At 40.2% G+C, this 57017-nt stretch carries 65 protein-coding genes, 2 tRNA genes, 1 other RNA gene and 1 other annotated feature (1 of these 69 running past the window's edge); of the genes, 47 read left to right on the top strand and 21 right to left on the bottom strand.

From position 1 onward, the window contains the following. The 3 genes from spoIIIJ to rpmH form a co-directional block, all read right to left on the bottom strand. Positions 1–178: the 5' end (the start) of a YidC family membrane integrase SpoIIIJ gene (gene spoIIIJ / locus LF822_RS08255; protein ID WP_253923562.1), read on the bottom strand. It extends 584 nt beyond the left edge of the window; 178 of the gene's 762 nt are visible here — the first part of the coding sequence; the start codon lies at positions 176–178; the stop codon falls past the left edge of the window. Between the two features lie 78 nt (positions 179–256). Next, positions 257–610, bottom strand: coding sequence for a ribonuclease P protein component (gene rnpA, locus LF822_RS08250; RefSeq protein ID WP_253923561.1), 354 nt, complete (start codon positions 608–610; stop codon positions 257–259). A gap of 86 nt (positions 611–696) precedes the next feature. Next, positions 697–831, bottom strand: coding sequence for a 50S ribosomal protein L34 (gene rpmH / locus LF822_RS08245; RefSeq protein ID WP_188376886.1), 135 nt, complete (start codon positions 829–831; stop codon positions 697–699). 933 nt (positions 832–1764) lie between these two features. On the opposite strand from rpmH, the gene dnaA reads away from it, so the two are divergent. The 8 genes from dnaA (at position 1765) to LF822_RS08205 (ending at position 11988) form a co-directional block, all read left to right on the top strand. Beyond that, positions 1765–3120 carry a chromosomal replication initiator protein DnaA gene (gene dnaA / locus LF822_RS08240; protein WP_253923560.1) on the top strand — a complete coding sequence of 452 codons (1356 nt, stop codon included), beginning with the start codon at positions 1765–1767 and terminating at the stop codon, positions 3118–3120. Positions 3121–3287: 167 nt separating this feature from the next. Further along, complete coding sequence (gene dnaN, locus LF822_RS08235; RefSeq protein WP_253923559.1) at positions 3288–4430, top strand: DNA polymerase III subunit beta; 1143 nt, start codon at positions 3288–3290, stop codon at positions 4428–4430. A 170-nt stretch (positions 4431–4600) separates the two neighbouring features. After that, entirely contained in the window at positions 4601–4822 is a 222-nt protein-coding gene (gene yaaA / locus LF822_RS08230; RefSeq protein ID WP_253923558.1) for a S4 domain-containing protein YaaA, read from the top strand. 16 nt (positions 4823–4838) lie between these two features. After that, positions 4839–5957, top strand: a complete 1119-nt coding sequence (recF, locus tag LF822_RS08225; protein WP_253923557.1) for a DNA replication/repair protein RecF — start codon at positions 4839–4841, stop codon at positions 5955–5957. A gap of 9 nt (positions 5958–5966) precedes the next feature. Continuing rightward, positions 5967–6251 (top strand): extracellular matrix regulator RemB, encoded by a 285-nt coding sequence (remB, locus tag LF822_RS08220; protein WP_253923556.1) that lies wholly within the window; start codon positions 5967–5969, stop codon positions 6249–6251. A 35-nt stretch (positions 6252–6286) separates the two neighbouring features. Continuing rightward, positions 6287–8212 (top strand): DNA topoisomerase (ATP-hydrolyzing) subunit B, encoded by a 1926-nt coding sequence (gyrB, locus tag LF822_RS08215; protein WP_253923555.1) that lies wholly within the window; start codon positions 6287–6289, stop codon positions 8210–8212. 60 nt (positions 8213–8272) lie between these two features. After that, positions 8273–10816, top strand: coding sequence for a DNA gyrase subunit A (gene gyrA / locus LF822_RS08210; RefSeq protein ID WP_253923554.1), 2544 nt, complete (start codon positions 8273–8275; stop codon positions 10814–10816). A 71-nt stretch (positions 10817–10887) separates the two neighbouring features. Further along, on the top strand, positions 10888–11988 hold the full coding sequence (locus LF822_RS08205; RefSeq protein ID WP_256521778.1) for an HD-GYP domain-containing protein: 1101 nt from the start codon (positions 10888–10890) through the stop codon (positions 11986–11988). 210 nt (positions 11989–12198) lie between these two features. Here the strand turns inward: LF822_RS08205 and LF822_RS08200 are convergent, their stop codons facing one another. Further along, positions 12199–12402 carry a hypothetical protein gene (locus LF822_RS08200; protein ID WP_253924274.1) on the bottom strand — a complete coding sequence of 68 codons (204 nt, stop codon included), beginning with the start codon at positions 12400–12402 and terminating at the stop codon, positions 12199–12201. 265 nt (positions 12403–12667) lie between these two features. Beyond that, positions 12668–13378: a YaaC family protein gene (locus tag LF822_RS08195; RefSeq protein WP_253923552.1), complete on the bottom strand. Its 711-nt coding sequence runs from the start codon at positions 13376–13378 to the stop codon at positions 12668–12670. 158 nt (positions 13379–13536) lie between these two features. Here LF822_RS08195 and guaB point away from each other — a divergent pair, with 158 nt between their 5' ends. The 6 genes from guaB to LF822_RS08165 all read left to right on the top strand — a co-directional run bounded on the left by guaB (position 13537) and on the right by LF822_RS08165 (position 20025). After that, the gene (gene guaB / locus LF822_RS08190) at positions 13537–15006 is read left to right on the top strand and encodes an IMP dehydrogenase (RefSeq protein ID WP_253923551.1); all 1470 of its coding nucleotides are present in this window, start codon (positions 13537–13539) and stop codon (positions 15004–15006) included. A 111-nt stretch (positions 15007–15117) separates the two neighbouring features. Beyond that, a complete protein-coding gene (locus LF822_RS08185) occupies positions 15118–16455 on the top strand; it encodes a serine hydrolase (RefSeq protein ID WP_371925858.1) in 1338 nt (445 codons plus the stop codon). Positions 16456–16575: 120 nt separating this feature from the next. Continuing rightward, positions 16576–17460, top strand: coding sequence for a pyridoxal 5'-phosphate synthase lyase subunit PdxS (gene pdxS / locus LF822_RS08180; RefSeq protein WP_253923550.1), 885 nt, complete (start codon positions 16576–16578; stop codon positions 17458–17460). 97 nt (positions 17461–17557) lie between these two features. After that, entirely contained in the window at positions 17558–18148 is a 591-nt protein-coding gene (pdxT, locus tag LF822_RS08175) for a pyridoxal 5'-phosphate synthase glutaminase subunit PdxT (protein WP_253923549.1), read from the top strand. A gap of 41 nt (positions 18149–18189) precedes the next feature. Next, positions 18190–18415: a binding site (T-box leader), on the top strand. 51 nt (positions 18416–18466) lie between these two features. Further along, entirely contained in the window at positions 18467–19741 is a 1275-nt protein-coding gene (gene serS, locus LF822_RS08170; RefSeq protein ID WP_253923548.1) for a serine--tRNA ligase, read from the top strand. A gap of 191 nt (positions 19742–19932) precedes the next feature. After that, positions 19933–20025, top strand: a tRNA-Ser gene (locus tag LF822_RS08165). 523 nt (positions 20026–20548) lie between these two features. On the opposite strand, the gene LF822_RS08160 is transcribed toward LF822_RS08165, so the two are convergent. After that, positions 20549–21232, bottom strand: a complete 684-nt coding sequence (locus LF822_RS08160; RefSeq protein ID WP_253923547.1) for a deoxynucleoside kinase — start codon at positions 21230–21232, stop codon at positions 20549–20551. Further along, the gene (locus LF822_RS08155; RefSeq protein ID WP_253923546.1) at positions 21229–21870 is read right to left on the bottom strand and encodes a deoxynucleoside kinase; all 642 of its coding nucleotides are present in this window, start codon (positions 21868–21870) and stop codon (positions 21229–21231) included. Before LF822_RS08155 ends, LF822_RS08160 begins: the two co-directional genes overlap by 4 nt. A 161-nt stretch (positions 21871–22031) precedes the next feature. Between LF822_RS08155 and LF822_RS08150 the strand changes: the two genes are divergently transcribed. The 6 genes from LF822_RS08150 (at position 22032) to LF822_RS08125 (ending at position 27131) form a co-directional block, all read left to right on the top strand. Then, positions 22032–22104 (top strand) — tRNA-Arg (locus tag LF822_RS08150). Between the two features lie 144 nt (positions 22105–22248). Beyond that, complete coding sequence (locus LF822_RS08145; RefSeq protein WP_253923545.1) at positions 22249–23271, top strand: tyrosine-type recombinase/integrase; 1023 nt, start codon at positions 22249–22251, stop codon at positions 23269–23271. 686 nt (positions 23272–23957) lie between these two features. Further along, on the top strand, positions 23958–25751 hold the full coding sequence (locus tag LF822_RS08140) for a hypothetical protein (RefSeq protein WP_253923544.1): 1794 nt from the start codon (positions 23958–23960) through the stop codon (positions 25749–25751). Positions 25752–25795: 44 nt separating this feature from the next. Continuing rightward, complete coding sequence (locus tag LF822_RS08135) at positions 25796–26419, top strand: hypothetical protein (RefSeq protein WP_253923543.1); 624 nt, start codon at positions 25796–25798, stop codon at positions 26417–26419. Positions 26420–26593: 174 nt separating this feature from the next. Beyond that, entirely contained in the window at positions 26594–26839 is a 246-nt protein-coding gene (locus LF822_RS08130; protein WP_253923542.1) for a helix-turn-helix domain-containing protein, read from the top strand. A 10-nt stretch (positions 26840–26849) separates the two neighbouring features. Next, positions 26850–27131, top strand: a complete 282-nt coding sequence (locus LF822_RS08125) for a hypothetical protein (RefSeq protein ID WP_253923541.1) — start codon at positions 26850–26852, stop codon at positions 27129–27131. A 293-nt stretch (positions 27132–27424) separates the two neighbouring features. Here LF822_RS08125 and LF822_RS08120 read toward each other — a convergent pair whose 3' ends face one another. Further along, positions 27425–27979, bottom strand: a complete 555-nt coding sequence (locus tag LF822_RS08120; RefSeq protein WP_253923540.1) for a tyrosine-type recombinase/integrase — start codon at positions 27977–27979, stop codon at positions 27425–27427. Between the two features lie 863 nt (positions 27980–28842). On the opposite strand from LF822_RS08120, the gene LF822_RS08115 reads away from it, so the two are divergent. The 10 genes from LF822_RS08115 (at position 28843) to LF822_RS08070 (ending at position 34264) form a co-directional block, all read left to right on the top strand. Next, positions 28843–29244, top strand: coding sequence for a helix-turn-helix domain-containing protein (locus LF822_RS08115; RefSeq protein WP_253923539.1), 402 nt, complete (start codon positions 28843–28845; stop codon positions 29242–29244). Positions 29245–29536: 292 nt separating this feature from the next. Beyond that, entirely contained in the window at positions 29537–29935 is a 399-nt protein-coding gene (locus LF822_RS08110) for a hypothetical protein (RefSeq protein WP_253923538.1), read from the top strand. Between the two features lie 486 nt (positions 29936–30421). Further along, complete coding sequence (locus LF822_RS08105) at positions 30422–30712, top strand: helix-turn-helix domain-containing protein (RefSeq protein ID WP_253923537.1); 291 nt, start codon at positions 30422–30424, stop codon at positions 30710–30712. After that, on the top strand, positions 30687–31199 hold the full coding sequence (locus LF822_RS08100) for a phBC6A51 family helix-turn-helix protein (protein ID WP_253923536.1): 513 nt from the start codon (positions 30687–30689) through the stop codon (positions 31197–31199). The genes LF822_RS08105 and LF822_RS08100 overlap by 26 nt, the downstream gene beginning before the upstream one ends. Positions 31200–31233: 34 nt before the next feature. Further along, complete coding sequence (locus LF822_RS08095; RefSeq protein WP_253923535.1) at positions 31234–31677, top strand: hypothetical protein; 444 nt, start codon at positions 31234–31236, stop codon at positions 31675–31677. Next, positions 31658–32302 carry a hypothetical protein gene (locus LF822_RS08090; RefSeq protein ID WP_253923534.1) on the top strand — a complete coding sequence of 215 codons (645 nt, stop codon included), beginning with the start codon at positions 31658–31660 and terminating at the stop codon, positions 32300–32302. The genes LF822_RS08095 and LF822_RS08090 overlap by 20 nt, the downstream gene beginning before the upstream one ends. 235 nt (positions 32303–32537) lie before the next feature. Beyond that, on the top strand, positions 32538–33110 hold the full coding sequence (locus LF822_RS08085) for a hypothetical protein (RefSeq protein WP_253923533.1): 573 nt from the start codon (positions 32538–32540) through the stop codon (positions 33108–33110). A gap of 1 nt (position 33111) precedes the next feature. Further along, entirely contained in the window at positions 33112–33264 is a 153-nt protein-coding gene (locus LF822_RS08080; protein WP_253923532.1) for a hypothetical protein, read from the top strand. Then, a complete protein-coding gene (locus LF822_RS08075; RefSeq protein ID WP_253923531.1) occupies positions 33264–33695 on the top strand; it encodes a hypothetical protein in 432 nt (143 codons plus the stop codon). The genes LF822_RS08080 and LF822_RS08075 overlap by 1 nt, the downstream gene beginning before the upstream one ends. A 356-nt stretch (positions 33696–34051) precedes the next feature. Then, positions 34052–34264 carry a hypothetical protein gene (locus LF822_RS08070; protein ID WP_253923530.1) on the top strand — a complete coding sequence of 71 codons (213 nt, stop codon included), beginning with the start codon at positions 34052–34054 and terminating at the stop codon, positions 34262–34264. A 64-nt stretch (positions 34265–34328) separates the two neighbouring features. Here the strand turns inward: LF822_RS08070 and LF822_RS08065 are convergent, their stop codons facing one another. The 4 genes from LF822_RS08065 to LF822_RS08050 form a co-directional block, all read right to left on the bottom strand. Next, positions 34329–35546, bottom strand: coding sequence for a hypothetical protein (locus LF822_RS08065; protein ID WP_253923529.1), 1218 nt, complete (start codon positions 35544–35546; stop codon positions 34329–34331). 13 nt (positions 35547–35559) lie between these two features. Beyond that, the gene (locus LF822_RS08060; RefSeq protein ID WP_253923528.1) at positions 35560–36024 is read right to left on the bottom strand and encodes a hypothetical protein; all 465 of its coding nucleotides are present in this window, start codon (positions 36022–36024) and stop codon (positions 35560–35562) included. 385 nt (positions 36025–36409) lie between these two features. Then, positions 36410–36697, bottom strand: a complete 288-nt coding sequence (locus tag LF822_RS08055; RefSeq protein ID WP_253923527.1) for a potassium channel family protein — start codon at positions 36695–36697, stop codon at positions 36410–36412. Positions 36698–36713: 16 nt separating this feature from the next. After that, positions 36714–37142, bottom strand: coding sequence for an ion transporter (locus tag LF822_RS08050; protein WP_253923526.1), 429 nt, complete (start codon positions 37140–37142; stop codon positions 36714–36716). A 187-nt stretch (positions 37143–37329) separates the two neighbouring features. On the opposite strand from LF822_RS08050, the gene LF822_RS08045 reads away from it, so the two are divergent. After that, positions 37330–37629, top strand: coding sequence for a holin (locus LF822_RS08045; protein WP_371925857.1), 300 nt, complete (start codon positions 37330–37332; stop codon positions 37627–37629). 58 nt (positions 37630–37687) lie between these two features. On the opposite strand, the gene LF822_RS08040 is transcribed toward LF822_RS08045, so the two are convergent. Beyond that, positions 37688–38050, bottom strand: coding sequence for a helix-turn-helix domain-containing protein (locus LF822_RS08040; protein WP_253923525.1), 363 nt, complete (start codon positions 38048–38050; stop codon positions 37688–37690). A 155-nt stretch (positions 38051–38205) separates the two neighbouring features. Here LF822_RS08040 and LF822_RS08035 point away from each other — a divergent pair, with 155 nt between their 5' ends. Beyond that, a complete protein-coding gene (locus tag LF822_RS08035) occupies positions 38206–39036 on the top strand; it encodes an N-acetylmuramoyl-L-alanine amidase family protein (protein WP_253923524.1) in 831 nt (276 codons plus the stop codon). Positions 39037–39072: 36 nt separating this feature from the next. On the opposite strand, the gene LF822_RS08030 is transcribed toward LF822_RS08035, so the two are convergent. From LF822_RS08030 to modA, 5 genes are all read right to left on the bottom strand, one after another. Next, on the bottom strand, positions 39073–39600 hold the full coding sequence (locus tag LF822_RS08030; protein ID WP_253923523.1) for a hypothetical protein: 528 nt from the start codon (positions 39598–39600) through the stop codon (positions 39073–39075). Continuing rightward, the gene (locus tag LF822_RS08025; protein WP_253923522.1) at positions 39572–39796 is read right to left on the bottom strand and encodes a hypothetical protein; all 225 of its coding nucleotides are present in this window, start codon (positions 39794–39796) and stop codon (positions 39572–39574) included. The genes LF822_RS08030 and LF822_RS08025 overlap by 29 nt, the downstream gene beginning before the upstream one ends. Before the next feature lie 105 nt (positions 39797–39901). Next, complete coding sequence (locus LF822_RS08020) at positions 39902–40516, bottom strand: ATP-binding cassette domain-containing protein (RefSeq protein ID WP_253923521.1); 615 nt, start codon at positions 40514–40516, stop codon at positions 39902–39904. Between the two features lie 13 nt (positions 40517–40529). Next, a complete protein-coding gene (gene modB / locus LF822_RS08015) occupies positions 40530–41207 on the bottom strand; it encodes a molybdate ABC transporter permease subunit (protein WP_253923520.1) in 678 nt (225 codons plus the stop codon). A 17-nt stretch (positions 41208–41224) separates the two neighbouring features. Continuing rightward, the gene (modA, locus tag LF822_RS08010; protein ID WP_253923519.1) at positions 41225–41980 is read right to left on the bottom strand and encodes a molybdate ABC transporter substrate-binding protein; all 756 of its coding nucleotides are present in this window, start codon (positions 41978–41980) and stop codon (positions 41225–41227) included. Positions 41981–42077: 97 nt separating this feature from the next. Between modA and LF822_RS08005 the strand changes: the two genes are divergently transcribed. The 3 genes from LF822_RS08005 (at position 42078) to LF822_RS07995 (ending at position 43309) form a co-directional block, all read left to right on the top strand. Beyond that, entirely contained in the window at positions 42078–42737 is a 660-nt protein-coding gene (locus LF822_RS08005; RefSeq protein WP_253923518.1) for a M50 family metallopeptidase, read from the top strand. Between the two features lie 106 nt (positions 42738–42843). Then, complete coding sequence (locus LF822_RS08000; protein ID WP_101841824.1) at positions 42844–42948, top strand: YjcZ family sporulation protein; 105 nt, start codon at positions 42844–42846, stop codon at positions 42946–42948. Positions 42949–43057: 109 nt separating this feature from the next. Beyond that, positions 43058–43309, top strand: coding sequence for a hypothetical protein (locus LF822_RS07995; protein WP_253923517.1), 252 nt, complete (start codon positions 43058–43060; stop codon positions 43307–43309). A 17-nt stretch (positions 43310–43326) separates the two neighbouring features. On the opposite strand, the gene LF822_RS07990 is transcribed toward LF822_RS07995, so the two are convergent. After that, positions 43327–43518 carry a hypothetical protein gene (locus tag LF822_RS07990; protein WP_253923516.1) on the bottom strand — a complete coding sequence of 64 codons (192 nt, stop codon included), beginning with the start codon at positions 43516–43518 and terminating at the stop codon, positions 43327–43329. A gap of 127 nt (positions 43519–43645) precedes the next feature. Between LF822_RS07990 and aldA the strand changes: the two genes are divergently transcribed. Then, positions 43646–45097, top strand: coding sequence for an aldehyde dehydrogenase (aldA, locus tag LF822_RS07985; protein ID WP_253923515.1), 1452 nt, complete (start codon positions 43646–43648; stop codon positions 45095–45097). A gap of 33 nt (positions 45098–45130) precedes the next feature. Here aldA and queF read toward each other — a convergent pair whose 3' ends face one another. Then, entirely contained in the window at positions 45131–45628 is a 498-nt protein-coding gene (gene queF, locus LF822_RS07980; RefSeq protein ID WP_253923514.1) for a preQ(1) synthase, read from the bottom strand. 276 nt (positions 45629–45904) lie between these two features. Between queF and acsA the strand changes: the two genes are divergently transcribed. The 4 genes from acsA to LF822_RS07960 all read left to right on the top strand — a co-directional run bounded on the left by acsA (position 45905) and on the right by LF822_RS07960 (position 50701). Further along, on the top strand, positions 45905–47614 hold the full coding sequence (gene acsA / locus LF822_RS07975) for an acetate--CoA ligase (protein ID WP_253923513.1): 1710 nt from the start codon (positions 45905–45907) through the stop codon (positions 47612–47614). Positions 47615–47856: 242 nt separating this feature from the next. Further along, positions 47857–49158, top strand: coding sequence for a lysine N(6)-hydroxylase/L-ornithine N(5)-oxygenase family protein (locus LF822_RS07970; protein WP_253923512.1), 1302 nt, complete (start codon positions 47857–47859; stop codon positions 49156–49158). Between the two features lie 103 nt (positions 49159–49261). Continuing rightward, positions 49262–49774 (top strand): type 1 glutamine amidotransferase domain-containing protein, encoded by a 513-nt coding sequence (locus LF822_RS07965; RefSeq protein ID WP_253923511.1) that lies wholly within the window; start codon positions 49262–49264, stop codon positions 49772–49774. A gap of 162 nt (positions 49775–49936) precedes the next feature. After that, complete coding sequence (locus LF822_RS07960; RefSeq protein WP_253923510.1) at positions 49937–50701, top strand: DUF3891 family protein; 765 nt, start codon at positions 49937–49939, stop codon at positions 50699–50701. A gap of 32 nt (positions 50702–50733) precedes the next feature. Here the strand turns inward: LF822_RS07960 and LF822_RS07955 are convergent, their stop codons facing one another. After that, positions 50734–52023 (bottom strand): glycoside hydrolase family 18 protein, encoded by a 1290-nt coding sequence (locus LF822_RS07955; RefSeq protein ID WP_253923509.1) that lies wholly within the window; start codon positions 52021–52023, stop codon positions 50734–50736. A gap of 92 nt (positions 52024–52115) precedes the next feature. On the opposite strand from LF822_RS07955, the gene tadA reads away from it, so the two are divergent. The 7 genes from tadA to LF822_RS07920 all read left to right on the top strand — a co-directional run bounded on the left by tadA (position 52116) and on the right by LF822_RS07920 (position 56527). After that, positions 52116–52583 (top strand): tRNA adenosine(34) deaminase TadA, encoded by a 468-nt coding sequence (gene tadA, locus LF822_RS07950; RefSeq protein ID WP_253923508.1) that lies wholly within the window; start codon positions 52116–52118, stop codon positions 52581–52583. A gap of 65 nt (positions 52584–52648) precedes the next feature. Then, an RNA gene (gene ffs, locus LF822_RS07945) (signal recognition particle sRNA large type) lies at positions 52649–52914 on the top strand. A gap of 269 nt (positions 52915–53183) precedes the next feature. Next, the gene (gene dnaX, locus LF822_RS07940) at positions 53184–54887 is read left to right on the top strand and encodes a DNA polymerase III subunit gamma/tau (RefSeq protein ID WP_253923507.1); all 1704 of its coding nucleotides are present in this window, start codon (positions 53184–53186) and stop codon (positions 54885–54887) included. A 29-nt stretch (positions 54888–54916) separates the two neighbouring features. After that, complete coding sequence (locus tag LF822_RS07935; RefSeq protein ID WP_253923506.1) at positions 54917–55234, top strand: YbaB/EbfC family nucleoid-associated protein; 318 nt, start codon at positions 54917–54919, stop codon at positions 55232–55234. An 11-nt stretch (positions 55235–55245) separates the two neighbouring features. Further along, positions 55246–55842: a recombination mediator RecR gene (recR, locus tag LF822_RS07930; protein WP_253923505.1), complete on the top strand. Its 597-nt coding sequence runs from the start codon at positions 55246–55248 to the stop codon at positions 55840–55842. 133 nt (positions 55843–55975) lie between these two features. Continuing rightward, complete coding sequence (locus LF822_RS07925) at positions 55976–56191, top strand: YaaL family protein (protein WP_253923504.1); 216 nt, start codon at positions 55976–55978, stop codon at positions 56189–56191. A gap of 72 nt (positions 56192–56263) precedes the next feature. Beyond that, positions 56264–56527, top strand: a complete 264-nt coding sequence (locus tag LF822_RS07920) for a pro-sigmaK processing inhibitor BofA family protein (protein ID WP_253923503.1) — start codon at positions 56264–56266, stop codon at positions 56525–56527. Positions 56528–57017: the final 490 nt, after the last annotated feature.

Below are 57017 nucleotides of genomic sequence, written 5' to 3'. Positions count from 1 at the left end.
CATAGCTTCCATTCGTTGAATCTGCGAAAAATTGTAATGTTTGAGATAAGGGATAAACAATATATTCATTCCAAAAGCCTGTACTATCCTTGGTGATTTCCTGATTAATTTCGGTACACCCGGATAAGAACGTAAGCACACCTGTCATTGCAAGTAATGCTATCCATTTGTTACGCAACGTCCTTCCTCCTTACACATTCACTGTCACTATAAAATAGTGTAGCACTTTTTAATAGGTAATGACTATATAAAAATGTCAGTTTCGCGACTTCTTGTTTAATAGCTTTGATTTATGAAGCACATGGGTCAAGCTGCTCTTTATTTCATGGAAGTCCATTTGATTCGTTGGTTTCCTGGCAATAATGACAAGATCATAAGACTGTCTAATTTCGTCTTCCATCTCGTGAAACGCTTGTCTTAGGTATCTTTTAATCTGGTTTCTCATCACAGCATGTCCAATTTTCTTGCTGACCGATAAACCAATTCGAAAATGGGATTGTTCCTTCTTCTTTAAGTAATAAAGGACGAGCTGCCGGTTCGCGAATGACTGACCATGCTGAAATACTTGTTGAAAATCTTTATTTTTTTTTATGCGGTAAGCTTTCTTCATGACCTCATGACCCTCCGAAAAGAAAAGCGCTCTCGTCTTCACCTGTACTTGAACTAGAAAAAAAGACCACTGAAGATCTCAGTGGCCTATGCTGATAATACTTTTCTTCCTTTGCTGCGGCGGCGAGCAAGAACTCTGCGACCATTCTTTGTGCTCATGCGGCTGCGGAAGCCATGTACTTTCTTACGTTTACGATTATTTGGTTGAAATGTGCGTTTCATTATATATACACCTCCTGCGGTTATTTCCAATTACAAATCATACATTTAAAAGGCAGTCCCGATAATTATAATCAATTGATAATTTTATGTCAATGATTATTCTTTTAGATTCCGATGCTCCAAAAGTGAACTGCGCCCTTCTAAACAGGAGCCCTGATTTCTCCGATCGAAGTTAAGTAAATTAGTTTAATTCAGCTTCTTTTACCAAAGTTGTCAGGGGTATTGTCGATGTGTTTGTGAGGAGAAGAGCGCAAGTTTACGTAGCCAGCGATATCTTCAAACAGCCGTCTTCCTGAAAAAAGACAGAGCGGACTTCATCAATTTAAAGATCTTACGAAATAACTTATTTACTCTCCTGATGATCGTATACCTCTTCACCTGGAACCACGCCATAAAACCCGTTATATAACAGCAGCTGTTACATAACAAAGAAACCGGACGTAAATCGACTGATTTAGCGAACATTCACAGAGGGTGTGAATAACTTTTTCTGCCTTTTTAGAGTATCCACAACAAATATCGACAAGATAATCACAAAATCTAGTATTGTGGAAAGAGAATATCTACAAGTTGTGGGGCTTGTGGATAAGTTTCCTTAAAGCATTGCATGAAGTGAGTTTATCTGGTATTATATTTGTGTTTAACCGTGAATTAAATTCATGCAGCAAAAAAACTATACACAATCTGTGGATAACGTGTGGACATTTATTAACACACTTGTTAAAACACTTATCAACATCTATGTGGATAATGAAAATAACTTGGATGATTCTCCTTTGTATAAGTATGCATGCGTCCACATCTTACACCGGATGAGTATCATTTACACATTAAACAAACATTGTACAATAGCCTTTCGATCTTTTGATGTCGTTCGAAAAAGAGAACGGAAGGCTTTTTTGTTTTCTTTAAACGGGAGAAAGGGGTGAAAATTTGGAGAATATTCACGAATTATGGGATAACACGTTAGAAAAGATGAAAGAAAAGATTAGTAAGCCCAGCTTTGAAACGTGGCTGAAAGCAACAAAAGCAGATTCTCTTAACGAAAATACCTTAACGATCGTAGCTCCAAACGAATTCGCACGTGATTGGTTAGAGAACCAATACGAAGGGTTAATCGTTGAAACACTGCATGAAGTCACGGGCGCTGAACTGACAACAAAATTTATTATTCCAGAAACGAAAGACGATCAGCTGGATGATGTAAAATTAGCTGATAAAAAAGTGCCGGATGTACGTAACGGAGGCAATGAAGAGTCAACGCAGAGCATGCTTAATTCTAAATATACGTTTGATACTTTTGTCATCGGCTCAGGAAATAGATTCGCTCATGCCGCTTCACTGGCCGTAGCAGAAGCCCCTGCCAAAGCATACAACCCGCTGTTTATTTACGGGGGTGTAGGACTTGGTAAAACACACTTAATGCATGCCATCGGCCACTATGTATTAGACCACAATCCAAACGCAAAGGTTGTCTATTTATCATCGGAAAAATTTACGAATGAGTTCATCAACTCGATTCGTGACAACAAAGCCGTCAATTTTCGTAATAAATATCGAAGTGTCGACGTTTTATTAATAGATGATATTCAATTCTTAGCTGGAAAAGAACAAACCCAGGAAGAATTTTTCCATACATTTAATACGTTACACGAAGAAAGCAAGCAAATTGTGATTTCCAGTGACCGCCCGCCTAAAGAGATACCTACCCTGGAGGATCGTTTACGTTCGAGGTTCGAATGGGGCTTGATCACAGATATTACACCGCCTGATTTAGAGACTAGAATCGCAATCTTAAGGAAAAAGGCAAAAGCCGAAGGACTCGATATTCCGAATGAGGTTATGCTTTACATCGCCAATCAGATTGACACAAACATCCGCGAGCTTGAAGGTGCACTTATTCGTGTTGTTGCTTATTCTTCTTTAATTAATCATGATATTAATGCTTCGCTCGCTGCAGAAGCGTTAAAGGATATCATTCCAAGCTCGAAGCCGCGTGTCATTACGATTGAAGCGATTCAGGAAATGGTCGGAGAGAAATACAACATTCGACTGGAAGATTTCCCTGCCAAAAAGCGGACAAAGTCAGTCGCATTTCCGCGTCAAATCGCTATGTATCTATCAAGAGAATTAACAGATTTCTCTCTGCCGAAGATAGGAGAGGAATTTGGCGGACGGGACCATACGACTGTCATTCATGCTCACGAAAAGATCTCTAAAATGATTGCAACCGACCAGCAGCTGCAAAGAGAACTCGATGAAATTACAGAACAGTTAAAAGCACACTAGCTGAATAGTGTGAATAAGTGAGTCACATTGATCAACAGACTGTCCACATGTGGATAAACTAGAGCGGCTAATAGATGTATGGGTTATCCACAAATCCACAGCGCCTATTACTTCTATTACTATTTTTTATAATAATAATTAATATATATACAGGAGGAATTTCTTCCATGAAATTTTCAATACAGAGAGCACAGTTGATGGAAAGCGTTCAAAATGTAATGAAAGCCATCTCTTCAAGAACAACGATCCCCATTTTGACAGGAATAAAATTAGAAGCGACAACGAGCGGTGTGAAATTAACAGGAAGCGATTCTGATATTTCGATTGAATCTTTTATTCCAGCTGAAGAAGACGGCATCGTTTATGTAGAAAACATTGAACCTGGAAGCATTGTACTGCAGGCAAAGTATTTTCCTGACATTGTCCGCAAGCTTCCTCAACAGCATGTAGATATTGAAAGCGACGACAAAAGAAATGTAACGATTCGTTCTGGAAAAGCAGAATTCCATTTAAACGGCCAGGATGCCGAAGAATATCCACAGCTTCCTCAATTACATACTGAGGACAGCTTTGAGCTGCCTATTGATCTATTAAAAAGCCTGATTCGTCAAACCGTCTTTGCTGTTTCTTCTTCAGAAACGAGGCCGATCCTGACAGGAGTCCACGTGAAATTAGAGAATGAAGAGCTTCATTTCACAGCAACAGACAGCCACCGGTTAGCTGCACGTAAAATTCCACTCGAAAATAAAATAGGGCAGGGCAGTATTCCTGCTGTTGTGATTCCAGGAAAAAGCTTAAATGAATTAAACAAAATATTAGCTGATTCAGAAGAGACTATAGAAATCAGTGTGACAGAGAACCAGGTGCTGTTTAGAACGAAACATTTATACTTCTTATCTCGCTTACTGGATGGAAACTATCCGGAAACATCACGCCTCATTCCGGAGCAAAGTAAAACGGTTGTTAAAATTGATACAAAGGAATTACTTCAATCCATTGATCGAGCTTCTTTATTAGCGAAAGAAAATCGCAACAACGTCGTACGATTGATTACGAAGGAAGGCAATCAAATCGAAATTAACGGAAATTCTCCAGAAGTAGGAAATGTCGTTGAGGAAGTTGTCGCTGATGAAATTGATGGAGAGGAATTAAAGATTTCCTTCAGTGCGAAATATATGATGGATGCGTTAAAAGCTGTCGACTACGATCAAGTAAAAGTCGAATTTACAGGAGCGATGCGTCCTTTCTTAATCCGTCCTGTCGATGATGAGCAGATTCTACAGCTGATCCTGCCGGTACGAACGTATTAATAGAGAAATTAAGCCGTTATGATGTAAAAATCATGACGGTTTTTTAATTTTTACTATGAATAAACGGACAATTTAGCTATTTTCTGTTATATTCTTCGGTTTGCTTTTCTTCACGCCATATCTTTAGTAAAATAGAGAGTAAGACAAACCATGAAAAATAGGGTGAATATATGAACGAACGTATTGAAATATCAACGGATTATATCCAGCTTGGTCAATTTTTGAAATTGAGCAATGTAGTTGAATCAGGTGGGATGGTCAAAATTTTTTTAGCCGAATTCGAAGTCTACGTAAATGGTGAACGAGAGCAGCGCCGCGGAAAAAAGCTTTATCTGGGAGATGTAGTGAGTATTCCAGAATTTGGAAACTACGAGGTTGTCCGGGAAGAATAGCCGGAATTGACCTTTTATGTATATAAATGAACTGTCGATGCGCTCTTATCGAAACTATGACCAGCTCTCACTGACTTTCGACGATAAGATAAATGTAATTATAGGTGAAAATGCGCAAGGGAAAACGAATTTGATGGAAGCGATCTACGCCTTAGCTTTTACAAGATCCCACAGGACGCCGCGCGATAAAGAATTAATACAGTGGGATCAAGAGTATGCTAAAATAAAAGGTAGCGTGTTTAAGCGTAATCGCCGCTTTCCTCTTGAAATCATTTTTTCGAAAAAAGGAAAGAAAGCCAAGCTTAACCATATTGAACAAAAAAGATTAAGTGACTATATCGGTGCGTTAAATGTCGTAATGTTTGCACCTGAGGATTTGAACCTTGTCAAGGGCAGCCCTCAGGTGCGTCGTCGGTTTATTGACATGGAAATCGGTCAGATTCAGCCCCGGTACATCTATCATTTAGGACAATTTCAAAAGGTGTTGAAGCAGCGGAATCATTTACTTAAAGAGCTGCAGCGCAGGCCATCGGCTGATCGAACGATGCTTCAAGTATTGACAGATCAGTTGATTGAGCATGCCGTAACCATTGTAGAGCGGAGGTTTAAATTTCTGCACCTGCTTAGAACGTGGGCGATTCCGATCCATGAAGGCATCATCCGGCAGCTGGAATCGCTGGAAATTGCCTATGATGCTAGTGTTCAAGTATCAGAGGATATGGATTTGGAAACACTGAAGATAAACTTTGAAAAAAAGTTTCAAGATATAGAAGCAAAAGAAGTCGAACGTGGAACCACACTGGCCGGTCCTCACCGCGATGACTTAGTTTTTTACGTCAACGGCAGGGATGTTCAGACATACGGCTCTCAGGGCCAGCAGCGGACGACCGCCCTCTCTTTGAAACTGGCAGAAATAGAGTTAATCCATAGTGAGGTGGGCGAATACCCGATTCTTTTGTTAGACGACGTATTAAGTGAACTTGATGATTATAGACAATCGCACCTGCTCCATACCATTCAAGGAAAAGTCCAAACGTTTGTATCGACAACGAGCATCGATGGGATTGAACATGAAGCATTGAAGGAAGCGGAAATCTTTCATGTCTCATCCGGTACAATCGAAGTTCAGAAATGAGGTGACAAGTTGTTCATTCATATCGGGGATGATCACGTGATCCAGTCGAAGGATGTTGTAAGCATTATTGACCACACTTTATTATCATCTTCTTCTATTATCGAAGAAATGATTTTTAATCAGCGGAAGAATAAGCGAGTGGTTGAAACGGATGAAAATGAGGCAAAAGCCATTGTTATAACGAAAGATTATATATATTTCAGCCCGCTTTCGGTTTATACCTTAAAAAAACGAGCGAACATGATGACCAGTTTAAATAGATTAGAAGATTATTCGGATGAAACGGAAGCTTAAACATATATCACTTGAGAAATGTAGGTGAAAGTACCATGAAGGAAGAAATCTTAGAAGAAAAACAGGCGTATGATGAGAATCAGATACAGGTACTTGAAGGGTTAGAGGCTGTACGCAAACGTCCCGGCATGTATATTGGTTCGACGAATGAGAAAGGTCTTCACCACCTTGTGTGGGAAATTGTCGATAACAGTATTGATGAAGCCATGGCCGGGTTCTGTGATCATATTCAGGTTATCATTGAAGAAGACAACAGTATTACTGTTATTGATAACGGCCGAGGGGTTCCAGTTGGAATGCACGAAAAAGCCGGACGCCCGGCGGTAGAGGTTATAATGACCGTGCTGCACGCCGGTGGTAAATTCGGCGGCGGGGGATATAAAGTATCAGGAGGCCTGCACGGTGTTGGTGCTTCTGTTGTAAACGCCCTTTCTTCTAAACTTGAAATTTTTGTTCACCGTGACGGTAAAGTTCATTACCAGGAATACCATCGTGGTGTCCCTCAGGAAGATTTAAAAGTTATCGGCGATACGGATATTACCGGAACAAGGATTCAATTTAAGCCGGACATAGAGATTTTCTCAGAAACACAGGAATATATCTACGAGACACTTGCGAACCGAATTCGTGAGCTGGCTTTCTTAAATAAAGGCCTTACGATTACGATTGAAGATAAGCGTGATGAAGAAAGAGAAAAGCAGAACTTCTATTATGAAGGCGGGATTGTATCTTACGTTGAACATATGAACCGTACCCGCGATCCTCTTCACGAAGCGTTCTTTATTGAAGATGAACAGGACGGCATTTCTATTGAAATCGCTATGCAGTATAACGACGGGTTTGCGAGCAACCTGTATTCGTACGCCAACAACATTCACACGTACGAAGGCGGTACTCACGAGTCCGGATTTAAAACAGGTTTAACGCGGGTTATTAATGACTACGCCCGTAAAAATAATATGTTTAAAGAGACAGATCCCAACTTGACCGGAGACGATGTCCGCGAAGGATTAACAGCGATTATATCCATTAAACACCCGGATCCTCAGTTCGAAGGGCAGACGAAGACAAAGCTCGGGAACAGCGAAGCCCGTACCATTACCGATGGTCTTTTCTCTGAAGGACTGTCCAAATTCTTATTTGAGAACCCGGATGTAGCCAAGAAAGTTGTAGAAAAAGGATTAATGGCATCAAGAGCCCGGATGGCGGCGAAAAAAGCACGTGAACTGACCCGCCGCAAAAATGCCCTTGAAGTTTCCAATCTGCCTGGTAAACTGGCGGACTGTTCTTCCAAGGATGCGAATATATCAGAGCTGTACATCGTTGAGGGGGACTCAGCAGGAGGTTCAGCAAAGCAGGGCCGTGACCGTCATTTTCAGGCCATCCTGCCGCTCAGAGGTAAGATCATTAACGTTGAGAAAGCCCGTCTTGATAAAATTTTATCTAATAACGAGGTTCGTACGATCATTACCGCACTGGGTACAGGGATCGGGGAAGAGTTTGATATTTCCAAAGCCCGTTACCATAAGATTGTGATTATGACCGATGCCGATGTTGATGGTGCGCATATTCGTACGCTGCTGCTCACCTTCTTCTACCGCTACATGCGTCCGCTGATTGAGCATGGCTATGTGTATATTGCACAACCGCCGCTTTATAAGATTCAGCAGGGGAAAGCCATTTACTATACGTATAGTGATAAACAGCTTGATGAGCTGTATGCCAAGCTTCCTGCTTCACCTAAACCAGGCATTCAGCGTTACAAGGGTCTTGGAGAAATGAACCCGGAACAGCTGTGGGAAACCACAATGGATCCAGAAACACGTACGTTATTGCAGGTTAATTTAGAAGATGCCATTAGTGCTGATGAAACGTTTGACATCCTGATGGGAGATAAAGTCGAGCCTCGTCGTAACTTTATTCAAGAAAATGCCCAATATGTAAAGAATTTAGATATATAAATAGCTGTTCCTTATGTGGAATGAGCAGGAAGACCCTGCAGGTAACTAGGAGGTAATGAAATGGTCGATCAACCAGAACGCCCACGCGTGGAGGAAGTAAATATAAGTAATGAAATGAGAACCTCATTTCTTGACTACGCGATGAGTGTTATTGTCGCGCGTGCCCTGCCTGACGTCCGCGATGGTTTAAAGCCAGTACACCGAAGAATATTGTACGCAATGCACGACTTAGGCATGCATTCGGATAAAGCTTACAAAAAATCAGCTCGTATCGTAGGAGAAGTTATCGGTAAGTATCACCCGCATGGTGATTCTGCCGTGTATGACACGATGGTGCGGATGGCACAGGATTTCGCGTATCGAAATATGCTTGTCGACGGCCATGGTAACTTTGGTTCTGTAGATGGTGACGCCGCAGCTGCGATGCGTTATACAGAAGCTCGAATGTCCAAGATTTCAATGGAGATCTTACGTGACATTAACAAAGATACCATTGACTACGATGATAACTATGACGGTACAGAACGGGAACCGCTTGTTCTTCCGGCCAGATTCCCTAACCTGCTGGTAAATGGCGGTGCCGGAATAGCGGTTGGAATGGCGACGAACATCCCGCCTCACCAACTAGGAGAAGTCATTGATGGTGTGCTTGCCTTAAGTAAGGACCCTGACATTACCATCCAGGAATTAATGGAGGATTATATATATGGTCCTGATTTCCCTACTCACGGTCAAATTCTTGGTCTGAGCGGGATCCGCAAAGCCTATGAAACTGGGAAAGGCTCGATCACGATCCGGGCTAAGGTTGATATTGAAGAGCAGGCGAACGGCAAATCACGACTTATTGTGACTGAGCTTCCATACCAAGTAAACAAAGCCCGTCTTGTTGAAAAAATTGCCGAATTAGCAAGAGATAAGAAGATTGACGGGATTACTGATTTACGGGATGAGTCCGACCGTACAGGAATGAGGGTCGTCATCGAACTCCGTAAAGATGCTAACCCGAATGTGCTTCTTAATAATTTATACAAAATGACCGCCCTTCAATCCTCATTTGGTATTAACATCCTGGCGCTGGTTGACGGACAGCCGAAGGTTCTTAATTTGAAGCAATGCTTAGAGCACTATTTAGAGCATCAGAAGGTTGTAATTAAGCGCCGTACCGCTTATGAATTACGTAAGGCTGAAGCGAGAGCCCATATTTTAGAAGGTCTGCGCATTGCATTGGATCATCTTGATGAAGTGATTCAATTGATTCGTGGTTCACAGACGACTGAAATTGCCAGAAATGGCTTAATTGAGCGCTTTGGTTTATCAGAAAAGCAGGCCCAGGCTATATTGGACATGCGTCTGCAGCGGTTAACCGGTCTTGAGCGTGAGAAGATTGAAGAAGAGTATCAGGAGCTGGTGAAACTTATCGCAGAACTGAAGGCTATTTTAGCCGATGAAGAAAAGGTTCTTGAGATCATTCGTGAAGAGCTTCTTGAGATTAAAGAACGCTTCAATGATGAACGCCGGACCGAAATTGTGTTAGGCGGAACCGACTTTATTGAGGATGAAGATTTAATTCCTGAAGAAACTGTGATTGTGACGCTTACTCATCAAGGCTACGTGAAAAGACTGCCGGCGAGTACGTATCGTTCGCAGCGCAGAGGCGGTCGCGGCGTGCAGGGAATGGGAACTCATGAGGAAGACTTCGTCGAACACCTATTGTCGACGTCCACCCACAATACGCTGTTGTTCTTCTCCAATAAAGGGAAGGTCTATAAGGCGAAAGGGTATGAAGTCCCTGAATTCAGCCGGACGGCTAAAGGAATTCCAATCATCAACATGTTAAACATTGAACGCGACGAATGGATAAATGCTGTGATTGCCGTGGAGGATTTCGTTGATGACTGGTACTTTATCTTTACAACGAAAAACGGGGTCACAAAGCGTACGAGCATTTCCCAATTTGCCAACATTCGAAAAGGCGGACTGATTGCGCTGGGTCTTCGTGATGATGATGAATTAATTTCTGTGAAGCTGACAGACGGCGCACAGGATATAATGATTGGTACGAAGAACGGATATGTGATCCGTTTTAACGAAGATCAAATCCGAACCATGGGACGTACAGCAGCGGGAGTTAAAGGTATTTCCCTGCGTAAAGACGATAAAGTGGTTTCCATGGAAATCATTAAAAACGACTTACAAGTGCTGACCGTAACCAGCAAAGGGTTTGGAAAACGTACACCAGCCGAAGATTATCGGATTACCAACCGCGGCGGTAAAGGAATTATCACATGTAACCTCACGGAGAAAAACGGCCAGGTTGTCGCAACGAAGGCTGTAAACGGTGAGGAAGATGTCATGATTATAACCGCTCAAGGCGTTCTGATCCGTATGTCGGTCGAAAGTATTTCTGAAACGGGAAGAAATACGCAGGGCGTACGATTGATTCGTTTACAAGAAGAAGAGGAAGTAGCAACAGTTGCCCGCATTGAGTCTGAAAAAGAAGAAGAAGAATTGATAGAAGAAGCGATTGAATCGGAAGCAGCACTTACAGAAACCGCCCAGCCTGAAGATCAAGTTGACGATTCAGACGACACGACTGAACAATAATTTTTGTGAAAAAGCCGCCTGACCTTTTAGAGGCAGAGCGGCTTTTTTATAAATAAAGAGGTGTGAGCGTATTGAAAGTACATCCATCCCAATTACAAGAAGGCTGTATTCTCGTTAAAGATGTTATGGTCAAAACGAAAAAACCGATTATTCCAAAGAACACAGTCGTTAATGACATACATATATCAGTATTACATAAATTTCAAATTCCTGCCGTAGAAGTCGGCCCCAGGCTTTCAAGCGGAAAACCTTTTGTCCCCTCAAAACAAATAGAAGAAACACCTATAAAAGAAAACTTCAAAGAACCTTCATCCAGAACTGAGCTTCCCTTTCATGACCATTACTTAGAAGCTGTGAAAAACTATCAGGAATGGTTTGAACAATGGCAGGGCGGATCTGCTATTCATATGCATGAAGTCCGTACATTTATGGTTCCGCTTATTGAAAGAGCTGTACACTCAAAACGCGAGCTTTTCCTGCTCCACCATTTTTCCTCAGAAGAAACCTATGGGGCCCATCATAGTGTAGCCATGGGGTTAATCTCTGCTTATTTAGCATCAAAATTAGGGTTCAGCCGCGGAGAGTGGATTCAGGCAGGTCTTGCCGGTTTATTGAGTGACAGCGGAATGGCGCGGATTGACCCTAAACTTCTTCAAAAAAAGGGACCTCTGACAGAGCAGGAATTTGAAAAGATAAAAAAGCATCCTACTTATTCCTACCGTTTAGTGGAAAATATCGCTTCGCTCGGGGGGCAGGCCAAGCTTGGTATTCTTCAGCATCATGAACGATTGGACGGAAGCGGATATCCGCTCGGTCTGAGAAAAGAAAAAATTCACCGCTTCAGCCAGATTATTGCAGTCAGTGATATGTACCATGCCATGACGTCTGAACGTATTTACCGGAAGAAGCAGTCCCCTTTTAAAGTATTAGAAGAGTTAATCCAGGAACAATTCGGCCGTTACGACCATCAGGTAATCCAAACCTTTATCAATGAAATGGCCAATTATTCGACAGGGACTAAAGTGAGGCTGACGACAAATCAAATGGCTGAAATTGTTTTTATAGAACCTGCTCATCCTACACGACCGATGGTGAGAATCGAAGAGAATTCCACTATAATTTCATTAAAGGATCATAAGGATCTCCATATTGATGAAGTCTATGACACTTGAAGAAACACGAAAACAGTCTCTAAAAAGGAGACTGGCAGCTTGTAGAGAAACCTTGTGTTTTACTACAAGCTTTTTTTTGTGCGCCCGTGCGGACAAATACCATTCGCTTTCCGCGGACGAACGCCCGAGCCTCCTCGTGAAAACCCCACTGCGGGGTCTCGGATCGCCCGTTTTTCCGCAGGAGTCTCCTGGTATTTGACCGCCCTTCACCTAACTCACCTTGGTTAGGTGAAGGGCAATCTTTTTCATGTTCTGGCAGGCAGCCGTCAGTAACGCCTGCTCTCGAACTTTTTCGGGGATAAAGGAGAAATCTATATATTGGTCAATCTTACGGAGTAAGTATTTTTCCGGGACAAGCTCTTCAATCGTTACGATTTCCATTTCATTTTGTCGTTCTTTTCTGGACTGAAACAAAAGATCACCCGATAACAAATAAACGCGGTGAAAAATAAAAGAAATCAAAAAAATTCAGGCTGTCGAGACTTTCTCGACAGCCTGCTAGTCTCTAAAAAGGAGACTGGTTTTTCAGTTTGTTGAGCTCGAAAGTGCGTATACATCCCTTGCAGGATTAGGAGGAAAGGGTTCTAGGAAACGACTCCCTTTCCTCGGGCCTTTATAGCCCTCCGGGTTCACCCCTTATTGTGTACATTCATCCAAGCTTTTTCAACAGTCTGGAACTCTAAAAAGGAGACTGTTTTTTTAGCCATGAAGACGTTAGATGATAAATTTGATGAGGCATGGAATCAAGAAAGTGATGAATAAATACATAATCTTCACGGTCGCGCAGCTGCATCATTTCCCCCCACCATTCCCCTTCGTAACGGACGAGCATACTCAAATTATAGAGTACAGCAAAAGAGGCAGTTAATTCTGGGAAAAGCGGTGTTTTCGGTGTTCTTTTTTCCTTGTAATCATAAATGGCCTGCATAAAAAGTAAGGGGTGAAGAAGATGGTCCATCGAGACTTTATTCGGGAAGGTTTGTATGCCGAATAAGCTCGATGCTGCATAAGGAAACAGTCCATGCGGCTGAATCCGAATCTCATCCTCTAAAAATCGATAATGCTGCTTTTTTCTTTTTCGGGTGGAGAGTCCGTGGGCCAGCACCTTAGAGGTTGTGGGATAAGCAGGATCCACCGTTACGATACAACTTTTTAAAAAATGAGTTAAACTATAGTAATAAAGTAAAGGCTTCACACTGAAGGGTGTCTGCGCAGCAGAAGTTAAGAATTCTTCTCCCAGTTGAAGACCATAACTAAACCGTTCGGCATTTTCATAAGCCAGCAGCTTCGCCTGTTCCTCTCCGTGATGCCGATAACAGTAATTTAAGTATTCCCGCGTATGAGAAGTGGATTTTAAGTACGTTAGAAACACGAGGTCCTGATTTGCCAAAGTCGTTCTCCTTTCCTATTATTTCAAGGGATACAGCTGATTTTATTCTTGAAAAAGCAGATTTATTGTCGTATTGTAATTAACAATAAGAAAGTGTATAACCATTACCCACTTACTTTACCCATATTTACCCAAACTATTTAAGGAGAGGATCAAGCATGCGTGAGGACAAGTTTACAAAAGAAGGATTAACGTTTGATGATGTTCTTTTGCTGCCTGCTAAGTCTGACGTTCTTCCAAGAGATGTCTCGTTAGCCACTGAATTATCGCCAACGTTAAAGCTGAACATGCCGATTATGAGTGCAGGTATGGACACGGTTACGGAAGCTCCTATGGCAATTGGAATGGCCCGGCAGGGTGGTTTAGGAGTCGTTCACAAAAACATGTCGATTGAAGAGCAGGCGGAACACGTCGATCGAGTAAAACGTTCGGAAAGCGGAGTAATTACCAACCCGTTCTTTTTAACTCCTGAACATCAGGTATTTGATGCTGAGCATTTGATGGGCAAATTCAGAATTTCAGGCGTGCCGATTGTGAATAACGAAAAAGAGCAGAAGCTTGTCGGTATTATTACGAACCGCGATCTTCGTTTCATGGACGATTATTCTCTTGCCATCAGTGAAGTGATGACGAGCGAAGATTTAGTGACCGCTCCGGTGGGCACGACTCTTGATGAAGCAGAGAAAATTTTGCAGAAATATAAGATTGAAAAGCTTCCGATGGTGGATTCGCAGGGTATCCTCAAAGGTCTTATCACCATTAAAGATATTGAGAAAGTGATTGAATTCCCGCTGGCCGCCAAAGACGAACAGGGACGGCTGCTCGTTGCTGCAGCGGTGGGTGTGACGGCTGATGCGATGACTAGAATTGATAAGCTTGTTGAAGCGCAGGTGGATGCCCTGGTAGTCGATACCGCTCATGGCCATTCACAGGGAGTGATTGAGCAGGTAAAACGTATTCGCGCGAAGTATCCTGACATTAATATCATTGCTGGTAACGTAGCTACTGCAGAAGCGACTCGTGAATTAGCCGAGGCTGGAGCGGATGTAGTTAAAGTGGGGATTGGACCTGGATCCATCTGCACGACACGTGTTGTAGCTGGTGTAGGGGTTCCTCAGATTACAGCTGTCAATGATTGTGCAATGGAAGCTTCAAAACATGGCATTCCTGTCATTGCGGACGGCGGTATTAAGTATTCCGGTGATATTGTTAAAGCAATCGCAGCAGGAGCTCATGCTGTAATGCTTGGCAGTCTGCTTGCCGGCGTTTCGGAAAGTCCCGGGGATACTGAAATTTATCAAGGACGACGCTTTAAAGTGTACCGCGGTATGGGATCAGTCGGCGCGATGGAGTCTGGATCTAAAGACCGCTATTTCCAAAGCGAATCAGAGTCGAAGAAATTGGTTCCAGAAGGGATCGAAGGCCGTATGCCGTATAAAGGACCACTCGGCGATTCCATTCACCAGCTGCTCGGCGGTCTCCGAGCTGGAATGGGGTATTGTGGTGCCAGAGAAATTGAAACGCTGCGCAAAGACGCTAAATTTACTAGGATTACTGGCGCAGGTTTGAGAGAAAGTCACCCACACGATGTTCAAATTACAAAAGAGGCGCCAAACTACTCCATTTGACCCTCAAAATAAATCATAGACAGGGACTTTTCCCTGTCTATTTTTTTATGGTGGCATATGGTAGAATATTAAAGATGCACATTATTTATTATTCCGTGGAGGTTGAGAGAGTTGAAGTTAAGATTACAAGCATCGTTGGTCCTGGGGATGGCCTTTATTTTAAGTGTCGTTACGGTTTTTGGAAATCCTGAACCTACATACGCAGACACAGTGGATGTTGAAGCCGATTCAGCAATACTAGTTGACGCAGAGTCAGGAAAAATTTTATACGAGAAGGATTCTGATTTAACATTACCTCCAGCAAGTATGGCGAAAATGATGACGGAATATCTCGTATTAGAAGCTATAGAAGAAGGCGAAATTGATTGGGAGACTACCACACAAATAAGTGATTATCCATATAGCATATCCGCTGACTCTACATTTTCTGGAGTTGGTTTAACACAAAGTCAAGATTATACGGTTCGTGAGCTTTATGAAGCGATGGCGATTAATTCTGACAATGCTACATCGATTGCACTAGCTGAACTAGTGGCAGGCTCAGAAGGCGAATTTGTAGAAATGATGAATGAGAAAGCGGAAGAATTAGGCATGGAAGATTACCAATTCGTTAATGCCTCCGGATTAGAAAATAGTGACCTTGGAGACAATTATCCTGAAGGTACAGAAAGAGACGATACGAACCTGTTATCGGCGCGGTCTGCGGCTATTTTAGCTTATCATCTTGTGAATGACTATCCAGAAGCACTGGAGATTTCCTCTGTGCCGGAAACAGAATTTGACGGCCAGGAGATTATTAACTGGAACCGTATGCTGCCTGGGATGCCGGGGCAGTTAGCGGCAGGAAGCTATGAAGGCGTGGATGGATTGAAGACAGGCTTTACCGATTTAGCCGGATACTGCTTTACAGGTACTGCGGAACGTGACGGTCAGCGTTTGATTTCTGTGGTTATGAAAACAGAAAGTGAAGATGCGCGTTTTGAAGAAACGAAGAAGCTTTTTGAATACGGCTTTAATGAATTTGAAGAAAAAGAATTATTCCAGGATGGCCACCAGATCGATGGCCAATCAGAAATTGAAGTTTCAAAAGGGAAAGATGATGCGGTAGAGCTTGAAACAGCAGGTGCGATTACGGCTCCGGTGAAAAGCGGCGAAGATGACCAATACGAGGTGGAAGTGAACTTATCGGAGGATTCTTTAGATAAGAACGGCCAGCTTGAAGCACCGTTTGAAGCAGGAGAAAAAGTAGGAACCGCTGAGCTTGTTTATAACGGTGAAGAAACGTACAGCGATCTGCATACAGGAGAAAAACTCCGTACAGAAGTAGATGTTGTCACTTCTTCAAGTGTAGAAAAAGCAAACTGGTTTATGCTGACGGTAGGTGCTGTAGGCGACTTTTTCAGTGATATTTACTCAAGTGCTGTAAGTGTAGTCAAAGGCTGGTTCTAAGCTGGGAAAAATCCAATTTATCTAGTAGGATTTAGCGCTCGTATGCGTTACAATAGATTTTAGGAAAAAAGATTCAGATCATTATGATCGACTATTATAGATATTCAGGGAGGAATTATCATGGCTCAAACAGGTACTGACCGCGTAAAACGCGGAATGGCAGAAATGCAAAAAGGCGGCGTCATCATGGACGTTGTAAATGCGGAGCAGGCAAAAATCGCTGAAGAAGCTGGAGCTGTAGCAGTAATGGCTCTCGAACGTGTTCCATCTGATATTCGTGCAGCGGGCGGCGTAGCGCGTATGGCGGACCCTACCATTGTAGAGGAAGTTATGAATGCCGTATCAATCCCTGTAATGGCTAAAGCACGTATCGGCCATATTACAGAGGCTCGTGTACTGGAATCCATGGGAGTAGATTATATCGATGAGAGTGAAGTATTAACTCCGGCTGATGAAATCTACCACATTAAAAAAGACGACTACACGGTACCATTTGTATGTGGTTGCCGAAACCTTGGGGAAGCGACCCGTCGAATTCGTGAAGGCGCGTCTATGCTTCGTACAAAAGGTGAACCAGGTACAGGAAACATTGTAGAAGCTGTCAGTCACATGCGTCAGGTCCAATCACAGATTCGTCAGCTGCAAAGCATGTCTGAGGATGAAGTGATGGTCTACGCTAAAGATCATGGCGCGCCATTCGACCTTCTGCTGGAAATTCGTGAAGAAGGACGTCTTCCTGTCGTAAACTTTGCTGCAGGCGGAATTGCTACCCCAGCTGACGCATCTCTAATGATGCAGCTAGGCGCAGACGGAGTTTTCGTTGGATCAGGAATCTTCAAGTCAGACAACCCGGCTAAATTTGCCCGTGCCATCGTAGAAGCAACCACTCATTACGACGACTATAAGCTGATCGCTGAAATTTCTAAAGGTCTTGGAACAGCGATGAAGGGTATTGAAATGAGCACATTAACAGAAGATCAGCGCATGCAGGAAAGAAGTCAGTAAGAAAGAAAAGCGGAGAGAGATGATTACGTCAAGCAGCCCCGTCCTCTTGTCCGCTCAAGTGAAGGGCAGCTTATGAAACAAAAAGGAGACATGCATCATGACTACAATTGGTGTGTTAGGGCTTCAAGGAGCTTTTCGTGAACACATCCGTTCGGTAGAAGCATCTGGAGCAGAAGGTATGGTCGTGAAGAAAATTGAACAGCTGGATGAGATTGATGGTTTGATAATCCCTGGAGGGGAAAGCACTACGATTCGTCGTCTCATTGATAAATACAATTTCCTTGAGCCTATTCGTCAATTTGGGCAGCAGGGAAAGCCGATCTTTGGTACGTGTGCTGGATTAATCCTGTTAGCTTCTGAAATTGATGGGTCTTATGATGTTCACTTAGGATTAATGGATATCCGCGTCCGCCGGAATGCCTTTGGCCGCCAGCGCGAAAGCTTCGAAGCGCCGCTGGATATTAAAGGTGTTGCTGATCAGTATAATGCAGTCTTTATTCGTGCACCTTATATTGAAGGGGTCGGAGATGGAGCCACTGTATTAGCTGAATACGAAGGCAATATCGTAGCTGCGAAGCAGGATAATTTCCTGGCCTGCTCATTCCATCCTGAGCTGACAGATGATCATCGATTAACCGAGCATTTTGTACAAATGGTCGAAGCTTCTAAAAAATCACTTGCATCTTAATCGAGAATCCGCTATTCTTATTTGAAAGATAGTGTAATTACGAAGATATGATGATAGGAGATAGTATCAGGTTTATTCTTCCTTAGAGAGTCAGTGGCTGGTGGGAACTGATGAAGAAGGCTTGAGAATCCGTCCTTGAGTAGTTTATCTGAACCTTTACGTAGGATAAACCGGCGTCTCACCGTTATGAGTCTTAAGCCGGAAGGTCATAGTGCCTTCAACCAGGGTGGTATCGCGGGAACTCATTACCAAGCTCTCGTCCCTTTTTTCAATAAAAGGGGCGGGAGTTTTTTAATTTTTATTAAAGGAGGACATACCATGTTAGACATGAAATATTTACGCCAGAACTTTGAAGACGTGAAGCAAAAGCTGCTAAAAAGAGGGGAAGACCTTTCTGATCTTGATACATTCGGTGATTTAGACAGCCGCCGTCGTGAGCTGATCCAGGAAACGGAAGAGCTGAAAGCAAAAAGAAATGAAGTATCAAAAGAAATTTCTACTTTGAAAAAGGAAAAAAAGGATGCGGACGATAAAATTAAAGAAATGCGTCAGGTAGGGGATCGCATAAAAGAGCTCGATGCTGAATTAAAACAGGTGGAGGAACGTCTTGATACGCTGCTGTTATCAATCCCTAACATTCCTCATGAAAGCGTCCCGGTGGGTGAGGATGAAGACGATAATATTGAAGACCGCAAATGGGGAGAGGTCCCTCAGTTTGACTTTGAAGCAAAGCCCCACTGGGATGTCGCCACAGATTTAGGAATTGTAGATTTTGAGAGAGCTTCTAAAGTGACCGGAAGCCGCTTTGTTTTCTATAAAGGGCTGGGGGCGCGTTTAGAGAGAGCCTTACTTAATTTCATGATGGACCTTCATTCCGACGAGCATGGCTATCAGGAAATGCTGCCGCCTCAGCTCGTTAACCGCACATCGATGACAGGAACCGGGCAGCTGCCTAAGTTTGAAGAGGACGCTTTTAAAATTGAAGATTGGGAATACTTCCTCGTGCCGACGGCTGAAGTCCCGGTTACCAATTATCATCGTGATGAAATTTTGAACATGGAGCAGCTTCCGCAAAAGTTTGTCGCCTTCAGCACAAACTTCCGCTCAGAAGCAGGATCTGCAGGCCGTGACACACGCGGACTGATCCGCCAGCACCAGTTTAACAAAGTAGAGCTTGTCCAGTTCGCTAAACCCGAAGATTCTTATCAAGTGCTGGAAGACCTGACAGGGCATGCAGAGAAAGTCCTTCAGCTCCTAAAACTTCCATACCGCGTCATGAGTATGTGTACAGGAGATTTAGGATTTACGGCTGCGAAGAAGTACGATATTGAAGTATGGATTCCAAGCAATGATACGTACCGTGAAATCAGCTCCTGCTCAAACTTCGAAGACTTCCAGGCCCGACGTGCCGGCATTCGCTTCCGCCGAGAAGAAAAAGGAAAACCTGAGTATGTGCATACACTAAACGGTTCTGGTTTAGCAATCGGCCGTACGGTAGCGGCCATTCTTGAGAATTATCAGCAGGAAGATGGTTCCGTGGTCGTCCCTGAGGTGCTTCAACCTTATATGGGCGGTAAAAAAGTGATTAAATAGTTTTTGAAAAAGGAACTGGCCAGCCTTTATTGGAGTCAGTTCCTTAATAAACATCATCGACATGACTGAGCACCGCCGTATTAGTATAATGGGCAGGCAGATAACCAATCTGTAAACAATTTCACAAAAAAATCGACAATAATATTGACGGATAAACTATGAAGTGATATATTATTTATTGTCGGTCACACGGAGGAGTACCCAAGTTCGGCTGAAGGGAGCGGTCTTGAAAACCGCCAGGGGCTTCACGGCCCGCGGGGGTTCGAATCCCTCCTCCTCCGCCATTATTTTCAACAATCGCGCATAAATATTGGAGATTATAGAGAACAGAAACCGCTGCAGCATGCAGCGGTTTTTCTTTTTATGCTAAAACCTAATGACAGGCCTGGGTCAGTTTAAAAGAGAATTCCTTCCCTATGCTGAAGGAATAGAAACAATTACTTTAATGACTTTATGCAAATAACTTAAAGCTCCCATAAAAAGCGCAAAAAACCGATACAAATATATAGAAGTATCCCCACGAGTCTTTATTCCTTCCTAAACTTCTCCATCCTATAATAAGAAAGTTAATACCTCCGGCAATCAGAGCGAAAGGCAGCAGTTTAATTGGGTGAGTTATATAAAAGCAAGACTAAATAGACCAAAAATCTTTTCGACTTTCATCCTTCCCCTCCTTATCTATTCTTATTATTTCAAAATTCACAAAATTAAACAAACCGTTTTTACACGTGCAATTGATGAGCATACTTTAAATCCAATAATAAAAAGCCCAAGCAATGAAAGGATTGCCTGGACTTCTGCTATAAATTACGTTAATAAGTGGCTGGACCGCCATTTGCGAGACTGTTGGATAAAGTGACCGATCTTCTCCAATACAGGATCGATGCTGGATTCATCATTTAATACATCGTAATCAGCGATATTGAGACGCAGCACAGGGCATGAATTAAAATTATCTATCCAGTTCTCGTATCGTTTAAACATCTCTTCCCAGTACTCTACAGGCGTCTGCTGCTCCATCTCGCGTCCACGTTCCTGAATGCGGCTGAAAATATCATCAAACGAGCCCTCAAGGTAAATAAGCAGGTCCGGATGTGGAAAATACGGCGTCATTACCATCGCATCAAACAAGTTGGTATACGTGTTATAATCTATCTCTGACATGGTCCCCTTTTCATAATGCATGCGGGCAAAAATTCCGGTATCCTCATAAATCGAACGATCCTGAATAAAACCTCCGCCGTATTCAAAGATCTTCTTCTGCTCCTTGAACCGCTCAGCAAGAAAGTAGATCTGCAGGTGAAAGCTCCAGCGTTCAAAGTCACTGTAAAATTTGTCGAGATAAGGATTGGTTTCAACTTTTTCGAAGGAGGTTCTAAAATTGAGAGCCTCTGCTAATGCATTGGTCATTGTGGATTTCCCTACACCTACCGTACCGGCAATCGTGATCACACTGTCATGAGGGATTCCGTAACGTTCACGTGCGTTCATTTCAATACTTCTCCTTTATTCAAGTGGCGCTTCACTTGGTCGACAATATAGTGTAAATCATCTTGACGCTTCACGAAGTCGAGATCATCTCCATTAATACGAATAACAGGAGTCTCTGGGTGTGCCGCTTCAAAATGGGTCATAAAATCCTCATAATCCTGAGACAGCTGTTCTAGATAGGATGGTTGAATGTTTGCTTCTATATCCCTGTTTCTCATGCGAATACGCTCGAGGAGGGTATCTAAACCGGCGTGCAGGTACACGACCATAGTAGGTTTCGGCATATCATTCGTCAGTATATCAAAAATTTGAGCATATTTATGGAATTGGTTTTCGCGCAATGTACGGCGGGCGAAGATCATATTTTTAGAAATGTGGTAATCAGCCACGACAGGCTTCCCCTGGTTTAAATAATCGCGCTCAATATCTTCCAGCTGTTTTACCCGGTTGCACAGGAAAAACATTTCCGTCTGAAAGCTCCATTCATCAATATTTTCGTAAAACTTGCCTAAAAACGGATTCTCCTCAACGATTTCCTTCAGTAAGTGAAAATCAAACTGGGAGGCGAGCTTTTTAGACAGAGACGTTTTACCAACCCCGATAGGGCCTTCCACTGCTATGAAAGGTAATTGTCTCATCTCTTATCCTCCTTATATCCGGTAAAAAACAAAATTCGATTCGTTTAGACAGACAAGTATTATTTTACCACACGAAAGAAAGGGAAGTAATAGATTGAATCGATTTATCAAATAAATTCCCTTTTCAATTGGTCGGTACTTTTGTATAATATGAATCATGTGCCCCCGTAGCTCAGGGGATAGAGCATCGGTTTCCTAAACCGTGTGCCGCAGGTTCGAATCCTGCCGGGGGCGTTTAGCCTACCATATCAGCGTTTGTCAACTCGTTAGCAATGGCGAGGGGAAACGGTCTGATTTCGTAAATAAGTACAAACCGACGTCTTTTTTCGTTCATTTGTCTGTATCGACAAATTGTAAACGAAAGGAGGCGTTTTTTGTTTGTCCAAAAACAGTCGTAAAGGTAAAGCAATTGTAAGACGGAGAACCACTAGTCCAAGCTATACTAATTCACACATTACGAATGATTATACAATCGAACAAGCTTTTGACAGTTTTATCTCATTAAAAAAAGCGACAGGTGTTAGAGATAGAACCATGAAAGATTATTATGTTCTTATGGATGGCTTTCGGAAATGGTTGTCAGTTAGTTATTCGGATATTGAAAACGTGTCTGATATTACAACTAATCTGTTACGTGAGTATATTGTTTACCTAAAGGAAGAACACATAAATCAAAAAACAAACGAAGTTGGATTGTCGCCTTTTACAATTAACGTGAGGATTAGATTTATGAAATGCTTCTTTAATGCTTTATACGAAGAAGAGATTATAAATAATAATCCCGTAAAGAATATTAAACTAATGCGGGTGGATGAAGATTCTTTTGAACCTCTCACGGATAAAGAAATAGACTTGTTGCTATCCATTCCTGATATTAGTCAGTATGCACAATTCAGGGATTTAGTAATGATGTATTTAATGTTAGATACGGGGATGAGAATTTCGGAAGTTTGCGATTTAGAAGTATCAGAAGTGGATTTTAAAACACGGTCAATTGTCCTTCCTGCGATTAAAAATAAGAATCGGAAGCCTAGAATATTACCTCTTTCAAATTCAGTAGTAAAACTACTCATGGAGTTGGTAACTGAAAATAAGGCTAACTTCGACACTGATTATGTAATGCTTTCGAATATAGGAACAAAATATAACCCTAACTCGTTTAGGAAGCGTTTAAACAATTATAAAGAACAAGCAGGAATAAGGAAGCGTATTTCACCGCATATGTTCCGACACATGTTTTGTAGAAATTTCATTATAAGCGGTGGCGACGTGTTCACCCTACAGAGGATAGTGGGACACGCGAATATAACTACTACTCGCAAATATATACAGATGGATGATAAAAGTATCCGTAACCAACACGCACTATATAGTCCGGTTTTACGTCTAAGGAAAAGGTAAAGGAGGGCTATTTAAGGAATATTTGAAAGCTTTGCATGAGAGGTAGCTTGTCTAAATAAAACCAAAAAGAAAAAGCCAGGCGTTCGCACCGCCTGACCAAATACTCGATATAACTAAATAGAAACACCGTTTAGCTACTTCCATATATTAACGAAAAAAGTTGATATTTGCAAGTTGTATTAAGTAATGCCATTTTTAGCAGCTATGCGGGTTTCCCGTCGTGGAATGCCCAATAACACGACGTAAATCTAACCTTGATAGGTAATGATTGAAGCCGACGCAAATAAATTCAATCGTAGCCACACTATAAGTGTTCCTTGTTTTGCTTGTGGTTACTAGGTGAGAACGACCATTAACGGTTCGGTTTGGTAGCTAGGCGTACTGCGGTACGGGTAGCAACGAATAGATAAAAGCACATAGGACTAGCTTTATGTGTAGAAAGTTCGTTGTTGGAGAAGTCCAAGCGTTCAAACAAGGTGATACTGCGGAACCCTCAACAACTCGGTTCAATTCAGAATTAAGGAACGTCTGCTTTTAGCATTCTTTTTTGAATGCTTCAAAGGTAGTCGTTCTCATGACCAACGTTTCCTAAGCAATCTGGTTAATTCAGGCATAGGGGAGAGAAATATACTAGAATCTAGTATAATAAACCCATAAAAAGAATTAATAGGAAGTGGGGTTTGGTCATGAGTATTTCTGTTTACGATAAACTAGAAACAAAAATTAGTTCTTTAAGAAAGATGTTAAGTAAAACTGATACTGAATCTTTGCTTTTCATAATAGCTGAAGAATTTGGAAATATGACAACCCCATCAGAAGATATATTTACGAAGACAAATTTAAGTTCTCCCTTTAAGCAATACATGTATGTAATAGGGTTAATCTTATCAAGTGAAGAAAACGAAAAGGTAACAATACTTCAAGAAGATAGAATGGAACGAATTAAAAGAAATCTCAATGAAATAGTCGATTTATATAGTGAGTTATTTGAACCTGAAGATGAAGAAGATGTTAATGAACAATGGATTAAATCAAGGGAAATAAGCATGCAGGTATTTTTGAATTATTTTAATACAAACTATCTTACATATGAAGAACAAGTAATAGATAGATTAAATGAATGGTTTTTACCTTATTCAGATTATATTAAGAGTCAAATGAGTATATCAGTTGAAGAACTAATAAATATTCACCTATTTATTCAAAATAAGCTTCAAGAGAAATTGGATAATATCAAAAGTCTTCAAGAAAAAGCACAGGGAGACCAAGCCATAATCTTTAATTATGTTAAAAAAAATGGAGGAACTTTTGAACAAGCTAGAAAAAATTTATATCTAGCTAATATGGAAAAATTCGATAGAGAATTACAATTAATGCCCCGACTTGAAGTTGCTGAGTTAAGAAATGAATTTGGTGAAGAAGTAGCTGAAAGATTTATTGAATTATTTTCAATGGAAAGGGAAAAAAGGGACTTTTTTTATTACACTGAAACAAATCCTTTTGAAAAATCTCCTATATGGAAGAAATCAGATAATTTATTATTTATTCCTATACAAAAACAAATTATACATGCTATTTACATCCAACTTAGTTCTCTAATGGAAAATAGTAAATTGAAATTAAGTTTCTATAAAAATCGGGATAACCAAACTGAGAAAAAGGCTGGAAATATATTTAAGGGCTTTTTTAAAGAGAAAGCAAATTATTATACCTCGGTATTTGAAGATAATCAGTCTCAAAATGAACATGATTTAGTGATAGAATTTGAGAATTATTTGTTAATCGTTGAAGTCAAAGCCTCTAAGGTTAAAGAACCCTTCAGAAATCCTGATAAAGCTTTCAAAAGAATTAAAGGTGACTTTAACAGTGATGGTGGAATTCAAAAAGCCTATAACCAAGCAAACAATCTAAAGAATATTATAAATTCTAAAGAAAAAACTGTATTGTATAATTCAAAAGGTGATGAATTGGTTACTCTTGAAAGAAGTAAGATACAAAAAGTTTATAGTATAGTTGTTACTGCAGAAGAAATGGGAATACTGGCGGTGAATTTATCATATTTACTCACAAAAGAAAGTGGTGAACAATATCCATGGGCTACTAATATTTTTGATTTGGAAACTGGCTTAGAAGGTATTAAATATATGAATAAAGACCAATATGAATTTTTGAATTATTTGGATGAAAGAGAAAAGTATCATCCCCAATTCATTACTACGGACGAGTTAGAAATACTAGGACACTATTTAGAAAATGGAAGTTTTGAAAACTTAGAAGTTTCAAATCACTTTATTTTCTTTGACCCAAATTTTTCAATGTTATTTGATGACATATATTTTGAAAAAGGAGGCTTTATTCCTCCATCTATTGCCATTGAGTCTAGTAGAAGTAAAAAGCAGTTTAACCCAAATAAAAAAAAACCAGGTAAGAAGAAAAATAAACGTAAGCAAGCAAAAAAGAGTAGAAAAGGAAATCGGTAATAGAAATACCGCTGAAATAATTTTAAAAATTTGAGGTGGTTATTATGAATACAAGCGAAATTTTTAACTTAATCACCATATTAGTAAACATCTCATTACTGCTTGTAACAATCGGTACGGTTTTATTTGCAAAACGTAATGTACAAGCTATTGATTCTCCAAGGCTTGTTGTCACAAGAACAAACAATAAGCTAACTAGGAAGGATGGAGAACAACAGTTCATTAAAGTAAGAGTAAAAAACTTTGGTAATGGAATAGCGTTAAGAACATATCTAATTGTCATAACTGAAGATAAACAATGTCACTTATCAAAGCCACTTGCAACATTAGAAAATAGTAGTACTGATGAAATTGAGGTCGAAGTTGGCTTTAGGGATGAGGTTAGAAAAGCTTTTGTAGTGAGTAATGATTTTTTTAATGACTATTACAAATTACAGGTCAACGTTAAGTTTGATAATTCACATCTTCACTCTATGGTTGAACCGGTAAGAAAGGTAGCTAAGTATGGTATATCTAGAGTAATGATTTATTATTGGATGAAAAAAGCAAAGAAACAAGGTAACACTTACCCTGATTTAATAGAACGCCAACGTAAAAAGGAACTGAAAGAAATAAGAGAGAAGTTAGGTGGGATGGTATTTGTACCAAAAGATAAAAATTCGGATTAGAGAGTAAGCTATGATAAATGAAGAATCTCTAAATAATCGTGTGATTTCACATTGTGAATTCCTAGTTTCCTTAATTGGACTAGGTTTTTTATATAGCAATATTTTCATGGTAAATATTTACTATTAATTGGAAGTAGTATAAATTAATTAAGAACAATAGTTAGGAGGGAAAATGTGTATAAAAACGATTATAGTAGAAAAATAGACATATCAAATATTGCTAAAAGAAAAGGCATAAGTAAAGCAGCACTCCAAGAATACATTGATAAGCTTGTGAAGGGAGGATTCTTCATACATAAAGGTAAAGACATGTATGATATAAGTCCTTATGTTAATGTCCTTACTCAATATACTTCAGAACGTAGGGAAGGTAAAGAAGTGGATATAAAGGAACTTGTCGATAAGACAATTGGGAGATAGGAGGATAAGTATGGAACAAGTAAGATATATGGTAAAAGACATGGTTTGTAAATTAATCGTCGAAGATATGAGTTTTCAAGAATTATGTTCTAAGCTGGATAACATGGGTATTACCGTGGACATTGATACTGGAATGTATAAAACGTTAATATACTTAACTAATGACTATTACTTATTGGCAGAGTTAACTGAACGAATTGAAGATAAATCAGAAGACGCAGAGGAAGCAATTGAATTAATTGTAGACCTGGTATTAGAAAAATACGGACTTAGTGATACTGTAATGAACTAAGACCGTCTTTCAACATAGAGTAGTCTTTCGACATTTCTATGTATCCTAACATGAAGTTATAAAACCCATAAAACACGCCCCACAAGCACACATATCTATGACTCTCCATTGGTACATATATTGTCCAATTCCTTGCCATCACTACATTTAAGGTTTATTCACCGTATGTAAAGAAGTATCAATTGTCACTTATTTAAATATTATTCAGTTAGTCTTATATAGATGAATTAACAATGATTATACAGTAAAAAGACGGCGAGAAACTTAATTCTCTACCGTCTTATTCCTCGTTCTTATAGTTTAAAGTCAGCTAAACTTTCCTCTATTTCTTCTTCGGTTATACCTATATACCTTTTTGTTATATCGGGGTGAGTGTGGTTCAAGATACTTTGTAGGCTTGCCATGTTTAAGTGCTTCTTATAATACCAATAGCCGAACGTCTTACGCATTGTATGAGTTCCTATGCCTTCCTCTATATCTACCATTACCCCTGCTTTATTTAACGCCCTATATGCTTGTGTGGTACTGATAGCCTTATCCCCTTTACGTGAAGGAAATAACCACTCACTATCCAAGCCCTTCACATATGCTTGTATATCCTCATACACACTATCTAAGTAAATGACACGGGGCTTATTAGTTTTCCCCTCTTTAATCTTAACACGCTTCTTATACCTTACGTCCTTAACTCTAAGTCTTAACATATCCCCCACTCTAAGCCCTGTATTAATTCCTAGTATGAATAGTATGTAATCACGTTCCCCACAATGGCGGCGAAGTGACCACTTCATATCCTCTATTACTTCCTTATCTCTTATCGGTTGAACGTCCTTAACTTGATTAGGCATTGTATATAGACACCTTTCTTAATCCCTTGTATAGCAGGGAAATGAATGTACGTTTTTGTTAGTGTATGTCTAATATATAACCAATCATTAACAAACGCAATAGATAAAAGGAAATGAATGTACGTTTTTATATGATTTCTTACATTAGATTAATCTACTGAAAGTTATTTCGGTTTAAAATAATTAAACAATATAAACCGTGTGTTTATTGTAATAACTTTATTGCTACCTTTATTCATAGAAACACAGAGGCAGCCACAGACGAGAATATACAACAGGAAATACGGCAAGAGAAAGAGGTTAGAACGTCCACAGATAAGCTAAGGGGCGGTATGGGGGGACGCGGGTATCCGTATAACGGGAACGGGCGAACAGTGAATTTCTACACCAAATTTAAACCGTCGGGTGATACGTCTAAACAAACTAACGTTACCCTAAAAGCGACTAACAATAGGATATGAACATCCGTCTACACCTTTCCGAACAATGGTTCAAGTTGAAATAGTCCTCATATTGTAGCCCCTCATACTTACTTGAAAACAAATTCAACCTCTCTAAAATCTGAAAATCGCTAGAAAAAATTCCCCACTAATTTTAAACCTTCGAATGAGACATTTATAACTTTTTGTCACGGATTCTTATTTTTACCCCAACTATTAAGAAGAATGTCACGGAATGGCGATTTCATATCCAATAAAAAATATAGATTAGACAAGATGAGTTCAGCAGAAATTAGTAGAGTTCACGTATATGTCAAAACTTTCAACAAAAGGTGGTTGTATTTGACCCGTAATTGAAAGGACTTATATAGGCACTTTTTGAGTGTCAAAACAAAAAGAGAGACGAAAGGGAGTTATCTAGTTATGGAACAACAACAGGTGAAAGCAAAAGTAGGAGAACTAACACAGGAGGGGTTTTTCTTGAAAGTGTATGCACCATTATTTAATAGTGGTATTTCTAAGGATATAGGCATGGACGGGGTAGGGCTATTAATTACTATTGCTTCTTACATGAACAAACACGGCGAAGCATACCCGACACAAAGACAACTAGCGGAGAAGTTAGGGGTTAGACCTAATACAATTACCCGACAAGTTAAGAAACTATTAGAGTATCGCTATAATGGTAAGCCAATCATTACAAGAGAACTACGTGAGAATAAAAGAGGGGCTAATAATTCAGTTTATCGGATTAAGCCCATTTCACAGATTGCAGTATTCGAAGGCAAGCGAGAAGAAGTTATCTTTCATAAGAAAAATGATTAATCACAAGGTTTGTGACAGGGGTTATATTCAAAAACGATATATGGTTGTATCAAAAAACGTTATTTGGTTGTATCGCGTATCAATACGTAACTAGAACCATTAACTAGAACCATATAACAAGATAAACATGAGGAAGAAAATCACTTCCTCTATTATTTACAAAACAATAGAAATTAAGATTTTTTCTACAATATAGAATAAAGATTAAGACCTAGACCATGTTCCGCACCAGACGACGGGGCGGTCGGTCATTTTGTAATGAATATTCAATAAGTAAAGGAGACTTTTAAACATGTTTACTATTGTAAAAAACATCCAAGGAGTATCCATAAAAATTGACCAGAACAACAATATAATTTCTTGTGAATGTACCGTATGTAAGGAGGAAAAAAACACAGATGGCTTCAAGAACACTACTAAAGGTATATGCCTAGATTGTGGAGAAGCAAGCGTAAGCGACGATGTAGAATCCCTTGACAAAGCTATGAATGAATTAATGGACGAGTTTGTAAAGGATGATACGACAAAGCGAACTGTTCAGCTTAATAATAAAACGGTTGACCGTATAGCAAGCCTACAAGAACGGTACGGCATTAATATTTTGTCCGTATTATCTAATAAGGTACTGAACAACGCATTAGACCAAATTGAGATTGAATATAACCAAGAATTAACGGAAGGAGTTAAGTAACGATAAAAATTGGCAAAGAAGTATGTGAGGAAATGACTTCGGAAATCTTACACGAAGTAGAGAGGAACGAAAAGTGTTAGGCATATATAGTTATGGTGTTGAATGGGAATCTTAGTCCACTAACCTGCAATATTGCAGAACGATATGGATAGGCGTATGAATATTGTATTTTAAAAAAATTAAGGTCTACGCTTGTTATTCTTATTGGAATAATGTCTAGTACATTAGGAAATAAGATTGGCTTTTATTCTTCTATTTCATCTATCAACCTTATTACATTTACTTGTATTTAACGTTGACAGTATGAGTAGAAGAATGAGAAAGGGAACTTTATATTCCTTAACTTTTTCTAGTGCTTACAATATGTTTCATTAGTTAAATTCTCCTTCTGTATTGCAGGGTTAAGCTTTCCAGCTTTCCCTGCTTTTCTTATGGAGAGAAGCGTAACATTTTTAATTAAATATGATTTTAAAGGAGGTTAAATATATGAAAGAAACGTTCGAACTACGCGGTACTGTTATTCGCATGGCACGTCTCATGAGAAATTTATCAGTCGATGAATTCAGCAAGTTAACGGGGATTAGTCCCAACTACGTCGCTATCATGGAACGAGAAGAAGCGACTATTTCACACAGAAACTATTACAGATTTCTAAGGGCTTTACGTCGAGATTTAAAAGTAAGTGACCAAACAATCGCAGCATTCACGTTAATCGTAGAGTTTGAAGAAAATAAGCAGGAGGTTTTAAAGAATGAAGAGGGATTCGAGGTTAAATGAAAAACAAATAAGAATTTTATTAGATTACTTCGACAGAAGTTTAGGCGGGGAAACACAGGCGGATATTGCTAAATCACATGGGATAAACAGGAAAACTCTATCTTTATGGGCGAATAGTGACCACGGTAAACAGAAGCACAACGAATGGAAAAAAGAAGCCACAAGGGACGCCATACCACAGTATTATGATGTCTTAAAAGAGAAGGCACTTTCGGGAAGTTATAAACATATGGAACTATTTGCTAAGGTATTTGATTTATTGTCCGCAGAGAAAAAAGAAATCGTTAGTAAGGAAGAAAAACTTGACCCTGTAAAAGATGGCTATACTTCCGAGGATATAGCAGAACTAGACGCGTTACTTTACACCGACGAAGAACGAAAACAAATGAAGGAAAAAGAAGAACAAGAGATACGCGAAAAAGCAGAACTAGAGGAATTAAGAAAGATAGCAGGTGAGAAGAACCCTTACATTAAACGGGTGAAGTAATTATAAATAAAGTTTCAAGAAGGAGAGAAAGCAAATGGGAAAGAGGAAACTTGGTGGTTTTTATGTGGATTATCACCAAAACCCAGTAACCATTAAAGACAATAGAGGGGAATATATTGAGGATAACATTAAGAAGGTAAAGAAACTCTATGATTCAATTTCTAAGGAGTTGGACAAAAATATCCAAAGCCGAAATAAGATTGTTGACAATATCATGGAGAAGCAAAATAATCCGAATTCTAAATATAACCTTTTGTTAAGAAAGACCGACAAAAGTAAGGCGGAACATGAGGAACTAACGAAAGCTACCATAGTCATTGAAAATGGTTATAACAAGCTTATCTATTTAGAAAGAAACATTAGACAGGGGAAACGGTGCTTAATTGCAAAGTACCCGCCCGAAGTAATGAAAGAGGTATATAGCTATCTAGGAGAACAATTTGAGGGGGATTTATATAATGAAATTATACAAGGGTAATGCAGTTAAACGAGTTGAGAAGCTACTAACAAACGGTGAGAAGCGTAAAGAGAAACTACAAACAAAGCTAAAGGACTTACGAGACGAACATAAGAATTTATATGAAGCCGAACAGGATGATTTAAACTTAGCTATCATTGAAGGTGGAGAACCAACTAAGAAGCTAACCACAGACCGTAAAAAGGTTGAGGAAGAAATTAAAGACGTTCAAGAAACATTGTCTAAGGTTGATACGGCTATTCAGTCCGAACTAGAGAAGGCTAAGAAGGAAGTCGAGGAAGAAAGAAAGCAGTTTGTAAAGGACGCAGGAGAGGACTTCTATAAGCTATATGACGAACTAAACGCAATTAAGATTCAGTACCTAGAGAAGTTAGTCGAGTACGCGGAGAAGAAAAGCGAGTTTACAAAGGACTACAATAAGACGTTTAACAATGTACGGAACACGTTGGGGCTATCTTATAAGAATCCCCGCGACTTCTACGAACTATCATTAAGCCGTCGTTATCAATCACGGGATAGAAATTACTACACGCCTATTGTGCTTCCCGACGAGTTAAGCACGGCATTACACGATAAGAAAGTTTCTTCTATCACATTGGAAAACAAGGAGACATTTAAGAAATAAAACACCTTATGTATTGTGGAATTAAAAGAGGCACTAAGCACGGATTAAATAAGTTTAAGGCGGGTTGGTCACTCCTTCCCGTCTTTTCTAATTTATAAGAAGGTGGAGGAAACAATGAAACAGGAAAACAGATTGTATGGAAGATTAGACATGCTAGTTATTGTTATAGGTTCATTCTTAGCTATTCATACAATTTTATAAAAGAGAGAGACACAGAAAAGGGGGATATAAGAAAATGTTAATCACTAAGAGGAATTGGAAAACAATCATATTTACAGATGATAAAGGAAGAATGACAAGCCGAGTCTGTACGGATTGTGGAAAGTTTAGAACGGCTAAACATTTTGATACTATGTCGAACGGGTTCAGCAATAAACGCCCTAATTGTTCTAAGTGCTACGAGAAGACGAACAGAAAAACAAAAGTTATAAGGGCAAACAAATACCGTGCTAAATTGGCAGGGTTGCCGTCTACTATGACTTTTGAACTTAGGGAACAAGCATTAAAAGAACAAGGATATAAATGTCTATTAACTCATGAAACCGAGGACATAACCACAGACCATTTTACCGCCCTTTCATGGGGTACAGGATTAGGCGACACTTACGAGAATGTTATTTATGTAAGCAGGGCTATTAATTCATCTAAAGGAACGAGAAACCCCTTTATATGGATTAGAACACAGTCACATGATATTCAGAAACGTTTCTACAATGTCTTAATTCCAATGTTAGCAAGCAGGAACGATATGACTACTAAGCAATTCGAAGAATATGTAAATCAAACTCACGCAGAAGGGACTATATAAAATGGAACAGTTTAGAAAAGCATTAAAACAGGGGCAAGAGATTAGAAAGAAGCAGGATGAAGCCCTAGCGTTATTTACTAGACGCGTACAGGGTATGGACGACTTAGGAACACTAAACGAAGTAATTAAACAACTTAAAGGAGAGGTTAAATAATGGCACATCAACAACAAATCAGAGAACTACAAGAAAAGGCGTTCGCAGGAGATACGGAAGCCCTTGACCTATACAATACTTTTGTAGAGAAAGGCGAAGCCCCTGCAATTTATTTCAATAAGCAACAAACAGACCTAGAAATGTATAAAAAAGCTACCCAGGAGAAGAAATCTTCTCTATTCGGTGACGTTGACCCCGATAAGTTACACGAAGCACATAAAAGCCCCTTAACTCTTATGAGTGCAGGTTATGAGTCACATAAGCAGGATACAGACCAAACAGAACGCAAGGCGGGCGAGTCTTATTCATTCGACGGGCAGAAGGTTAACCGTGAACTATCCCCAATGGAGAAAATGAGTGCGGGTTATAGCGACACAGGAAAGCAACTCACGGAAGCTAATGTAAATCCTAACGATATTATTATTGAGTAAGCTATAATTTATTGAAGAGAGTAAGAACAGTTACTATCCTGTTCTTGCTTACATATTACTCCCTTCGTTCTTATAGAATGTACCGGGTTTTACGGTGGAAAAATTCCACAAAGTTAAAAAGCACTAATTCTAGAAATTAAACTCTTTTCTTTAGTACGATTAACCTAATCAATAAATGGGTACTGATACTTAAAGGAATTTAAAGGTAATTTTAAGGGTTTGTTAGGAGGTGTATTTATAGCTAGAAAAAGTGGAAACCACAAGAGTTTTTTAAGGGATTAGACAAATTTGAAGATAAAGTTATCAAGAAAACTAAAGAACTCTATAATGAAAATGATAAGGGAGGCGAAAAGGGTATGAATACTTTTAAAGCTGAAAGAGAAATTATTTATAATGAACGTGGGGCTTTTGCGGTCGATGTATGGAATGATGGGAAGAATTATAATGCCCATGCTATCCAAGTGGACTCAATGGAGAGTAAGAAAGCTTTTACCAGCGATGAAAGCAGAGGAAAGGCGATTAATGAAGCAATAGAACATGTAGTTGAATTTAATCAGAGAAACCAATGAATGCATAATATTATATGAAGAACATTAAAAGATAGGAGAGGGATTTTATCCTCTCCTATTTTAATTAATGATGGTCTTGCTGATTGTCGATATCTTTTATGATTTTAATCTCAATGTGAGTGTTATTGAAATTATAATTTGATATTGGTTCATTAAATTTTGCATCGTTCTTACTACGATTGGAATCTAGCTTGTCCTTTAGATAATCGTTTTCCATGTTATCAATAGATTTATTTTCCGGTTTATTATCAATAAACTCTATTTGGTCAAACATTTCTTCCAATTCTTCACGGGTATTTTCATCTTCTCCACTTAAACGCATTTCATTATTTTCTAGTGTTCTGTCATCTTCTAAGTCTTTGAAAGTTTTTAGAAGTGGTGAGGCAACCGCAATCCCAATCAATAAACAAATAAGGTAAGGACTGTTATGGCTAATAGTTTTAATATCTATAAATTTATTATCTCTAGCTTGTTGATTTATAAAACTGTAACATAAAATTTGAATACTATTGGTTTCAGGGTAGTAGATACCTACAATAGGTCGAGTAAGGTCTGCAATAATCTTAAAGAATTTGTTGAAATATTCATTCTCAATTCTATTGTAATTTTTGTCCTTAGTTCTCAATAAATCTGTATAACCTTCACTTAATTCAGCTTCTAAAGTGGAAATTAGAGGTTCTTCTTTTTCAAATTGGTGATACCGATTATATATTTCATCGTATATTTCATTAACTTTCTTTATTAACTTTCTCTTATTTAGTTGAGGATTAGCGTTATAGATGATTATGTTTTCAGCCATGTCTTTTATCATATTTAAAGCTTCCTCAATGTCATTATACTTAGTACATAAGTCCACTATATCAATGAGTTTCTGTTTATCCGGTCTATCTAAGTTTTTCGAATTAAGGTATGTATATATCTTGCTGAAATAGGTAAATGATAATTTTACTCTTAACAAGGTCTTGTTAGGAAATAGTGAGGTAGGAACGCCAAGGTGGTAAAAATTCTTAACATCGTTAATTTTATTTAAATCAAATGTGTTTACATAAGAGTAACTACGGTTTACGTTAAATGAATCATCCATGATAAATATATTATTCGGCCGAATACCATTTTCAATTGCCAAAGAAATAGTGTTGAGTAACTCATTCTTATAGTAGTAACTAGACATTTTTGAAACTAGATTAGAAATTTGCCAAGGACTTAATAAACCTTCTTCTTTTCTTTTAAGTGTTAGTTCAACTCTCGTTTCATAATCTTTATGTTCTTTTTCATTAAACAATTTAACTCCCCCATTATTTATCTTTTTTCCCCTTCTTATAAATTTCTGCCATGATTTCTTTCCTTTCGTTTATTCTGGCTTCTAGGACATCTTGTTGGTGTTTTCGCTTATATTTCTCAATATCCTTCGCACTAAAATGAAGAGTGAAAAAGCTGATACCTAGACCAAACATTAAGAAAGCGGTACTGTTTATAGAAGTAACTAAATCATTAACATATTGACTTCTTTCAAATTGAGGAAGAACAAAAAGGGACATTAAAGCCAAAGTGTAAAACACGTATTTTAGTAAAGAGAATAAAGAAACTTTTTTATTCTCTTTAATTGGTTCATTAAACAAACCGGAAACACTAAGTAAAAAAGCAGCTAAGGTAAGACTGAATTCTACTAAAGGACTTAGAAAATCAAGGTTTAGCAAATATAAGATACCACTAAGGATAAAAATAAAGCCTATTATTAATTTTTCGTGTTCATTACCCAACTAAATTACACCTCATCCTCCTATTTTGGCATTTTCTTTTATTAGTATCGTTTTTAGAAATTTACGGTTATTACTTATAATACCAAATTATTATATGGACTTACATATATTCCTTGCATGCAAAAAAACCAAAAGATGGACTGACTCTAACATTAAAGGTTGTATGAATAACAAAATAACGGTATAATTTCCGTAGTGAAATAAATGATACGGATATATTGAACGAAAGACATTAGTATGAACGTTAGTTGTCAACGTTATAGCAAACGTTAGGGGAAACCCTTGCTATGAGGCTAAAACTAACGGTCATACCGAATATGTACCTTTACGAAACTGGTTTCCTAAACCGTGTGCCGCAGGTTCGAATCCTGCCGGGGGCGTTACTTTATTTTCTTAGTTTCTCCTCTTTCATTTCCTCCATTAATACAGTCAACTGCTTCATTTCATCAATTGTTAAATCTTCATACCGGTTAAGCTGCCCTTTTATAAAGGGTATTGTCGGGTGCCTGGACGTTTGTTCTTTTACGAAAAAAGTTGTAATGGACCCTGTCAGCATTCCGATCAGTCCGATGCCGATTAACATTAGAATGACGGCAATTAACCTTCCGATCGTGGTCGAAGGGGAGATATCACCATAACCGACGGTTGTCGTTGTTACGATCGACCACCACACCCCATCTGCAAAAGTCTCAATCCCTGGTTCCCATTTTCACTATGATCGCAGATCCAAAGATAAGCAAGAAAGAGACCGTCAACACGCAGTCCAGTCCGTTGGTACGTAAAATATGAAAAAAAGGTCGAATTTGATGTTTGGCTATGGAGAGGATGCGAATTAATTTAATAATTCTGGCCAATCTTGCCAGCTGAAATATACTGTCGAGTGGCACTGCTGCGACAAAATCAAAAGGATTGCGTTTGAAGTACGTCCATTTATTTTCTGCACTTGTGAAGCGTATGAGCACATCTATTAAGAAAATAATCCAAAGGTACTGGTCGATATAATAAATGAATGAGTTCTCTGTCCAAATGAATAACACTGAAAGTAAGGCAGCTGTAATAAGAATGCATTCATAAATGATCAGTAAGGCAGCGCGTTTTTTTCTCTTCGTTAAAGTCATAATAACCTCCCGTAATAGCTTGGCTCTATGATCATATACCCGCTTCTTTTAAAATAATGACAAAAGGTGACAAATGGTATCACCTCTCTTTCTATCATGCGTACTATACTACTATAAGGTCTGGTATAGAGGTGGTTTAGGAATCAGTTCTTTGTACCGGGTCTTTTTTTTTGGGAGGGGTGGTCTCTTGGAGCATGAAATAATGCAGGAGCTGCTGCTTTTTGTAACAGTTCTAAGCCCTTTCGTTGTAGGAAGTGTGGAAGTGATTAAACGAACGATACCGCTTCCAAAAAATTATGTTCCCTTACTCAGTGTAGGGACAGGTTTACTACTTGGATCATTGGCGTACCCGCTGACAGATATGGATCTTGTCCTGCGATTATGGGCGGGGGCAGGAGCCGGGTTATCAGGCACTGGATTATTTGAAATCGTGAACCGCCGAGATGGTTTTACAAAATCGTCTAAAGAAGATCGAGAAAAGGAGTAAATCTTCCCCGTATTTAATCTGAGGGAAAAAGCTGAATCTAATTTAAGATTCAGCTTTTTCATTGGCTTGATAGAATATCCCATATTTTTTTCAGCTTGTTAAGGTCTTTCTCATTCTCAAACGGTAAATTTTCGTACCAGCTTTGAAGTTCTTTATTTTTAAAAGAGGGGGCTTTTTTTCTTCCATTCAAGCTGTGGCCTGGCTCATCTGAAAGCCCTGTCAGCCAGTCAATAGAGACTTGATAGAGAGAAGCCAGCGTCGTCAGCATCTTTGTATCCGGTTCGCGGTAATTCCTCTCATACCCTGAGAGCCTGGAATTCGAGATCTTTAACTTGTCACAGACATGAGTCTGGCTCCAGCCTTTCCTCTGCCGAGCTTCTTTAAGTCTCTCACCTAGTGCATTCATTTCATTCACCTTCATCGTTAGGTTTACTCTATCATACTATAATTACACAATACGCAAAATATTTTACGCGTATAGTTTATTTTTATATTGACTTATGCATAATGCGCAAATATAATTGTAAACAACCGTTACGCGTAACGCGGAATTTATTGTGGAGGAGAGGATATATTTTGAGTTTCTTAATTGCGCTGGATGATGGTCATGGAATGAATACAAAAGGTAAGCAGTCGCCTTATATTTTAAGTATGAATAGAAGAATAAAAGAAAATGAGTTTAATCGCAGAGTAGTGGATGAATTAAACGTATTGTTAAAAAAATGTGGGTTTCAAACCTTACTTGTGGCTTCTACAGATCATGATACCCCGCTTTCAACTAGAACGAACAGAGCTAATCGAGCAGGTGCTGATGCTTATGTATCGATTCATTATAATGCGTATGATGGGACCTTTAAAGGACCAAACCCTGGTGGCATCGAGCTGTATGTATATCCTGGCCATTTAAATAAAGAAGCTGGACGTTTAGCACGTTCAATCGGTGCAGCGCTTAAGCAGGGAACGAAGCAGAATTATAGAGGGATAAAGGAAGCGGATTTCTTTGTACTGCGGGAAACGTCGATGCCTGCTGTATTAACAGAATGCGGATTTATGGATCACCCGGATGAAGCACTGCTTATGCTTAACCCGGCCTTTCATAAAGAAACTGCTATTGAGCATGCAAAAGGCATATGTGAATATTTTAATATGAACTATAAAGAGGGAAAATCAAAAGAAGCTTCATTTAAAGGACGACGGATAGAATCCATACATGAGGGGAACCTGAGATTCTATGCGGCTCCTTCCTGGAAGGATGAGGATGTTGCGGGGTATGTGCAGAAGGGTATAGGATTTCCTTCTATTATCGACCGTTTATCCGTCAATGGTTCTGACCAATATAAAGTTAAAAATTCCAAAGGATCCGTATTTTATATTACTGCTCATGAGAAATATGTTACCGTTAAATAATCATATATAGAGCCCTCAGTTTTACTGGGGCTCAGCTCAATTTCCACTTCCGTAGGTTTCTGTGACTCCCCACACTTTATCGTAATCGGAGTAATCATTTATGGCTATATCTAAATCATGAAAATAGCGATGAAGTTCAATGACATCATCATTGAAATTTGAAGTGGCGGAAAGGCCTGATGCTAACTGAACGATTTGGTCAATATCTTCTTCTGCAATTTCATCTGTAGAATTTTCATTAAAATATGTTTCTATAAGTGCAGCAAACTCTAATTGTAAATCTTCATCTAAAGAAGAATCATTTCCCCAGCCGAGCGTTTTATTATAAAAATTATGGGCTTCGGCGACAAAATCCGGGACAGAACCTTCAAAGCTCATCTCATCTGCTGATTCCGCTTCTTCTCCATCTTCGCCTTCTGATTGATTAAATGTTTCTTTAATCTCCTGTTGGTCAACTTCTTCGCTTTGACCACTGGTGAACTGCATTAACAGTGCCGCTCCGACAGCTGTTAAAATAAATAGAACAGCCAGTACACTAATAGCCCATTTCAACGTCGTACTCAATAGATGTGTCCTCCTTTTTCAACATGGAAAGTTCTCCATTTTCATTTAAGTTATCATCATCTTCTTTATAAAACATATCTGCAATAAAAAGATAAGCTACTACGGCGCCTATTAGTATCATGGCACAGGTGACAGCAATCATGACCCATTTGAAAATAAAGCGTATGTATTTGTTCGATGTCCATGATGATTTCACGAGATTCACCCCTTTATGAGATAGTAAAAAAGTCTCTATTGTAAATCCTAACGAAACTCTTATGGGTTTTCAATACTTTTCCAAAAATAGAAATAAGACGTTTAACTATTTTATTTTTCCTTTTTCGAGGGAAAGTATACGGTCTCCAAGCTGCTCAGCTTCACTACGATCGTGCGTTACAAGCACGACTGGAATCATCCATTCTTTTTTTAAGCGCAGCAGTTCCTGTTGACAATTATATTTAGTTTTTTCATCGAGGGAGGAGAAGGGTTCATCTAATAGCAAAACACTGGGCTTAGCGGCCAGGGCGCGGGCTAAGGCAGTGCGCTGTTTTTCTCCGCCGGATATTTGATGAGGATACTTGGAAACTAAGTGATCAATTTTTAGAATGCGGAGTAAGTGTTGAATAAGCAGTTTATCCTGAGAGCCGTAGCGAATGTTGTCCCCGATTGTCTTATGAGGAAAAAGGGCATAATCCTGAAATACATACCCTGTTTTTCTTCGTTGAGTGGGGACGAGCGTCTGCTTGTTCCTGGTCAGGAGGTTGTTATTTAAGGAAATATTTCCTTGATCAGGGACGCTCAAGCCGGCAATACAATTTAAGATTGTTGTTTTGCCAGAACCTGAAGGCCCGAACAAAATGACGGTCTCATTATTCACTTGAAACGTAATATCTAAGTTGAAGTGGGATAACTTCTTCTCTAGTTGAACATTTAACATTACGAAGGGCTCCTTATTTATCGCTTTTAAAGCTTAGAATATTTCGTTTGCTCCACCAATTTAACCAAAGAATTGAACTGAATCCGAGAATAAGGATCACAATCACCCAAAGGCGGGCTTCGTCCATACGGCCTGATTCCACTGCGAAATAGATGGCTAAAGGTATAGTGTCGGTTTTACCTGGGATATAACCTGCAAGCATTAAGGTGGCTCCGAACTCTCCTAAAGCCCGGGCAAACGTTAAGACAGTACCTGCTAATAATCCGGGCCAGGCGAGCGGAAAGGAAATCGTAAAGAAAACTTTCCATTTAGAGGCGCCAAGGGTTAACGCTGCTTTTTCGATTTGAGGATCATAATTTTGGAATGATGCGGAAGCACTCTGATACATAAGCGGGAAGGACACGACAATAGCAGCTATAACCACTCCTAGCCAGGAAAAAACTACTTGAATGCCAAACCATTCCACTAACAGGCGGCCTATTGGTCCATTATTTCCGAATAAATACAATAAACCAAATCCTATAACGGTCGGGGGCAGAACCATAGGAAGTAAAAGTATGGACTCAATTATACTTTTCCCGGGAAATAATTTCCGGCTGATCAATCTTGCCGCTGCAATTCCAGATATAAATACAATGATTGTGGCAATACTTGCTGTTTGTAATGATAGAATTAATGGTGAAGAACTCATGTCTTATCCGTCCTATTCTAGCTGAATCCATAAGATTTAAAGATTTCTTGTGAACGCTCCGTTTTTAAATAGTTTAAAAAGTCCTCAGCAGTATCCTGATTGCTGCTCTGACCAGTGATTGCCGCTGGATAAACGATGGGGTCATGCGTAGTTGAATCAATTTCTTCGATGACTTGTACTTGGTCAGAGATAAGAGCGTCACTGGCGTAAACGAGTCCGTAATCTGCGTTTTGAGATTCTACGTAAGTAAGGGCTTGTCTCACATCATTAGAGTAAATGAGTTGTTCTGAAATATCATCCCAAATGCCGATATGCTGGAGCGACTGCTTAGCATAATTTCCTGCTGGTGCGCTTTCCGGATCGCCCATAACAATATCTGTGTCTTCTTCTGTTGTGAGTTGTTCTAATTCGTCGATTAAGCTCTCCTTGTCAGCGTGGGCAATTAAGACGAGTGAATTGTCTGCTATTGTGGTTTCGGTCTCTGATTGAATATGCTGACCGTCTGCTAACCGGCGGGTCCATTGTTCATTGGCGGAAATAATTAAATCAACTGGTGCCCCTTGTTGAATCTGCTGGGCAAGTCTGCCGGAGCTTCCTGAATTCAGTGTTATGGATACATCGTGATCATTCTCGTATTCTTCTATAATTTCATCTAACGCATCCTTCATGCTGGCCGCTGCTGAAATTGTAATCTCTGTTTTTTCGTCTTCCTGGCTGCAGCCTGTTAGAACGAGCAGCGCAATGAAACAAACTCCAATGATTTTCGTATACATAACAGGTCTCCTCGTTGATTAATTATATTCATTATACGAATGGAGAAAAGGCAAGTAAAATAGATTATGATACGTAGTAGAGAAGGGAGTTACTATAGTGAAGCTTCAAATTATCATCAGTCTCATTCTGGCGTTTATGCTTACTCAAGCTCCTATATTCGGAAAGTACTTTGCTATGATAAATACAATGATTCATGAAACCGGCCACTCGCTGACTGCTCTTATAACAGGCGGTGAAGTTAGGAACATTTCACTATTTCCTAATACTTCAGGGGTTACGATGACGGGTCATGCCTCGTGGATCAGTCAGCTGTTAACAAGTCTGTCAGGCTACGTGTTTGCTTCTTTTATGGGTTTTTTCTTTTTCTACCTTATCATAAAAGGGCACTACCGTTGGATGGTCTACATTTTATTAGCCCTTCTGATTATTAATGTACTATTCTGGGTCCGCAATTTATATGGAGTGTTCTGGATCGTTACATTTGGAGCCGGCTTTATCTGGTTGTTACGGATGGGACAGCAAACGCTTGTTCAGTACGTACTCGTATTTATCGCCTGCTTAATTATGGTCGAAGCTGTCAGCAGCGCTTTTGAAATTATGCTGCTAAGCTTTTTCTCTCCATCTCAAGCAGGTGATGCAGCAAACCTTGCCAGAATAATTCCGTTTGCGCCAGCTCCTATATTTGGAGTTCTGTTTTTTGCTCAAGCTTTATATTTTGCCTGGCTTGCTTTTCGAAGGGTTTTTCTCGTAGTGTAAAAAATTGAGGCTATCCTAAAATATTTCAGGAACTCCGCAAACGCCCTTACCTGTTACTTTCTTTTACATAACGTAGTAAGGAAAGTATGGAGAGGGGGTACTCGATATGAGCGGAGGATATGGTGGAGGATTCGCGCTGCTGGTTGTGCTGTTTATATTATTGATTATTATTGGTGCAGCATACGTTGGCGGAGGCGGATACGGCTATTAATAAAAGCGGGGAGCATCCCCCGCTTTTGTTGTGTAAAGATTAGTTTTACAAGTTCAAATTAGGGTATATAAGTAGTAGTTGACTATGAGACTTTTGGGGGAATTTTATAATGGATTTAAAAAATCGGCTGATAAGTCATGGATACGATCAAATTGATATTTTGCTAATTGATGAAGATAACAATCAGGAGACTGTAGCTGACATTACTCTTCATAAGGTAACAGACCTGGAGTACAAGCTTTATTTAGAGCCCGATACTCTTTCGTATGAGCTGCAGGAGGACAACCCCTATTTTGTGGCTCAGCAGAAGCAGGGTTCCAGTGACTCCAAACAAGTGAAAGGCTTTGTTTTAGAATGGTAAGGGTACAGGAAAAGGGACTACGATCTCCCTTTTCTTTTTTTGTGTTCACTTTTGTCTGCCATTCCACCGGCAATAAGTAAAGCACCCGATACGATCAGCAGGGCGGAGACTAATAGATTTTGAACAATGACCAATAGAATAATTCCGGCTGCAACATTTGCCGTTCCAATGATACTAAGTATGATAAGCATTTGATTTTCTTTCTTCATAGAGAGTCCTCCCTGGCTTTTTATTTAGTATAACGAATTTTCATTATATCTGTGTAAAACTAGTTAGATTGTTTAAAAAAAGGAAAAAGTGGAATCAATTCCCTGAGTATGAAGAGGAGGTTTTATTGTGATTGAACACAAACTCTATATAAATGGTGAATATACAAATTCGAGCAGTGATGAATGGATTGATATTGTTAATCCTGCTACAGAAGAAGTGATTTCCAGAACCCCTAAAGGAACGACGGAGGACGTGAACCGTGCTGTAGAAGCAGCTTTTAAAGCACAGAAGGAATGGGAATTGACTCCAAATATTGAACGTGGAAAGATTGTGCGACAGCTGGGAGATGAAATTGAAAAGAACCGGGCAACATTCGTTGAACTGCTTCAAGAAGAGCAGGGAAAAGATTATGAATTGGCGAGTGGAGAAGTCGACCTCGCCATTGATTATTTCCGTTACATGTCTGAGTGGGCCCGTCGAATTGAAGGAGAAATCGTTCCAAGCGACCGTCCCAACGAGAATATTTATATTTATAAGAAACCTATCGGGGTTACAGCGGGTATAGTACCCTGGAACTTCCCTGTGTTTATTCTGGCAAGAAAGGTTGCGACAGCCTTAGTCACCGGATGTACGATCGTGTTAAAGCCGAGTCAGCAGACTCCGAATACAGCGATGGAATTTACGAAAATTATTGATGCTATGGAAGAGATTCCTAAAGGCGTGTATAACGTGATCACAGGCACAGGCTCCGAAATCGGAAATGCACTTGCTAAGCATGAGCAGGTACAGATGGTATCTATGACCGGAAGTGTGCCGGCGGGAACGAAAGTCATGGAAGCTGCCGCTCAGAATATAACTAAAGTGAATCTGGAACTAGGCGGAAAAGCTCCGGCAATTGTCACAGCAAATGCTGACCTTAATGTTGCTGTTGAAAGCATAACGACGTCGCGTCTTGCCAACAACGGTCAGGCTTGTACGAATGCTGAACGTGTATATGTTCACGAAAGTGTAGCGGATGAACTAATTGATAAGCTGAAGCAATCGTTTGAACAGCTGACCATTGATGACCCCCGAGAAAATAAAGAGGCCGATGTGGGTCCTCTTGTCAGTAAGGACCGTCTCGAAGAAGTGGAAGGTATGGTGAATGACGCAGTAAAAGCAGGAGCTCAGGTAGTTATAGGAGGAGAGCGGGCTCCACTTGAGAAAGGCTTTTATTACAAGCCGACCATTCTTACCAATGTGACACATGATTCTGCTATTATGCAGGAGGAGATTTTCGGTCCTGTTATTCCAATTACGACGTATAAGACATTAGATGAAGCGATTGAACGAGGAAATGACACCGAATTCGGCTTGTCCTCTTCTGTTTATACTGAGGATTTAAATGAAGCGATGCGGGTTGTAAACGAGCTTAAATTTGGAGAAACGTTTGTAAACCGCGAGAACTTCGAAGCTGTTCAGGGCTATCACGCTGGTATGCGTAAGTCAGGTCTTGGCGGAGCCGATGGCAAACATGGGATGGAAGACTTCCTTGTTACTCAGGTTGTATATATGCAATATAACAATAAGAAGAATTAATACAAAAGATCTCCCGGCGTGGGAGATCTTTTTTTAACGGTTATCAATCTTTTCAGGGTAAAGGTCATGATTCATTAAGCGGTGAACAGCCATTTCTTCATATTTCGTACCCGGCTTTCCGTAGTTGCAGTACGGATCAATCGATATGCCGCCTCTTGGTGTGAATTTCCCCCACACTTCAATATAACGGGGATCCATCAACTGAATGAGGTCATTCATAATGGTATTGACGCTGTCTTCATGGAAATCCCCGTGATTTCTAAAGCTGAATAAATAAAGCTTTAATGATTTGCTTTCTACCATTTTAATTTCAGGAATGTAGCTGATGTAAATGGTGGCGAAATCAGGCTGACCCGTTTTAGGACATAATGTCGTAAATTCAGGGCAGTTAAATTTGACAAAATAATCACGTCCGGGATGCTGGTTGTCGAAAGTCTCCAACACCTCCGGATTGTATTCAAAAGCGTACTCATTGTTTTCATTTCCTAAGAGGGTTAAATCAGTCAGTTGTTCATCTTTACGTCCAGTCAAAGGAATTCTCCTCCTTTTGTATCTTAATCAGCACGTCTATTATAGGGATCGCATAGGCCTAAGTCAACGTGGGAAAGGGTGAATAAGAACTAATTATGTTAATCTTTAGGCGTTTCCCTTTAAAAATGAGACACTTTCTACTAAAATAGTAAGTAATTCACGAAATTTTTAGAAAAATAATTTGAAGTCAGTTCTGTGTCAACCTTATTAAATGCAGGGCTTTTTTCAGAAATCAAAAGAAACCGTTTACAAAAATTCATTCTATGAGGTGATATTATGGACATGCAGCCAATCAAAGCAAGATCAGGAAATCACAACTTAGAAAACTATGAACAAACGTACGACAACTTCAAGTGGAATGAAGCGAAAGCAAATTTTACCTGGAGTGAAACAGGCAGAGTCAACATTGCTTATGAAACGATTGATAAGCATGCGGCTGATCCCGCAACCAAAGATAAAGCGGCTTTAATATACTCTTCCCCTGAGCGGGAAGAAACGTTAACGTTTGAACAATTAAAGAAAAAGAGTAATCAATTCGCAAATGTGTTAAAAAACCAGGGCATTGAAAAAGGGGATCGTGTCTTCTTGTTCATGCACAGAAGCCCTGAATTCTATGCGTCATTCTTAGGGATATTGAAAACAGGTGCCATCGCGGGTCCTCTGTTTGAAGCATTTATGGAGCAGGCTGTCCGGGACAGACTTGAAGACAGTGAAGCAAAAATGCTGATTACAACACCTGATTTACTGGACCGTGTCCCTCAAGAAGAGCTGCCGAACCTGGAGAAAATCGTACTTGTCGGCGGAGAGGGTGACGACAAGTATATCAGTTTCGAGAAAGAAATGGAGAATGCCTCGGAAGACTTTGAAATTGAATGGGTGGATCTCGAAGATGGTATGCTTCTTCACTACACTTCGGGTTCAACTGGAAAACCAAAAGGGGTTTACCACGTTCATAATGCAATGATCCAGCATTATCAGACAGGAAAATGGGTGCTCGATCTTAAAGAAGATGATGTCTACTGGTGTACGGCAGATCCAGGCTGGGTTACAGGAACGAGCTATGGAATTTTTGCTCCATGGTTAAATGGAGTCACAAACGTAGTCAGAGGCGGACGTTTCAGCCCGGATGACTGGTATGGAACGATCGCTGAGAAAAATGTAAGTGTATGGTATTCGGCACCAACCGCCTTCCGTAAGCTGTTAAGTGCAGGAGAGGAAGCGGCACAGAAGCATGACCTATCTTCTCTTCGTCATATTTTAAGTGTAGGTGAACCATTAAACCCCGAAGTCATCACATGGGGTCTTAAAGCCTTTGATCTCCGCATTCACGATACGTGGTGGATGACGGAAACAGGCGCGATGCTTATTTGTAACTATCCTTCAGTAGATATGCGTCCGGGATCGATGGGTAAGCCGTTACCAGGAATTGAAGCGGCAATCGTCGATAATGAAGGAAACAAGCTTCCTGCTAATCAGATGGGGAACCTTGCGATTAAAGAAGGATGGCCGTCCATGATGAGAGCGGTTTGGAACAACCCTGGAAAGTATGAAAGCTACTTTATTAACGGCTGGTATGTATCCGGGGACAGCGCTTATCAGGACGAAGAAGGATACTTCTGGTTCCAGGGCCGTCTGGATGACGTGATCAACACGTCCGGAGAGCGGGTAGGTCCATTTGAAGTAGAAAGTAAGCTAATTGAGCATGAAGCTGTAGCGGAAGCCGGGGTAATTGGCAAGCCCGACCCGGAACGCGGAGAAATCATTAAAGCCTTTATTACGTTGAGAGAAGGCTACAGTGAATCCGACGAATTACTTGAGGATATTCGTCAGTTTGTGAAAAAAGGGTTAAGTGCACATGCTGCCCCTAGAGAGATTGAGATTAAAGATACGATTCCAAAAACACGAAGCGGTAAAATTATGAGACGTCTCCTTAAGTCATGGGAGCTTGGTTTACCGACAGGAGATACGTCAACGCTTGAAGAATAATGAATGAAAAGCGCACAGCCTGAAGCTGTGTGCTTTTATTTGTCTTAAATTGTTTCACGTGAAACATTATATAAGCGGTGGGCGAATAATAGCTTATAAGAGTGACTTTTAGGGAATAGCTAAAAAATGTCCGCCTTTAACCAGTGACTTTTTTGTCTTAAGTATGGGAATCCTATTGATTTTGAAGGTACATAACCTACCGAACGAACAACGGATAGACATAATTGAAGGAAGTGAAGAATGTGTCGAAGACTATATATGATGTTATTGGAATTGGAATCGGTCCTTATAATTTAGGGTTAGCTGCACTATTGGATGAAACGGAGCTTTCCGGTGCATTTTTTGATGATACACCTCGATTTGAGTGGCATCCTGGAATGCTGATTGACGGGATGGATTTGCAGGTTCCTTTTATCGCTGATTTGACGACTTTTGCAGATCCAAAAAGTCCTTATACTTTTATGAATTATTTACATGAACATAATCGAATGTTTCCTTTTTTCTTTCACCAGCAATTTAAAATACCTCGTCAGGAGTATAACCATTATTTGCAGTGGGTCGCTGAACAATTAAGCGGTCTGCATTTTAATCATTTGATCGTAGACGTGATCGATCACAGCGACCATTATGAAGTAATCGCATTAAATAAAGAGACGGAAGAGACAGTGAGCTGCTTTTCTAAACATGTGGTGTTAGGGACGGGAAGTAAGCCGATTATATTAGATGGAATGGATGATCTCCCGGCGAATGATGTCATTCATACAAGCCGCTATTTATTTGAAAAAGAGAATCTGCTTCAATCAAAGCACGTTACTGTAGTCGGCTCTGGGCAGAGTGCTCTTGAAGTGTTCCTTGATTTACTGGAAGAGCAGAAACGACATGATATGAAGCTCACCCTTCTTTCCCGGACGGGAGGTTTATTTCAGCTTGATCAAGCGAAGTTTGCGCAGGAATTTTTCACACCGGAATATGTAGACTACTTCCATTCCTTATCATTTGAACAGCGCCAAAAAAATTTAGAAACCCTTAGCGCCTTAAGGAAGGGGATTGACCCTGATACCCTGACTCGTCTATACAGCGAGCTTTATCATAAGACGGCGGGCGGAAAAAAGAGTCACGTCTTGATTAATCCAATGACCGAAGTGAAATCTATTGAACGTGAGGGCACAGGATATAAACTCAATTGCCAACAATGGCAGGAGGAACAGGAGTTTAGTTATCAAACAGACAAGGTGATTCTGGCCACAGGGTATAAGCCGAATATTCCTGACTGGTTTATGGAACGATTTCAAGAGAAAATTAAGTGGGAGGATGACAAAAGATTTAAAGTAACAAGAGACTACAGACTTGACTTTAAAGAAGAGCGCGGGCACCATTTTTTCACGCTCACAAATCTCGTCCATTCTCATGGAGCAGGGGCTACCAATCTAGGATTGGCGGTTACTCGTAATGTGCATATTATTAATAAAATTGCCGGCAGGGAATTGTACGAGGAACAGCCCCATTCAGCTTTTCAAACGTTCTCTATGAATGACTTCTCTTAGTTTATTAACATCCATTTTTTGAGAGTGATAGGTTTAAATTCATTAAATAGGGGAACAAGAAATTTGTGATTTTATTTAAAAACATTCAAGGAGTGGTACCGATATGAGTAAGATTGCATGTGTTATGACATCATTGTTTGAAGATGTGGAATATACTCAGCCTGTTGATGCATTATCAAAAGAAGGCCATGAAGTAACTACAATTGAATGGGAAGCAGGTAAGGAGATAACAGGTAAGCAGGGACAGACGAAAGTTACGGTTGATTCCTCTATTGATGAAGTAAAACCCGAAGACTTTGACGCCCTGTTAATTCCAGGCGGTTTCTCGCCGGACCAGCTGCGTGCTGATGATAAATTTGTGAAATTCGCTAAGCATTTCATGGATGAGAAGAAGCCGGTCTTTGCCATCTGTCACGGTCCTCAACTGCTTATAACGGCCAAGAGTTTAGAAGGTCGTTCAGCAACAGGATTTAAATCCATCGCTGTAGATATGGAGTACGCCGGTGTTCAATTTAAAGATGAAGAAGTGGTGGTGTGCGGCAATCAGTTAGTTACCAGCCGCCAGCCGGAAGACATTCCTGCCTTCAATCAGGAAGCGAGTAAACTCCTTAAATAAACAAAATATTAAATAAAAAGGAAAGCCGCTGAGGAACCCCTCCTTGGCGGTTTTTCTATCGACTGACTCACTGAAACCAAATGCGTCAGTCGTATTTTGTATGAACGGCGAATAAACTATAATAAAATATAAGTAAGAGTTTAAATGATGGGGGGGACCAACGTGATAGTAAATGAAAGAGATGATCATTTTTTATTGATTGACCAGCATGATCATGCTTTAGTTTCCGGTGAGATTGTATTACATTGGAAGCGGAAATTCCTACTTCGTTCTAAGCTGCGGGAGGAAGCGGACTGGGCAGTTTCCCAGCACGATAGAGCCTGGATTCCATTAGACCGTCACCCGTTATGGAATGAAGAAAAGCAGCGGCCGTACTCATTTATTGATTACCCGTTAAAAGAAAAACTAGAAGCGTATCAAAGAGGGATAGCCGAAGTCTCAGAGCGGTCATCCTATGCAGCTATGCTCTGCAGTTCTCACTACCAATCTTTTTTTTCAACAGATGACAGCGATCCATTGATACAGCAATTCATAAAGGAGGAAGAGGAACGAAGACAGGAATTAGAAACCGCTATGAAAATGGAAGTACCCTATGATATTTACCACCTTCATTTTGAGCGGCTGCAGTTCTGTGATGATCTTTCTTTATATGTTTGTATGCAGGAGCCTGGTATAGATAAAGAGGAAGAAGTGTCCTGGTTTCGTGAAGGATTCAGACAGCAATTTGATGCAGCTCCTGAAGGCATTATGCCGGAATGGATTAATGAAAAAGAGGTCGTGCTTGACCCGTTTCCTTTTGAGCATGAATTTGAAGTAAGAATTCCGTATCGTACCGTTTATAAGAAAGCTATAGAGGAGCTTGGACTGGAAAAAGCTTGTCAAGAGGCTGAAGTTCTTCACCGCTCCGTTTCATTTGTATCTAAATAAGAAGGCAGCTCAGAAAGCCGCCTTCTTATTTTTTATTCACTCTTTGCAATGTTAAAGCCATTGTTTAACAACTCCCAGTTTTGCGGGAAAGAAAGACCAAGCTTCCAGTAACTGATACCTTTTAAGTCAAGCTCTTTAATTAAATCAAATTTTTCCTGAATCGAGCGGGCATCCTCAAACCATACTTCGTGTTCTGCCCCCTCACTGTCTGTATAATTAAAAAATGGTGCCTGTGCTTCTTCATCATAGGAGATGGAGACATTGTTTTCACGGGCGATCTGGATGGCTCTCTGCGGGCTGATGGCTTGAGCAAACTCTCCGCCCGGTTCGAACGGTAACGTCCAGTCATAGCCGTATAAATTCTGTCCGAGTAAGATTTTCTCCGGCGGCATTTCAGTCAGTGCATATTCTACGACTTCTCTTACGTTATTAATAGGAGAAACGGCCATAGGCGGACCTCCGCTGTAGCCCCACTCATAAGTCATTAGTACGACGAAATCCACAATTTCACCGTGTGTTTTATAATCATGGGCTTCGTACCATTCTCCCTCCTGCTCAGCGCTCGTCTTTGGAGCCAGGGCTGTGGAGATTAACAGTCCTTCATTAGAGAGACGGTTTTTAGCTTTTCGTAAAAATTGGTTGTACTCTTCTCCTAATTCCCGCGGCAGGTATTCAAAATCAAAGTGAATATCCTGATAGCCAATCTCCCGGGCTGTTTGTATAATGTTATCTAATAATGTGTCCTGCACCTGTTCATCGGTTAAAATGGTCCGGCCGAGTTCATCGCTGAATCCTTCATCCGTTAAATTCGTCACGACCATCATTAAACCTGTGTTATTATTTTGGGCAATAGCGGGAAAATTATCGAGTGGAGGTGCTTCTAATGAACCATCTTCATTTACACGATAACTAAAAGGGGCTAAATACGTAAGTAAGGCAGCTCTTCTCTCGGCAGAATTCCTCAAATTTTCTGAGACCTGACCTCCTGTCGGTTCAATATAAGCATTAGCGGTCATATCTGATTTTGGCTCCTGAGGAATATAAAGCCTGAATCCAACAGGCAGTATCGCTCCCGGCTGCAGCTGATTGACTTGAATCAGCTCGTCAACGGTCGTGTTAAATAGCTGGGCAATTTCATACAAGCTGTCGCCAGGCTGAACAAAATAAAACTGGCCGTCCATGGGGATGACAAGTGCTTGACCAATCACTAAGTCGCTTGGGGTTTCAAGTTCATTCGATTCTACAATTCTGTTAGGCGTTACTTCATACATCCCGGCTATCGAATAAATGGATTCACCTTCTGATACCACGTGAATTTGCATGTTATAGACACTCCTTCCTCAACTACAATGAATATATGAAAGAACTTGGGTTATTTATACGAAAATTTTATGGAAAAAAGGGAGTTGATTTGATGAACAGCGATGAATATTACATGAATCTCGCTTTAGAACAGGCGGGGATTGCCGAGTCTGCCGGAGAAGTTCCCATCGGAGCAGTGATTGTACATAATGGAGCGGTTGTAGCTGCGGGTTATAATAAGCGTGAAACTTCTCAGCTGGCTTCTTCGCATGCGGAATTTACAGCAATAGAAGAAGCCAACCTTAAATTAGGCAGCTGGAGATTGGAGGATTGTACCCTGTATGTCACTTTAGAGCCATGCCCGATGTGTGCCGGAGCCATTGTTCAATCCAGAATTCCACGAGTGGTCTACGGAGCTTCGGACCCTAAAGCAGGTTGTGCAGGGACGCTGATGAACCTGCTTCAGGAAAGCCGTTTTAATCACCAGTCGGAAGTGAAAAGCGATGTGCTTGGCGAGCAGTGCGGTCAAGTTCTTACGCGATTCTTTAAAGAACTGAGGGAAAAAAGGAAAAAGAAATAAAATGGTAATAATTCTATTAACGTAATCATTGCATTTTTTGATAAAACTCGCTATACTTGAAAATACCGTGCTAAGCGGGGAGGTAGCGGTGCCCTGTACTCGCAATCCGCTATAGCGAGGCCGAATCCCCACTCGAGGTGGTTCGAATTCAAGGTCTGCCTCATGAGAGTGGTGTTGACACCCAGGTCCTGCGCAACGGGAACCAGTGAATCCTGTCAGATCCGGAAGGAAGCAGCAGTAAGCTGACCATCCCGTGTGCCGCGGGAGCGCCTGGGTCGAGCCATAAACATGGGTAACGCTTGGGTTCGAGCCATCGAAAGTGGGTGCACGGTATACATATATCAATGAAGAGCTGCTGTTATAGCGGCTCTTTTTTTACGTAAAGGCGAGGTTCAACGAATGATATGTTGTTGTGAGTGAAGCCTCGCTCTGCGCAGCTGCAAGGAACACTTAAAACGGTTAGGAATGACCTTATTTTTTGAGCATTTTATATAATAGTTGAGGAGTAAAGGCAGGAACCAGGGGCTTGCTTCTTAAGGTTCACATCCTATCCTTAAATCAGTTATAATAAATGAGAGACTAAAAAGGGAGCGCGGTTGAATGAGTTATCAGGCACTGTATCGTGTTTGGCGGCCAAGAAACTTTGAAGATGTAGTTGGACAAACCCACATTACGCGAACGCTGCAAAATGCGATCGCCCAGGATAAATTTTCTCATGCTTATTTATTCTCCGGGCCCCGTGGTACAGGGAAAACCAGTGCGGCGAAGATTTTTTCAAAAGCTGTTAACTGTGAAAAAGCCCCGGCGAAAGAGCCGTGTAACGAATGTTCAGCCTGTCTTGGTATTCAAGATGGTTCGATTTCAGATGTAATTGAAATTGATGCTGCTTCCAATAACGGCGTAGAGCAGATCCGGGAAATCCGGGATAAAGTAAAGTACGCCCCAAGCGCTGTCTCTTATAAAGTTTATATTATAGATGAAGTCCATATGCTTTCCATAGGGGCATTCAACGCTTTATTAAAAACGTTAGAAGAACCTCCTAAGCATGTCATCTTTATTTTAGCTACGACAGAACCTCACAAAATTCCACTTACGATTATCTCCCGCTGCCAGCGGTTTGATTTTAAAAGGATCACCCAGCAGGCGATGGTGGATCGGATGGAGAAAATTGTAGAAGCGGAGAACGTTGCGATAGAAAGAGAAGCGTTGGAAATTGTAGCTCTTTCCGCAGAAGGTGGTATGAGGGACGCATTGAGCTTGTTGGACCAGGCGATTTCTTACAGTGAAGAAGAAGTGATGGTCGACGACGTATTAGCGGTAACCGGATCGGTCTCCCAGCGCAAGCTCTCAGAAGTGATCGAGGCTCTTAATGATCAAGATATTAATCAAGCGTTAAGTGTCGTTGATGAGTTGATCCAGCAGGGAAAGGATCCAGGTCGATTTGTATTTGACCTTATTTACTATCTGCGTGACATCTTACTTTTTCAAAGCGCGCCTGATCTCCAGCATAATCTTGAAAGAGCGATCCCGGATGACTCCTTTAAGAGTATGTCTGAGCGTCTGAAGCCTCAATGGGTACAGCAGACGATTCGAGAATTAAATAAATGTCAGCAGGAAATGAAATGGACTACAAGCCCGAAAGTATTTATTGAGATTGCTGTCCTCAATATTGTTGATAAACAGCCGTCTGCTGAAGCAAATCCTGATTCAGAGGCAGTAACGAAGCTTTCTAATAAGCTTGAGAAGATGGAGCAGGAGCTTGCTCAGCTTAAAGCGAACCCGCCTGCACAAACGGGAGCGGCGGCAGCATCTTCATCTCAAAAGCGCACACCTGCACGATCCAATAAAAACGGGTATAATGTTCCATATGATCGTATACGAATTGTATTAAGTGAAGCATCTAAGGAAGAGTTGAAGCAGGTACAGGGGCAGTGGCCAGCATTTATGGATCGTTTGAAGCAGACCAATGCACCAGCCCATGCTATATTATTAAACAGCAGGCCCAGCGCAGCCTCTACAAAAGCCTTAATCGTTGCTTTTCGATACGATATTCATTGTTCTTTAGCACTAGAGCACCAGACAACGATTGAACCTTTACTTACTGAATTCACAGGAAAACCATTAACGATCATTCCCATTCCTGTTCAGAAATGGAAAGAACTGCGTGAAGAGTATGTAAAGAAACAAAAAAACAATGATGAGGAGAACGGGGAATCTTCAGAGCAGGATGAGAAAGAAGAAGACCCCCTTATCTCAGAAGCGAGAAAGCTTGCAGGCGATGACCTTATAGAAATTCAAGATTAATGAAAGATATTAAAAGGAGGAGTTTTACCATGCGTGGTGGAGGAAACATGAACAATATGATGAAACAAATGCAGAAAATGCAAAAGAAAATGATGAAGGCTCAAGAAGAGCTGTATGACATGTCATTTGAAGCAACAGCAGGCGGGGGAATGGTTAAGGTCTCTGCTAATGGTAAAAAAGAAATTACAGACGTTGAAATTAGTGAAGAAGTGGTAGATCCAGATGATGTGGAAATGCTGCAGGATTTAATTATTGCAGCAACGAACGATGTATTGAAGCAGATAGACGATAAAACGAATGATACGATGGGTGAGTTCACGAAAGGCATGCCTGGAGGAATGTTCTAGGAGGAGTTTCCATGTATTATCCAGAACCAATATCAAAACTGATCGACAGTTTTACGAAGCTGCCAGGGATAGGTCCTAAGACGGCTGTCCGTCTGGCTTTTTTCGTCCTTGAAATGGAAGATGATGATGTACTTGATTTTGGGAAAGCACTTGTGAATGCAAAAAGAGAGCTGACGCATTGCAGCAGTTGCGGGCATATTACAGATCAGGACCCATGTTCCATTTGTCAGGATGAGTCACGGGATTCATCTATTATATGTGTCGTTCAGGATCCAAAGGACGTCATTGCTATGGAAAAAATGAAAGAATTCAGCGGTAAATATCATGTGCTCCACGGCGCGATCTCTCCAATGGATGGGATTGGCCCAGAAGATATAAACGTCCCGAGTCTTATTAACCGGCTGAAGGATGAAGGGGTAGAAGAGCTGATTTTAGCGACTAACCCTAATATTGAAGGCGAAGCGACAGCTATGTATATATCCAGGCTGGTAAAACCTTCTGGAATTCGAATGACCAGAATTGCTCATGGTCTTCCTGTCGGCGGTGATTTAGAATATGCAGATGAAGTCACACTCTCTAAAGCGCTTGAAGGACGACGAGATTTATAATAGAAACTTCTCTAAGGGAAGTTTCTCCTTTTTTATTGTAGTTTCAAAAGCACATGGATAGGCAGCTGACTTCTTTGGTTCCAAATGGAAAGAAAGCTTCCCGTTTGTAATGTGATATAAAGGGTGGATCATCTTGTTAACGAAGAAAAAAGTTAAAAAGAAAGCCATGGACCAGCAGTTATTAGCCGATATTAAACGATTGAAATATGAATGGGAATCTCTTGAAAATATTATCGAACACAGCATAGAGCCAAGTAACGAAGGTTTACTGGATTTATCTCTGGCAAGAGCGAAATATTTTTATTTACTTAGAGAAGCAAGACATCGGAACATTAACGCATTATCATAAAAATCAGTCATACCCTCTTGTGCTTAGACATAACTTGTACTAAGAAAAGTTATTTGCACAGGGGGATTTTTAATGGATCCGGTTTTAGTCATTCTATTAATAGGACTAGCCATACCTTTGTTATTGATTGTAGGAATGCCGGCTTCACCTATTAAATGGTTGGGACGAGCATTAATGCGGGTAGTCATTGCGGTTGTACTATTGTTTTTCGTTAATTTATTCGGGGCTCAGTTTGGACTTCATATTCCTATCAATGTTTTTACCACTGCGGCGTCAGCTATGCTCGGGATCCCGGGCCTCCTATCGTTAGTTGCTATTCATATATGGGTTTTATAAACAGGCTGAGTGTTATGCTCAGTCTGTTTACTTGTAATCGGCAGTCAATATTTAGGGACTCTACATAGTTTATTCTTTAAAAACCAAAGACTGCATGGAGCGTGATGAGATAGAATGGAAGATAAGTAAGGTCTTCTGCACGTTTTCAGAAGACCTTTTTGTTATAACGAGGAAGCTGATCACCACCTCAATTTTAAAATAACGATAAAAAAAGATATTTTTATAAAAAAAGTATTGCATAGTTATGAATATCCATGGTATATTATTTCTTGTCGCGTTAAGAGAGCGGCATAGCAGTAAAGAAAACAAATCAAATCATCTTCGGAAAAGTTATTGACTTCAACTCGTTAAGATGATATATTAATTAAGTCGCCATTTTGAGGCGTCAAACGAAATTTTGATCTTTGAAAACTGAACGAACCAACCAGTACGTCAACATCTTCTTTCTATATAGAAGGAAGTAAAACAAGCACATTCGGTGTGCAGAGCT

The organism is Halobacillus sp. A5 (genome assembly GCF_024189315.1).
Classification (GTDB): Bacteria; Bacillota; Bacilli; order Bacillales; family Halobacillaceae; genus Halobacillus_A.
Note: the sequence above shows the minus strand (reverse complement) of the source record. Positions and strands in the feature narration are given on the sequence as shown.

What these genes read in the sequence shown, in the direction of transcription:
- LF822_RS08070 (WP_253923530.1), top strand. Translation starts at nt 34,052, where the DNA reads ATGAATACTTTTAAAGCTGAAAGAGAAATTATTTATAATGAACGTGGG.
- rnpA (WP_253923561.1), bottom strand. Translation starts at nt 610, where the DNA reads ATGAAGAAAGCTTACCGCATAAAAAAAAATAAAGATTTTCAACAAGTA.
- pdxS (WP_253923550.1), top strand. Translation starts at nt 16,576, where the DNA reads ATGGCTCAAACAGGTACTGACCGCGTAAAACGCGGAATGGCAGAAATG.
- yaaA (WP_253923558.1), top strand. Translation starts at nt 4,601, where the DNA reads ATGAACGAACGTATTGAAATATCAACGGATTATATCCAGCTTGGTCAA.
- LF822_RS08110 (WP_253923538.1), top strand. Translation starts at nt 29,537, where the DNA reads ATGTTTACTATTGTAAAAAACATCCAAGGAGTATCCATAAAAATTGAC.
- recR (WP_253923505.1), top strand. Translation starts at nt 55,246, where the DNA reads ATGTATTATCCAGAACCAATATCAAAACTGATCGACAGTTTTACGAAG.
- recF (WP_253923557.1), top strand. Translation starts at nt 4,839, where the DNA reads ATGTATATAAATGAACTGTCGATGCGCTCTTATCGAAACTATGACCAG.
- LF822_RS08085 (WP_253923533.1), top strand. Translation starts at nt 32,538, where the DNA reads ATGTTAATCACTAAGAGGAATTGGAAAACAATCATATTTACAGATGAT.
- LF822_RS08100 (WP_253923536.1), top strand. Translation starts at nt 30,687, where the DNA reads ATGAAGAGGGATTCGAGGTTAAATGAAAAACAAATAAGAATTTTATTA.
- guaB (WP_253923551.1), top strand. Translation starts at nt 13,537, where the DNA reads ATGCGTGAGGACAAGTTTACAAAAGAAGGATTAACGTTTGATGATGTT.
- LF822_RS08020 (WP_253923521.1), bottom strand. Translation starts at nt 40,516, where the DNA reads ATGTTAAATGTTCAACTAGAGAAGAAGTTATCCCACTTCAACTTAGAT.
- LF822_RS08125 (WP_253923541.1), top strand. Translation starts at nt 26,850, where the DNA reads ATGGAACAAGTAAGATATATGGTAAAAGACATGGTTTGTAAATTAATC.
- LF822_RS08140 (WP_253923544.1), top strand. Translation starts at nt 23,958, where the DNA reads ATGAGTATTTCTGTTTACGATAAACTAGAAACAAAAATTAGTTCTTTA.
- acsA (WP_253923513.1), top strand. Translation starts at nt 45,905, where the DNA reads ATGGACATGCAGCCAATCAAAGCAAGATCAGGAAATCACAACTTAGAA.
- LF822_RS07955 (WP_253923509.1), bottom strand. Translation starts at nt 52,023, where the DNA reads ATGCAAATTCACGTGGTATCAGAAGGTGAATCCATTTATTCGATAGCC.
- LF822_RS08160 (WP_253923547.1), bottom strand. Translation starts at nt 21,232, where the DNA reads ATGAACGCACGTGAACGTTACGGAATCCCTCATGACAGTGTGATCACG.
- LF822_RS08105 (WP_253923537.1), top strand. Translation starts at nt 30,422, where the DNA reads ATGAAAGAAACGTTCGAACTACGCGGTACTGTTATTCGCATGGCACGT.
- rpmH (WP_188376886.1), bottom strand. Translation starts at nt 831, where the DNA reads ATGAAACGCACATTTCAACCAAATAATCGTAAACGTAAGAAAGTACAT.
- LF822_RS08090 (WP_253923534.1), top strand. Translation starts at nt 31,658, where the DNA reads ATGAAATTATACAAGGGTAATGCAGTTAAACGAGTTGAGAAGCTACTA.
- LF822_RS08050 (WP_253923526.1), bottom strand. Translation starts at nt 37,142, where the DNA reads ATGACTTTAACGAAGAGAAAAAAACGCGCTGCCTTACTGATCATTTAT.
- dnaX (WP_253923507.1), top strand. Translation starts at nt 53,184, where the DNA reads ATGAGTTATCAGGCACTGTATCGTGTTTGGCGGCCAAGAAACTTTGAA.
- serS (WP_253923548.1), top strand. Translation starts at nt 18,467, where the DNA reads ATGTTAGACATGAAATATTTACGCCAGAACTTTGAAGACGTGAAGCAA.
- tadA (WP_253923508.1), top strand. Translation starts at nt 52,116, where the DNA reads ATGAACAGCGATGAATATTACATGAATCTCGCTTTAGAACAGGCGGGG.
- LF822_RS08040 (WP_253923525.1), bottom strand. Translation starts at nt 38,050, where the DNA reads ATGAAGGTGAATGAAATGAATGCACTAGGTGAGAGACTTAAAGAAGCT.
- LF822_RS08135 (WP_253923543.1), top strand. Translation starts at nt 25,796, where the DNA reads ATGAATACAAGCGAAATTTTTAACTTAATCACCATATTAGTAAACATC.
- LF822_RS08000 (WP_101841824.1), top strand. Translation starts at nt 42,844, where the DNA reads ATGAGCGGAGGATATGGTGGAGGATTCGCGCTGCTGGTTGTGCTGTTT.
- LF822_RS07935 (WP_253923506.1), top strand. Translation starts at nt 54,917, where the DNA reads ATGCGTGGTGGAGGAAACATGAACAATATGATGAAACAAATGCAGAAA.
- LF822_RS07995 (WP_253923517.1), top strand. Translation starts at nt 43,058, where the DNA reads ATGGATTTAAAAAATCGGCTGATAAGTCATGGATACGATCAAATTGAT.
- LF822_RS08080 (WP_253923532.1), top strand. Translation starts at nt 33,112, where the DNA reads ATGGAACAGTTTAGAAAAGCATTAAAACAGGGGCAAGAGATTAGAAAG.
- LF822_RS07965 (WP_253923511.1), top strand. Translation starts at nt 49,262, where the DNA reads ATGAGTAAGATTGCATGTGTTATGACATCATTGTTTGAAGATGTGGAA.
- gyrB (WP_253923555.1), top strand. Translation starts at nt 6,287, where the DNA reads ATGAAGGAAGAAATCTTAGAAGAAAAACAGGCGTATGATGAGAATCAG.
- modB (WP_253923520.1), bottom strand. Translation starts at nt 41,207, where the DNA reads ATGAGTTCTTCACCATTAATTCTATCATTACAAACAGCAAGTATTGCC.
- modA (WP_253923519.1), bottom strand. Translation starts at nt 41,980, where the DNA reads ATGTATACGAAAATCATTGGAGTTTGTTTCATTGCGCTGCTCGTTCTA.
- LF822_RS08155 (WP_253923546.1), bottom strand. Translation starts at nt 21,870, where the DNA reads ATGAGACAATTACCTTTCATAGCAGTGGAAGGCCCTATCGGGGTTGGT.
- LF822_RS08115 (WP_253923539.1), top strand. Translation starts at nt 28,843, where the DNA reads ATGGAACAACAACAGGTGAAAGCAAAAGTAGGAGAACTAACACAGGAG.
- pdxT (WP_253923549.1), top strand. Translation starts at nt 17,558, where the DNA reads ATGACTACAATTGGTGTGTTAGGGCTTCAAGGAGCTTTTCGTGAACAC.
- LF822_RS08075 (WP_253923531.1), top strand. Translation starts at nt 33,264, where the DNA reads ATGGCACATCAACAACAAATCAGAGAACTACAAGAAAAGGCGTTCGCA.
- LF822_RS07920 (WP_253923503.1), top strand. Translation starts at nt 56,264, where the DNA reads ATGGATCCGGTTTTAGTCATTCTATTAATAGGACTAGCCATACCTTTG.
- LF822_RS07990 (WP_253923516.1), bottom strand. Translation starts at nt 43,518, where the DNA reads ATGAAGAAAGAAAATCAAATGCTTATCATACTTAGTATCATTGGAACG.
- LF822_RS08120 (WP_253923540.1), bottom strand. Translation starts at nt 27,979, where the DNA reads ATGCCTAATCAAGTTAAGGACGTTCAACCGATAAGAGATAAGGAAGTA.
- dnaN (WP_253923559.1), top strand. Translation starts at nt 3,288, where the DNA reads ATGAAATTTTCAATACAGAGAGCACAGTTGATGGAAAGCGTTCAAAAT.
- gyrA (WP_253923554.1), top strand. Translation starts at nt 8,273, where the DNA reads ATGGTCGATCAACCAGAACGCCCACGCGTGGAGGAAGTAAATATAAGT.
- LF822_RS08095 (WP_253923535.1), top strand. Translation starts at nt 31,234, where the DNA reads ATGGGAAAGAGGAAACTTGGTGGTTTTTATGTGGATTATCACCAAAAC.